Genomic DNA, 55892 nt, shown 5'->3' with positions numbered 1-55892 from the left:
TCCGACGAAAAGATAACAGGAACGAACAGCTCGCCTGAACCCGCAATGCCGCAGCCGACGCCCATTCCCGAGATCGACCAGGCTAGATAGCCGCTGGAGACCAGGACGACGCTCGCGCGCCGTCCTGGTCCGCTGAGTAAATTCCGTCGCCTGAAAAAACCTCAGGCCGCGACCTCTTCGTCCTCGTCGTCGGAGGCGTCCTCTTCGTCAGCGTCATCTTCGTCAGCGTCTGGCGCCTCGGCCTTCACGCTGTCGCCGTCGTCTTCCTCGTCATCGTCATCGTCATCATCTTCTTCGTCTTCCTCATCGTCATCCGAGAGGGTGGCGGCTTTGTCGTCTTCAGCGCCTTCCTCGGCCGTCGCTTCGCTTTCGTCCTCACTGTCCTCGTCCGACAGATCGGCAGCTTCGACCGTAGCAGCGGCGGCGTGATCGAGGGTTGTTTCGGAAGCAGACTCAAGCGTCTCGGCGGGCGTTTCTTCTGTCACTTCGATGTCGCGAGCGGAATTCATGGAAGCCTCCGTGGGGTTGGGGAACATGCTCCTTGTGGCACCCGGAGATCATCGTCATATGACTGTAAGCCGGCTCGAATCGGCTATTGGAAAGAAATATTTCCCAAGCCTCAGCCGGCGATTTTCGAGAAATCCGCAACCTGGTCGGTCGCTGCCCGGACGCGTGCCAACAGTGCGAGGCGGTTGGCACGAACAGCCTGGTCCTCATCATTCACGAGAACGCGTTCAAAGAATGAATCAACAGGTTCACGCAACGCGCTAAGCGCCAGCATGGCGGCGGAAAAGTCTTCATTGTGAATCGCTTGGCCGGCTTCTCTCTCGGCCTGATTCACTGCCGCGAACAGCGCTTTCTCGGCATCTTCCCGGAATAGAGCCGGCTCGACGCGGTCGGCGACCGTTGTTTTCTTCTTCTCCTCGGCGGCGAGGATATTGGCCGCGCGCTTGGTGCCGGCAAGCAGGTTCTTGCCGTCCTCGGTGTCGAGGAACGAGCCAAGCGCCTCGACCCGGCGGACGATTTGAAGCAGGTCGTCGGATTGCGATTGGCCAATCTCCCCCCTTGTGGGGGAGATGCCCGGCAGGGCAGAGGGGGGCGTGACAGAATGAGACGCTGGCGGGACAGCGCCCCCCTCTGTCGGCTTCGCCGACATCTCCCCCACAAGGGGGGAGATTGGGCGCGAACCTGCCGCCAACACCGCGTCGATCAGATCGTGCCTTGCGCCCTGGTCGCGGAGGTAGACCTTCAGACGGTCGTGGAAGAAGTCGAGGAGGTCGAGCACTTCAGCGCCAACCTGTTTACCGCTGAATTCCCTCATTCCTCGGAGAACGTTCTTCGTGGACTGATGGATCGAGGGGACATGAATTTCTGCGACATTAACGATGCTCAATCGAGTTTTGTTCTCAATCAAAATCCTGATCACCCCCAGCGCCGCCCTCCTCAGCGCATACGGGTCTTTGCTCCCTGTCGGTTTCTCATCGATCGCCCAGAAGCCAACAAGCGTATCGAGCTTATCGGCCAGCGCCACGGCAATCGAGACCGCATCGGTCGGCACGCGGTCCGAGGGGCCTTGCGGCTTGTAGTGCTCCTCAATTGCGGCGGCAACGGACGGATCTTCGCCCTGCAGCAGCGCGTATTTGCGGCCCATGGCGCCCTGCAATTCCGGGAACTCGCCGACCACCTCGGTGGTGAGATCGGCCTTGGCCAGAACGGCAGCACGCTCGGCGCGCCCGCGGAGATATTTCTGCTCGACGTTCAGATCGTCGGCGGACAGAAGCTTGCCATCGAAAAAATTCGGCTGCTTCGACAATATGTCAGCGATCTCGCCAGCCAGCCGCTTGATTCGCTCCACCCGCTCGCCCTGGGTGCCGAGCTTGGCATGGAACGTCACGCCGAGATGGTCGAGGCGGGCCATGCGCTGGTCGAGCGGCTTTTTGAGATCGAGCCCGAACTTTTCCGCCGATGCCTGCAACTGGTCGAGGTCGGGCAGGTCGCCCTGGTCGGTATTCCAGAAATAGAGCGCGTCGGACAGCCGGGCGCGCACCACCTTGCCGTTGCCGTAGGCGATCTCCTTGCCGCCGTCCTTGGCCTCGATGTTGGCGGTCAGGATGAAGCGGTTGGAAAGCTCTTCACGGACGCCCTGCGGCCGCGTGACAAAACACTTCTGGTTGGCGCGAATGGTTAGCCGGATCACCTCGGCCGGAATGGCGAGAAAGTCCTGCTCGAATTCGCCCATCAACACGACAGGCCATTCGACCAGGCCTGACACTTCCTCGAGCAGGCCCTCGTCCTCGACCAGATCGAGCCCGTTGGCGAAAGCGAGATTCCTCGCGTCCGCCAGGATGATCTGCTTGCGCCGGTCAGCATCGAGCACGACCTTCGCCGCCTCCAGCTTGGCGGCATAGTCGTCGAAACGGCGTACGGCGATCGCGCCCGGCGCATGAAAACGATGACCGTAGGTGACATTGCCCGAATCGATGCCATCGATCTCGAAATCGACCACCACCGGCTCCTCGGTCTCGGGGCCGAAGGTGCAGAGGATGGATTGCAGCGGCCGCACCCAGCGCAACGATCCGGGTTTCGCCGAGGCCGGCCCCCAGCGCATCGATTTCGGCCATGGAAAGCCGCGGATGATGCCCGGCACCAGCTCGGCGATGATTTCTTCCGCCGCCCTACCCGGCTTGGAGATATGGGCGACATAGAAGTCGCCCTTCTTCGGATCGGCATGGATATGCGCCTCGGCGATCGAGGAAAGACCGGCTTTTCGCAGAAAACCCTGGACCGCCTGTTCGGGAGCCTTGGTCGACGGCCCCTTGATCTCCTCGCTAATGTCCTTCGAGCGGGCGGTCACGCCGCGAATGTCGAGCGCCAACCGGCGCGGGGTCCAATATTCGCGCGCCGCCTCATAGGTCAGCCCGGCCTCGACCAAACCGTCCGTCATCATCTTCTTCAAGTCGCCCGCCGCCTTGCGCTGCATGCGGGCAGGGATTTCCTCGGAGCGAAGTTCTAGGAGCAGGTCGGGCATAGGGTCAGCTCATGCGGGAGAACGGTCGGGCGGGCATAGCAACTCGGCTGGCCGCTGTCACCCTTCCCCATGCAATCGGCGCATCTACCAACGATCTCCAAAAATACTCGCTGTCTGTCGGGTTGGAGCGCGCCCGCTCGTCCTTGGGTCAAAGATTTCCCTGAATCGAACGCAGCGCTGAAGCGACCCACGCTCAGACAGAGAACTATTGGCTGAACGACCATGAAGACGGCATCGACATTTCTCCAGATCCTCGCGCTCGGCGCCTGTTTCGCGGCGCAGGCTCATGGCACGTTCGCGATGCCCGGCGTCAGACAAGCGCTGCGGACGATGGCTGGCTCCAGCAGCCAAGGCGTGCTGCCAAGCAGCGCTTCAGTCGAAATCGCCAACGGCCTTTGGAGCTAAGCTGCCAGCCCGCCGGCCTGCGTCATCAAAAACGCCTCACCGCAGGCTTTCGCCAGATTGCGCACCCGCAGGATGTAGCTCTGCCGCTCGGTGACGGAAATCACACCACGCGCGTCGAGCAGGTTGAAGACGTGACTGGCCTTGATGCACTGGTCGTAGGCGGGGAACACCATCCGGTGCATCACCAGATTGTCGTTCGAAGCTGGCGCGCCGGCATCGAGCAACGCCTTGCACTCGGCTTCGGCGTCCTCGAAATGCCGAAGCAGCATCGCCGTGTTGGCGAATTCGAAATTGTGGCGCGAATATTCCTGCTCGGCCTGCAGGAAGACGTCGCCATAGGTCACCTTGTCGGCGCCCTCGCGACCGTTGAAGTTGAGGTCGTAGACATTGTCGACGCCTTGCACATACATGGCCAGCCGCTCCAGCCCGTAGGTGAGCTCGCCAGCCACAGGCGCGCATTCGATGCCGCAGACCTGCTGGAAATAGGTGAACTGCGACACTTCCATGCCATCGCACCAGCACTCCCAGCCCAGCCCCCAGGCGCCGAGCGTCGGGCTTTCCCAGTCGTCCTCGACGAAGCGGATGTCATGAAGAAGCGGATCGACGCCGATAGCCGCCAGCGAGCCGAGATAGAGCTCCTGCAGATTGGGCGGGTTCGGCTTCAGGATCACCTGATATTGGTAATAGTGCTGCAGGCGGTTCGGGTTCTCACCATAGCGTCCGTCCTTGGGCCGGCGCGAGGGCTGCACATAGGCCGCATTCCAGCGCTTCGGCCCCAGCGCGCGCAGTGTCGTCGCCGGATGGAACGTGCCGGCGCCGACTTCCATGTCATAGGGCTGGAGAACGACGCAGCCATAATCCGCCCAGTAATTATGCAAGGTCAGGATCAGCCCCTGGAACGAGCGGCTGGGATGCATATGGGCTGGGATGTCAACGGTCACGGCGGCCTCGACGGAGCGGCGGGATGCGGGCATCTCCTAGATGCTTGGCCAGCAAGCGTCAAGGCAGAGGATCAGGCCTCTGAAGGTGGTTCCTTCTCCCCTTGGAGGAGAAGGAAAGAAGGGTCAGCCCTTCGGCGCAGGCACCGGCTCGGGCTTGACCTTCGGGGTTTCCTGCGCCGTGTTGGATTCGATCGGCGGCAGGCCCTTCAGCAGCTTCTGCTGCAAGGCAGCGAGCACGTCGGGATCCGGCTTGAGATCGCGGGCCTGGTTCCACTGGAAGGTGGCTTCCAGCCTGCGACCGACCCGCCAATAGGCGTCGCCGAGATGATCATTCAGCACCGGATCTTCCGGCTTCAACGAAACGGCGCGTTCCATTTCGCGCACGGCGTCATCAAACCTGCCCAGCCGGAAATAGGCCCAGCCCAGCGAATCGACGATGTAGCCGTCGCTCGGCCTGAGATCGACGGCCTTCTGGATCATCTCAAGGCCTTCCCTAAGGTTGATGTTCATGTCCACCCAGGAATAGCCGAGATAGTTCAGAACCTGCGGCTGGTCGGGGAACAATTCCAGCGCCTTGCGGAAATTCGGCTCTGCCTTTGGCCACTCCTTCAGCCGCTCATAGGCAATGCCGCGCTGGTAGAAAATGTTCCAGTCGGCGCGGGTCGGGGTCTTCAGCGCCGCCACCGCCTTGTCGTAGAGATCGGCAGCAGAGCGGAAATCCTCCTTCGAGCCATAGACGCCACCGAGCGCCTGATAGGCGCGCATGTCGTCGGGATGCGCTTCGACGAGGGCCTTCAGATGGGCAATGGCCTCATCATGACGATCGAGATCGGCAAGGTTGAGGCCGAGCTGCAGTTCCGAAAGCTCCTTCAGCGGCGAACTGGCCGGGATGCGGCGATAGAAGGCGATGGCGCCCTCGCCGTCCTTCAATTGCTCGGAAACGGCAGCGAGCTGGACAAGAGCTGCGTCGCTGTCGGGCTTCAGTGCCAGGGCATATTGCAGATAAAGGCGGACGAACGGCTCGCCGCCGCCGCGATTGAGCGCGGTGGCGAGATCGAGCAGAATTTCCGAGGCGCCGTCGGACGGGCCGGCGACGAAGGGTTCGATCTTCTCGCCCTTGGTGATCTTGTCGCGAAGCGCCGATATTTCCACCTTGCCGGATGCAAACGCCTCGGCCTGATCGAGCACGGACAGCGCCTTGTCCTTGTCGCCCTTGCGGGCGAGGAAGGAGGCGTAGGCCTGCGCATTGCGCATCCATGTTTCGGGCGCCGCACTACCGGTCGCGGTGTCCTGCAGCGTCGCGGCGTAGATTGCATCCGCCTTTTCGGGCAGGCCCGACGCATCCGCAATCAGCGCGCGATGGAAGGATTTGAACAGGCCGAACCAGTCCGGACCCTGCAGCTTATCGATGGAGGCCATGGCCTCGCTGGCGTCGCCGGCGCCCTGCTTGGCCCAGCCGGTCATGACGCCGGAGATCAGCCGGTCGAGATCGGATTCGAGCGAAAGCTTGAGCCAGTATTCGGCCTTGGTGAAGTCCTTCTTGTGAAAGGAACCGACGGCCAGCGCCAGGCGCGAAAACCGCTCGACGTCTGGGACCGCCTTGAGCTTGTCGGCATAGACCAGGGATTCTTCGAAGCGCCCTTGCGCGATCAGCGACAGCATCAGGCTTTGCTGCAACGAGGTATCACCAGGAGCGAAGGCGAGCGCCTGCTTGTAATAGGTGATGGCGCTGTCGAGATCGTTGTCGCCCTCGGCGACCCGCGCGGCGAGATAGGCTCCCGAGAAGGATGTGATCTTGACTGGCTCGGTGGTCTCTTTGGCTTGGGCTGGCAGACCGGAGATCGCCATGCCTGTCACAATTGCCAGCCCTGTCAGCCAGCGCGCACATCCTTGCCGCATCGTATCCCTTTCAGTCAAAGCTATGCCCGCGTCAGCGGGATCGCCGTAGACTCGATCTTTTCCAGGCAAAGCATGGCCTTTTTGGGGTCACGCTTCAACCCGGCGCGAATTCACAATCGGGTCATGCGCTTAACAAACCACGTTAACAGAGCGCCTGACCCCGACCGTCGACCGGTTTTCCGCCTGCAGGACTTGCCGGCTTGCCCTGCTGCAGTCCCGGCACCCGATGCCGTAAGCCATCCGTAAGCGACGAGGATCGAGAGTTTCCGCAGCGGAATGCATGGAGCCGTGCCGATGGATGCCGTTGCTTCGACCAGGAAAATGCCGATGCTGGAAATGCCGCGGGATGAGCAGGCCTTAGCCATTGTCGATCTGATCTACGAAGCAGCGTTCGCCGCCGAGCTGTGGCCGGACGTATTGGGAGCGGTAAGCGCGATCTCCCGCTCGGCAAGTGGCGCAGTCTTTGTCTTCAGCGATCACGCGCCGGTCCGCGCCATCACCGAAGCGCATGTCCAGCCCCTGCTCGACGAGTTCATGGCGGGGGACACCTGGAAGTTTTCCGAAAGCGTGCAGCGCATGTGCAGCGCGCAGCCCGAAAGCTTTGTACGGGTCGACGATTTCATGACCGACGAGGAGATCGAGCGCGATCCCGTCCGTAAAAGTGCGACGGCATTTGGCGTTGGGTCGCATGTATGCACATCCGTTCCAATGGCTGGCGGAGAGCTTGCCCTGTTTGTCTTCCAGCGCTGGCTGAAGGACGGGCTCTACGATCAGGCCGCGATCGATCTGCTGAACGGACTGCGGCCCCACCTCGCAAGAGCCAGCCTTATCGCTGGGCGCCTGGGTCTGGAACGGGCCAGGACCGCAGTGTCTATTCTCGGGGAAATCAGGTTGCCGGCCGCAATCATGAGCGGGTCGGGCCGCATGCTGACGGCGAATCTGCTCCTCGAAGACATGGCCGACGTCTTCCTTCCCACAGCCGATGGCGGCATGGCGCTTGCCGATGCTTTGGCAAACGCGCTTTTCCAACAGGCCATTGTGCAGAACCGGGATAACCACAGCGTGCGGTCCATCCCGGTCGCGGGAACGAAGGGGCGGCCGGCGCTGATCGTCCACCTGCTGCCGTTGCGCCGCGCCGCACATGATATCTTTTCGGGTGCGGATATTCTCGTTTCGGCAACCGAGGTCAGCCTCTGCGCGACTGTTCCGTCGCCCCATATCTTCTCGGGCCTGTTCGACCTGACGCCGGCCGAGGCCCGGCTCGCCGCCGCGCTTGCCGCCGGCCGTTCGGTGCACGAAGCGGCCACCGAAATCGGCATCGCCGTCAAGTCGGCCCGAACCTATCTCGAGCGAATCTTCCGGAAAACCGGAACCAGCCGTCAGAGCCAACTCGTGGCGCTGCTGACGAGCGCGCGGTCGTTTTCATGATTTCGACAACCACCCAGTTTCGACGATGCTTGATGAGGATCTGCTGATCTGCTGGGGAAATTCCGCGCTGATTTCCGCGCCACGCTCGATGAAGCTCAGCCCCCCTCGACAAGGCTTGCGTCCAGCGACTGCATCGCCACGGTGACCAGATCGTGCAGCCGCTTTTTAGGCACACCGTCGCGCGCCTGTACCGAGAGACCAAACAGAACCGTGGTGTAGTAATCGCCCAGGGCCTCCGGGTCAGTGTCCGGTTTGAGCTCTCCGTCGCGAACGCCCTTTCTCAGGCGCTCGACAATCAGTGCATTGCGCGCCAGGCGGCGCTTGGCCAGCCAATAAAGCACGCCATCGTTCTCGGCGGCGCAGTTGGTCGCGGCCGTGACGACCATGCAGCCCCGCGGCAGATCCGGCCTCGTGTAGATTTCGATGGCATCACGCAGCAGCCGCTCGACAAACCGCCGAGCGGTTGGCTCCTCGGCAAGCGCGCGGGTGGCGAAGCTTCCTTCCTTGGTTTCGTAGAGAACGACAGCTTCCCGAAACAGGTTCTCCTTCGAGCCGAAGGCGGCATAGATGCGCGGCGACGCCAGACCAAGCACCGACACCAGATCGGCCATCGAGGTACCCTCGTAGCCGCGCGTCCAGAAGGCGTCGCGGGCCTTCTCCAGCGCCTGATCGCGATCGAACTCCCTTGGCCTTCCCGCCATCGCAACCTCCATTTTTTATCGATCAACAAATAATCCACTTGACATAGGATTGCAAATTCAATTCTTTGTCGATCGATAAAGAATCATTGATATGGAGATTGACATGAGTTCACTCGATCAGGGTGCGCCGTTCGGCGCTGCGGCAGTAGGAGGGATCGGCGCCAAGCGCGGCGCCACGCTGGCATTGCTTGCCTTTGCGCAGCTCATCATCGCACTCGACCTTAATATCGTCTTCGTGGCTTTGCCGGAAATCGGCGCGGGGTTGGGCTTTTCGGGCCAGACCCTGCAATGGGTGGTCAGCGCCTACACGGTGTTCACCGGCGGCTTCCTGCTGTTCGGCGGCCGGGCCGCCGACCTGATCGGCCAGCGCCGCGTCTTCATCTTCGCGCTCTGGCTCTATGCGCTTTCGTCTTTGGTCGGCGGCCTCGCCTGGTCGCCGGAAATGATCATCGCGGCTCGTGCGGTGCAAGGTATCGGCGCCGCGTTCCTGTTCCCGGCGACGCTGTCGCTGATCAACCGCCTGTTTGCCGAAGGGCCGGAACGCAACCGGGCACTTGCGGTCTGGGGCGGCGCCGGAGCGAGTGGCCTGACGCTCGGCTCGCTGGCGGGAGGCCTTCTCACCGGCGCCTTCGGCTGGCCCTCGGTCTTCTATGTCAACGTGCTCTTGGCCGGGGTCGCCATCATTGCGGCGTTCGCCATCATTCCGCGTGACAGCAAGCGGCACGAACACCGCAGCTTCGATCTGCCGGGCGCGCTGACCGTCACCGCCGGCGCGACCCTGCTCGTCTTCACGCTGGTTCAGGGCCCCGAATATGGCTGGGGGTCGACCGCGATCATCGTCAGCGCCGCACTGGCGGCATTCTTCCTGATCACCTTCGCGGTGATAGAGGCGAAGAGCGCCGACCCGCTGATGCCGCTGCGCCTGTTCCACAACCGCAGCCTCGTCGCCGGCATGACGATCACCTTCCTCTTCATGGGGACTTTCGGTGCCCTACCCTACTTCCTCACCGTACTGCTGCAGAACGTGCATGGCTTCACCGCCTTGCAGGCCGGCCTTGCGTTCCTCGTGCCATCCATCGCCATCGCGGCCGGCACGCAGGTCGGCGAACGTCTGGCAACACGTTTTTCGACACGCGCCACGCTGGTCGGCGGCATGGTCATCGGCGCGATCGGAACGGCCTTGATGGTATCAGGCGCAAACACCGACAGCAGCTATCTGTCCCTCGTACCCGGCCTGATCATCTCCGGCGTCGGACAAGGCATTGTCTGGACTGCCATGTGGATCGCTGCCGCCTCGGGTGTTTCCCATGACGAACAAGGTGTCGCGTCGGGGATGGCCTCCACCATGCTCAATGTCGGCAATGCGATCGGCATGGCGGTGCTGATCGCAATCGCTAACCGCCATGTCGGCGGATTGACCGGTGATGCCTTGAAGATCGCTGTTGCCGACGGCATCCAGGTCGCCTTCTGGCTCGCTGCGGCAGGCATCGTCGTCAGCCTGCTCGCCGCGATGGTTCTTCCGGGGAAACCAAAATGACGAGCGGGCGCCGTGCCGGCCAGATATCGGCGATGTCCCTCAGCTAACCCGGCTGATGCAAAAATCGATGACGTCGATCAGCGCCGATTTCTGCGGCGTCGCTTCGAGCGGCGCCAGCGCGTCGCGGGCGATCTCGCCGAAATGGCCGGCGCGCCCAATGGTGTCGGTAATGGCGCCGTGGCGGGTCATCAATCCGATCGCCTTTTCAAGCCCGGCGTCGTCGGTGACATTGTCCTCGATGGCGCGCTTCCAGAAGGTGCGTTCGGCCTTGGTGCCGCGGCGGTAGGCGAGGATCACCGGCAGCGTCACCTTGCCTTCGCGGAAATCGTCGCCGACATTCTTGCCCAGATCCTTGCTGGTGCCGCCATAATCCAGCGCATCGTCGATCAGCTGGAAGGCAAGGCCGAGATTCATGCCATAGGAGCGCAGCGCCGCGCGATCGTTTCGCGTCGCCTGGGCGATGACCGGGCCGACCTCGGCGGCGGCCGAAAACAGCGCCGCGGTTTTGGCCTTGATTACCGCGAAATGCTCATCCTCCGTGGTTTCGAGGTTCTTGGCGGCGGCGAGCTGCATCACCTCGCCCTCGGCGATGATCGAGGCGGCGCTGGACAGGATATCGAGCGCTTCCAGCGAGCCGACATCGACCATCATGCGGAAAGCCTGGCCGAGCAGGAAATCGCCGACCAGCACGCTCGCCTGATTGCCCCAGATCATGCGGGCGGTTTTCTTGCCGCGCCGCATGCCGCTCTCGTCGACGACGTCGTCGTGGAGGAGCGTGGCCGTGTGCATGAACTCAACCGATGTGGCGAGCTTGACATGGCCTTCGCCGGAATAGCCGAACATCTGCGCTGAGGCGAGGGTCAGCATCGGCCGCAGCCGCTTGCCGCCCGAAGAAATCAGGTGGTTGGCGATTTCCGGGATCATCTCGACGTCGGAACCGGCCTTCGACAGGATCAGTTTGTTGACGCGCCCCATATCGGCCGCCGTCAGGTCGATGAGATCCTTGATGGAGGCAGCTTCCCGCTTCCCGTTTTCAATGTTGAGAACGACACCCACGACAAAACTCCCAACCTCAATATGCACGACGGCATGCTGGTCCCTGAGAGGACTCTAGGGCGGTACCCACGGGCACGGCAAGAGGCGAATTGGCGCGGTCGAGACTGGCAAGGCAGGCCACCCACATTTACATGAACGCTGCAACCTGCGAACTTCCCCCCATGATAGAGCTTATCCGCACCAACGATGCCGTCATCATCTCCTTTGTCGAATCGCTGATGCGCGATGCCGGCATCGGCTGTTTCGTCGCCGACCAGAACATGAGCGTGCTCGACGGTTCGATCGGCATCCTGCCGCGGCGCATCATGGTCGACGCCGATCAGGCCGATGCGGCGCGGCGCATCCTGACGGATGCCGGCATCGCCAACGAGATCCGCCAGAAATAATGTCCGCGGCGCGCGCCACGCTCGTCCAGGACACGCCGGCCCATACGGTCGATGCCTTCCATCGCGGGCGGTTCTGGCTGGTTCAGCCGAAACAGGCCGGCCATCGCGCCGGCATGGACGCCATGATGCTGGCTGCTGCCGTGCCGTCCTCCTTCACTGGCCGCCTAGCCGATTTCGGGGCGGGTGCTGGCGCTGCGGGCCTGGCCGTGCTGTCGCGCTGTCCTGATGCGACGGCCGTGCTCGTCGAAAAGTCTGCGGAAATGGCTGCCTACGCAGCGACGACGCTTGCCCACCCCGGCAATGCGCATCTCAATGACCGCGCCTCGGTGCTCGCCGCCGACGTCGCGCTATCGGGCCAGGCGCGAACCGCCGCCGGGCTTGCCGACAACTCCTTCGATTTCGTCATCATGAACCCGCCCTTCAACGCGGCCGAGGATCGCGCCACGCCCGACCCGCTCAAAAAGGCGGCGCATGTCATGGAGGACGGGCTGTTCGACAGCTGGATCCGAAGTGCGGCTGCTGTGGCCAGGCCGCGCGGCGGCCTTGCCGTGATTGCCAGGCCCGATCAGCTCGGCGCCATCCTCGATGCGATGTCAGGCCGCTTCGGCGACGCCGAGATGCTGGCAGTCCACCCTCGCCCGGACGCAGCGGCGATCCGTATCGTCATCAGGGCAATACTGGGCGCGCGCGGAAAGCTGTCTATCCGCCCGCCGCTGATGCTGCATGCGCAATCGGGCAATGGCCCTTCGGAGCGGACCGAGATGATCAACAACGGACTGGCTTCCCTGTTCGCCGACTGACTTTTTTATCTGCCGTCGCCGCGGCATTGCCGTTGGCCGGCGAATCCCTACATGCCTTCAGACCAATTGACCGGAGATCCCGTGAAACGCCTTCTCAACCGCCTGCTGCCGAAATCCTGGCGCTCCGACATCGTCACCATTCCCGTCATCCGGCTGCACGGCACCATCATGCCCGGCGGCGGCCAATTCCGGCCAAGCCTTTCGCTTGCGTCCACCGCCGGCCCTATCGAGAAGGCGTTTTCCTTCGAAGCGCCCGCAGTCGCCATTTCGATCAATTCGCCGGGCGGCTCGCCGGTGCAATCGCGGCTGATCTTCAGACGCATCCGCGACCTGGCGACCGAGAAGAACAAAAAGGTTCTGGTTTTCGTCGAGGACGTGGCAGCGTCGGGCGGCTATATGATCGCGGTCGCCGGCGACGAGATCTTTGCCGATCCGTCCTCCATCGTCGGTTCGATCGGCGTGGTGTCGGCCTCGTTTGGCTTTCCCGAGCTGATGAAAAAGATCGGGGTCGAGCGCCGCGTCCATACCGCCGGCCAGAACAAAGCGGTGCTCGATCCGTTCAAGCCCGAGAAGAAGGAAGACGTCGAGCGGCTGAAGGCGCTGCAGCTCGATGTCCACGAGACCTTCATCGATCTCGTCAAGGACCGGCGCGGGCCCAAGCTCAAGGACGACCCGGACCTGTTCACCGGTCTGTTCTGGACCGGCAAGAAGGGGCTGGAACTCGGCCTTGTCGATGCGCTCGGCGATATGCGCAGTGTGCTGAAGACCCGTTTCGGGCCAAGAACCCAACTCAAGCTGATCACGGCGCCGCGCGGCCTGTTCGGCCGGTTCGGCTGGTTTGGTTCAAGCATGAAGGGCTTTTCGGCGCCCGATATCGCCGCTGCTGCCGCAAGCGGCGTGATCGATGCGGCGGAAGAGCGCGCGCTATGGGCTCGCTTCGGGCTTTGAAAAACCGGTGAAACCGTCTAGCATGAAGCGTCAAACGACCCGACCGGATTTCTATGCCGGCCTCGCGGGGGAGGAGTTTTGATATGCCGCAGATCATTTTCTTTGCCCTCATCGGCGCCGTTGCCTATTTCGGCTACCGCTCCTTCGTCAGGGAGGCCGAGCGCGTGACGGCCAAGATACGGCGCACCGAAAAGCAGGCTACCAACGGCTCAATGGGCACGCTGGTCAAGGATCCGAGGACCGGCGAATACCGTCTGGCCAAGGACTGACATCATCCCGCTCGCGACTGACACAGTGGATGCCGGCATCACCGTCCGGGCGCTGCATGCACATGCCAAGATTAATCTCGCACTGCACGTCACCGGCAGGCGCGCCGACGGCTATCACACGATCGAGAGCTTGGCGGTGTTCACGCGCTTCGGCGACAGGGTCGAGATCGAGCTCGCCGACAGCGACGGTTTTTCCGTGTCGGGCCGATACGCCTCCGTGGTCCCGCTCGACGACAGCAATCTGGTCGTAAAGGCGCGCGACGCGCTGCGAGAGCAGGCTGGTCTGCAGCACACGCCGCCGGTCGCCATCAGGCTCGAAAAGAACCTGCCGGTCGCATCTGGCGTCGGCGGCGGGTCGAGCGACGCCGCAACGGTGCTGCGCGGGCTGGCTGAGACGTGGGGGCTGGACCTCGACGAAGCCGAACTGGCGCGCGTCGCCCTCCCGCTGGGCGCCGACGTTCCGATGTGCCTCACGGCAAAGCCGCTGATCGCGCGCGGCATCGGTGACGAGTTGTCGACCGTTTCCGGCTTTCCGGCACTCGGGCTGGTTCTCGTCAACCCCGGCACTGCCGTCTCCACGGCCGAGGTGTTCAATACGCTCTCCGGTCGCGACAATGAGGGGCTGCCGCCGCTGCCGCCCAGCCTCGACTTCCATAGCATCCGCAATTGGCTGGAGATCACGCGCAACGATCTCGAGCCCGCGGCGCGGGCGATCCAACCCGCCATCGGCAAGGCGCTTTCAGTGCTCAACAAGGCCGGAGCGGGCTTCGCCCGGATGTCCGGCTCCGGCGCGACCTGCTTCGGGCTGTTCGAGACCGGGAATGTGGCCAAGCGCGCCGCCGTCGATATTCGTAGCCGCCATCCCGACTGGTTCGTCGCTGCGACGCGAAGCATGACATCGGAGGCTGACTGATATGGCCAGGATTGACGAGAGCCGCTCCTTCATTCCCGTGCGCATCGCGGTGCTGACCGTTTCCGATACGCGCAGCCTCGCCGACGACAAATCCGGCCAGACGTTGGCCGACCGCATCGTGGAGGCTGGTCATATCCTGGCCGCCCGCGACATCGTCACTGACGACCGCGAGAAAATCCGAGACAAGGTTCTTGGCTGGTCGAAGGACGAAGCGATCGATGTCGTCATCACCACCGGCGGCACCGGTTTCACCGGCCGCGACGTGACGCCGGAGGCGCTGGAGCCGATCTTCGAAAAGCGCATGGACGGGTTTTCCGAAGTGTTCCACCGCATTTCCTACGACAAGATCGGCACCTCGACGATCCAGAGCCGGGCGACCGGCGGCGTCGTCAATGCGACCTTCGTCTTCGTGCTGCCCGGGTCGCCCGGCGCCTGCAAGGACGCCTGGGACGGCATTTTGAAGCCGCAGCTCGATTACCGGCACATGCCCTGCAACTTCGTCGAGATCATGCCGCGCCTGGACGAGCATCTGCGGCGCGGCGGCACCAAGACAAGTTAGGCCAGGTTTCGGGAAAGGCTGTTTCGGGACTTCCCAAAAAAGAGACCAAAAAAATCAGCGGATGACCGGCTCGCCGTGGAACCGCCGGCGCGAGGGCGGCGAAACGCCGAAGCCGACTTCCATCATCAGCCGCGGGTTGCGCGTCGGCACAGTACCCATGTGGAAGCCGAACGGATCCTCGACAAAGCCCGAACCCGCCTCGCCGGTCAGCGTGATCGGGCTCTGCGCACCGTAGACGTTCAGAACCTCTTCCGCAGGATGGCCGACAAGAAGCGTGATCTGATGCTTGAGGATGCGGCGATTGTGGCTGCCCCTGACATAGACATGCGGACCGGTGTCGGCATCGACCGGATTGAGATAGAAGAAGAACTTCAGCATCCGCCAATCGTCGAGATCGAAGTGGTATTTGCCGAGCGACGCCAGGTTCTTCTCGGCATCGGAGACGGAACTGGTCGGAAAGCTCCACCAGACGCGCGTGGTGATCAGCTTCGCCTGGCTGCCGAGATAATGGGCGGCGATGTCGAGAAGCAGCGGATCGCGCTGTACGGTAAGCGCGGCATTACAGTCGAGGATCCGCTCGAAAAAGTGCCCGCTGAGCAATGGGCGACCGAAGTGCTTCTCGGCCTCCGCGTGCTCGGCCGGCAGGAACTCCAGCCGACGGTCGAAATTGCCGAAGCAAGGCGTGCGTTGCGCAAAGCTGGCGATCTCCTCGTGGATCGACGACGGCAGGGCAAGCCCTGAAAAGAGGCCGTCCGAGCGGAGCGCGCCGACCGCCGCATCACGATCGACGCCGGTGAACATCGTTTCCTCGGCTTTTTGTGCCGGTCGAACCGGTTTGGCGCCACGCCAATGCAACCGCCGCGCTGGCATGGTGCGCGCCAGCATGAACATCGGCAGCCATGCCGGATTCTCGCGAAGGTCCGACAGATAGGTCGGAATCCGCACGGCAATGCGGCGCAGCAGGCTGCCGTTCCGGGCGATCGACTCGAGGCTTGCAGCACCGGATTTGTCAGGGCCTGAAAGGGTCATCGGGATCCTCAGCAATGAGCGCAGCGTCGACGAAGCGTCGGTCGCCCACCGCTCCAGCGTTACCCAAACCCATCTGCCCGCATCAGTGGTAACCTCAGGGCAGATTTTGTGCAATGCACAATAAAAGAGAGGCCGATAATTTCTCTGGGGAGATGATGCTCGCCCATCAACTCATCAGAGCCGACATTTTACAATCGAATGCCGTCGGTGCCGAACAAAAATGCACGCTGGAATCCGAAGATTTCCGTCTTGCCGATTTCGAAACGATCCGCTTCGCGGCTTTCAACTGTGATCATCGAGCCGCTAGCGAGCAAAGCATGGCCGTAGGTGACGCCGCCCAGGCGCTCGACAAGGGAGATCTTGCCAGAAAGCGCTCCCGTCGCGCCTTTGGCGGGCACGAAATGCTCCGGACGAATGCCGAGGCTGACGGATGTGCCCGGTTTCGGCGGCGCGCCGCGCGCGGTGATGGCCATGCCGGCGAGGCCGGCCTCCGGCGCTGCGACCACAGCTCTTCCGTCTTCGACAGCCGTGACCGAAGCCGGGACGAAATTCATGCGTGGCGAGCCGATGAAACCTGCCACGAAACTGTTGTCCGGGTCCTCATAAAGCTCCAGCGGGGCGCCGACCTGCTCGATGCGACCGGCCCGCAGCACGACGATACGGCTGGCCAGCGTCATTGCCTCGATTTGGTCGTGTGTGACGTAGATCATGGTCGTGCCGAGTTCCTGATGCAGCCGGGCGATCTCGATGCGCATCTGCACACGCAGTTCGGCGTCGAGGTTCGATAGCGGCTCATCGAACAGGAAGACGCCCGGCTGGCGTACGATCGCGCGGCCGATGGCAACGCGTTGGCGCTGGCCGCCGGAAAGCTCGCGTGGTTTACGCCCGAGATAGGCCTCCAGATGCAGTATCTTCGCCGCCTCCGCCACCTTGCGGTCGATCTCCTCCTTGGGGCGCCTGGCCATCTCCAACGGAAATCCCATATTGGTGGCCACAGTCATGTGCGGATAGAGCGCATAGGTCTGGAACACCATGGCGATCCCGCGCTTGGCTGGATCCTCCTCGGTGACGTCGCGCCCGCCGATCAGGATACGCCCGTCCGAGGTTCTTTCCAGCCCGGCGATCATGCGCAGAAGCGTTGACTTGCCGCAGCCGGAGGGGCCGACAAAGACGACGAATTCACCATCGGCGACGTCAAGATCGACACCGCCGATGACCTCCGTTTCGCCAAAGCGCTTCTTGACCGACTGAAGTGATAGACCCGCCATAGTTCGTCCCTCGAGCCTATTTTACGGCGCCGTCGGTGAGGCCCGAGACGAACCAGCGGCCGACAAGGGCAAAGAGTGCGACGACCGGAATGATGGCTGCCGTGGCACCGGCAAGCAGCAGCCCCCAGTCGATCTGATACTGGCCGATAATGCCGGCAAAGCCGACCGGAATGGTGCGCCTGGCATCCGAGACGATCAATACCGAGGCGAACAGGAACTCCGTCCAGGACGAGATGAACGCGAAGATAGCGACGCTGGCGATGCCCGGCGCAATCAGCGGCATCAGGATCCTGACCAGGATGGTGGTGGTGGGTGCTCCATCGACGACCGCCGCCTCCTCGATCTCGCGCGGAACGGTCGCCAGGAACGAACGCATCATCCAGATCGAGAACGGCAACGCGAAGGCGACGTTGACGATAACCAGCGCCACCGGGCTGTCGATCAGCCCGACCTTCGCGAACAGGCCGTAGAGCGGGATCAGCACCACCACGCCGGGGAAGGCGTAAGCGAGCAGGATCGTCTTGTAGAGCGCGTTGCGGCCCGGGAACTCCATGCGAAAAAAGGCATAGGCGGCAGGCAAGGCCAGCAACACCGTGAAGGCCGTCGAAAACAGCGCCACAACCATGCTGTTGAACAGATAAATCGGAAAATCCGAGGCCTGCAGGAGCTTTTCGAAATGTTGAAGGGTAAAGCTGTGCGGCACCATCGTGGGCACACGCTGGATGATTTCCTTCGGCAGTTTGATGGAGCCGGTCAACACCCACCAGAACGGCAGACCGATTGCAAGAGCAAGGACCAGAACGCCGCCATAGAGCGAAAGCGACTGGCCGAAAGTACGCCTCATCGATCCGCCTCCGCCGCCGTCATGGCACGCGTCGTCAAAAAGGCGAATCCCATCAGGAGGATGCTGGTGAGAACGGAAATCGTCGCAGCTTCGCTCAAACGATAGCCCTTGAAGGCGGTTTCATAGATGAGCACCGGCAACGTCTGGGTTGCGCCGGACGGGCCACCCGCGGTGAGCAGCCAGATCACGTCGAAGACGTTGAAGGACAGAAGCGTGCCGACGACGCCGAGCACCATCAGCGTCGGTTGCAGCAACGGCCAGGTGATGCGCTTGAAACGCTGAAACGTGCCAGCGCCATCGATCCGCGCCGCCTCGTAGAGATCGCCCGGGATTCGCGTCAGGCCAGCCAGCATCATCAGTGTGGTGAACGGAAACCAGCGCCAGGAATTAATCATGATCAGCGTGGTCATGGCGCCTTCGCGCGTCGCGAAGAAGCCAACCGGACGCTCGATCACGCCCGCCTGGATCAAAAGAGGGTTGATCATGCCGCCAGACGAGGAAAGCAGCCAGCGCCAGATGATGACGACCACCACGGTCGGCACAATCCACGTGAGGATTATCCAGGTGCGTGCGATCCGGACGCCGGGAAATTTTTGATTGAGGATAAGCGCCGCTGCCAGTGCCAGCAAAGTCTGCACCACCGCGTTGGACAGCACCCAGACAACACTGCGGCCAAGCGCCCGCCAGAAGCCGGCGCCGCCGAGGATCGTTGCATAATTGCCGAGGCCGATGAACTGGCCTTCAGAACCGATCACGCCGACATCCTGAAAGCTCAGGATGGCGGCTTGAACGAGCGGCCAGCCGAGGACCGCCAGCAGGAAGAGGAGCGCCGGCGAAACGAACGCAAAGGCGAGCGTCGTATTCTTCATGAGCGTTCCCCGGCTTGCCCGCTATTTGGCGGCGATTTCGGACATGCGCGCCTGCCCGGCCTTGACCGCGTCGGCAGCGCTCTGACCGTCGACAACAACGCGCTGCAGGGTCTCGGCGATCACGTTCTGAGCCGAGATCGCTCCGATCGACGGAAACACCTTGCCGGTGGTGAAGCCGAAGAGTTTGCCGGTTTGCGAATTGGCGATCATGGTTTCGACCTGGGACTTGTATTTGGTCACGGTCTTGTCGCTCCAGAACGATTCCGCCTTGGCGCCGTCATTGGTCACCGGCAGGAACAGGCCCGGCTCCATTGTGAGGAAGCGACCGTAATTTGCAGGCTCAAGCAACCAGGTTAGAAACACCTTGGCGGCATTCTGCTTCGCCTCATCCTTTGTCGTCAGCATGATGGCGTTCGAATAGGAGATGGTCGCCGACGCGCTCTGGTCATCGGCATGGGGAACAGGCGCCACGCCGAGATCGGCGGCATCGCCTTCGGCCTGCGTTTCGTAGGTGTTGATGACACCGAATTGCAGGATCATGCCGCAGCTGCTGTTTGCAAAGCAGGCCTCGGCCTCCCCCCAGGTCCACGTGCTGTTGTCGGCTGGCGAAAACTTGGCAAGCTTGCTGTAGAAATCGTAGGCTTTGACGGTTTCCGGCTTGTCGAATGCGATCGAGCCATCGTCGTTGTAGAGATCACCCGCACCGCTGTTGACCATGAAGCTATAGACGGTCTGGTCCGTATAGAGCTGCTTGTTGGCCGGAAGACCGATGCCGGACTTGCCATCGGTGCTGAGCTTCTCGGCGGCCGCCTGCCACTCGCTCCAGGTCTTCGGCACCTCGACGCCTGCCGCCTTCAGCACGCTGTTGCGGTACCATAGCGAGATCGCCATGTTGTAGGCCGGCACGGCCCAGACATGGTCGTCATATTTGTAGGGCGCGAGCGTGGCCTCGACGAAGCCATGCTTGCCGTCGAGGTCCTTGACCAGGTCGTCGACCGGCACGACGACATCGATGCCTTTCAGGACTGTCGTGAAATCAGGAATGGTAAAAAGAAGATCCGGGCCGTTTCCGGCAGCGAAGGCCGCCGGCGCCTTGGCGTAGACCTCGCCCCAGCTTTGCGGCTCCTGCTTGACCTGGATATCGGGATGAGCGGCGTTGAATTCGTCGAGCAGCTCCTTCATGCGCTGCACGCGGTGCGGCGGCTGCTCCATATGCCAGAGCGTCAGGTCTACCGGCTCGGCATAGGCGGTGCCGGCAAGAAGCGTAGCGGCAAAGCCGGCGATCGTCAGAAATCTCGTAGGGCCCATCATCGTTTCCTCCCGTTGCTCCGAGGCTCCCCTTGAGTCCCGGAATCCCTGTGTCCTGGAATTCTCAAAGATGCGGATTGCGCGGCCGATAGCGCTCAATCAGCGCCTCGTTGACCTCCTTGGCGCCCGGCATATTGGCGCTGAGATAAATGGGTGCGGCGCCGCCAGCCGACTGCAGACGCGCAGCTGCTTCGACGAAGACGGCGTTCATCAGCGCTGCCCCAATCGAGGTTGATACCGGGCCGGCACGCAATTTGCTCCCCGGCAGGTTGACGGTGGCGTCGCCAGGAGGCGCACCATTGTCGAGGACGATGTCGGCGACATCGGCGAGCCGCGTCCGCCCTTGGGCAGCGGCCTTGGAATAGGCTTCCGAGGTGATCGCGATAACGGTCGCTCCGATTGTCTTGCCTATCAACGCAGCCTCTACGGTGGCCGTATTGACGCCGCTGTTGGACACGACGATCAGCACATCGTTTGGGCCGATCGGATAGCGGGCGAATATGGGCGCGACGATGCCCGACATCCGCTCGAATACGGTGCCCGCGACCGCACCTTCATGTACCATGGTCGTGGCGGCGAGGATCGGCACGGTCAGCGCCAGCCCACCGGCCCGGAAATGTGCCTCTTCGGCCATGGTATGGCTGTGGCCGGTGCCAAAAACGTAGACCAGCCCGTCAGCCTTGGCCGTACGCTCGACGGCGGCGGCGGCGAGCGCGATCGCTTCGGCATTGTCGTCGTACAGACGACCGATGCGGGTGGTGAGGTCGGCCAGATAAGCGGCAGCAGTCGGCGTTTTGGTCATTTGTCCAATCCGAGCGTCAGATTAACGCGCATCACGAAGCAGTCGCCGCGATAGACCGCCCGCACGTATTCGATCGGACGGCCCGTCGCGTCGAGCGTGCGGCGGGTGAGAAGGAGAACCGGGCTCTGCAGCGAAATACCAAGCGACGCAGCACTGGCTGCATCCGGATGCGCGGACCAGAGCTTCTGCTCGGCTTCGCTCGGGTAGAGGCCATAGTCCTCGCGCAGCACGCGATAGAGCGAATCCGTGCTGAAATCCGCGCGTTCCAGCAGTTTCGGCGCCAGCATGGCCGGAATTTCGGTGCGCTCGAGACCAACGGGCTCGGCATCCGCCAGACGCACGCGAACGAGGCGATGGACCGGCGCATGCTCGGCAATGCCGAGTGCTGCCGCCGCTTCGCGATCCGCCGCGCCGACGCCTGCATCCAGCACGATGCTGGAAGCCATGCGGCCGCCGCGATGCATCTCCTCGGTGAAACCGCTCAGCGTGCTGAGCTGCTGTTCGATGTGCGGATGGGCCACAAAGGCGCCTCGACCGGTACGCGTCTCTACCAAGCCGCGCCGTTCGAGAAGCTTGAGCGCCTGGCGAGCTGTCATTCGGCTCGCGCCGAGTTCCTCGGCCATCTGCCGCTCCGACGGCAGTCTTTCGCCGACCTTCAGCGCACCGGACGCGATCTGCGCCGCGAATGAACTCGCGATGCGTTGGTAAAGCGGCACGTCGTCTGCGGCGATGATCGAAGGCATGGACAGGTTGAACCAGCATTTCTCGTGGTATGTACCACCTGGAACAACTGTGTAGAGCTTTTCCGGCTATCTGCGCAAGCTGCTGTCGCGGCGGGCGCAATAATTAGCGAAGGCGCGGTCCCAGGCCGGCTTCATCGAACCGTCCGGCTCATGACGGCGCTGTATCTGCCGGGTCGCAGTCGACGCTGCGCGGATCGACCCGAACCGCCCAACGGCAGTCGCCGCGAGGAGAGCTGCTCCCCTGGCGCCAAATTCCGTCCCGGCCGGGACGAGAACGGTGACGCCGAGCGCGTCGGCGATCATTTGGGTCCACATCAGGCTGCGCGCTCCGCCGCCGGTCAGCAGGATTTCGCCGCGGGCGCCTTCCAGACCTTGGTACAGATCGCGCATCGCCAGCGTCACGCCCTCATAGACGGCCCGGATCATATGAGGCCGCCCGTGCCGGGGTGCGAGACCGTAAAAACCGGCGCGCGCCTCATGGTCGACCACTGGCGCAATGATGCCGCTCTCGCTGAGATATGGCAGATAAGTCACGCCCTCGTTGCCGACAGGCAGCGGGGCGATCATCGCCTCGACCCGCGCGTAGAGATCGGGTTCCCCGGCTATGTCGGGCAACAGCGTTTCGATAGCCCAGTCAAGGTTGAGCGTGCCGGCCACGTTGACCATCGCACGGAACCAGTTCTCGCCGGGCAAGGTAAAAAGCAGACCTAGATTGGGTGGCGTGAACACGGGCCGATCCGAGACGATGCCGACCATGCAGGTCGTGCCGAGAACCGCCATCGCCATCCCGCTCTCGAGCGCACTGGCGCCAATGACCGTTGCCGGAACATCGCCGGCGCCGATAGCCACCGGCGTGCCTTCCCTCAGGCCGGTGGCAATTGCGGCCGTGGCCGTGACGAAGCCGGCTATGGTTTCGGAATCTGCTGCTGCTGGCAGCTTGTGCGCCAGGTCGGCGACATCGAACAGCGCAAGCATTTCGGGACTGTAGTCGCGCTGCCGCGCGCTGCCTGGCGCCACTGCAGCTTCCGTTCGATCGGCGGCTACCCGCCCGGTCAGCTTCAGACGCAGGAAATCCTTATAGCCGAAAACATGGGCCGCCCTGTCCAGCACATCTGGCTCATGTGCTCGCAGCCAAGCAAGGAGCGGCAACGTGCAGCCCTGCTGCAATACGCAGCCATCCGACTGGAAGATCTTTTGATAAAAATCCGGCACGTCGGTCGCCCGCAGTTCCAGCAAATCCTGCGACCGGCTGTCCTCCCAAATGATACCGGGGCGCAAGGCACTGCCGGTGTCATCGACCAGCCAAGCCCCTACCATGGCTGCCGACAAGCCCACGGCGGCAACGTCGTTTCCCACGATACCGGCATTGTCGAGAGCCGCGCGGATCGCCTCGCTCACCGCGCTCCATGCCAGGGCGGGATCGAGTTCCGACCAGCCCGGATACGGTCTTTGCAGGCGGATGCGACGAAATCCCATGCCGAGCTGTTGGCCTTTCTCGTCGAATACCGCGACTTTGGTTACGGACGAGCCCGCGTCGATGCCAAGGAAATAACTGGTCATGAATTGGTCTTATCTCTGACGGCACGCAATGCAGGCTGATCCACGGCCGCCTGGTGGCGGTTCAATCGTACCGGACATCAGCGCGTGCCTGTTTTTATTTTCACGAAGGGCTTCGCTGATGGCGCCGATCTGCCCGGTACCATATTTCAACTGCCCAGCCCGAGTTCGGCAACGAAATCGTAGGCGTCGCCGCGAAAAATCGACCGGCTGGATTCGACGACGACGCCGTCTTCCCTCCGGGTTATCCGGTAGATGTCGAGCGCCGCGGCGCCCGTTTGCGACTTGAGAAGGCGGGCGCTCTTTTCATCGAGGTTGATCGCCGAGAAACGCTGAACGGCCTTGACCGGAACATGGCCGAGATCGCGCAACGTCTGGTAGAGGGAATCTTCGATCTGCTTCGGGTCGGGCAAGATAGTAGCCGGAATCAATGAGCTTTCCAACGCAATGGGCTCGTTGTCCGCAAGCCGCAGCCGGCTCATTCTAACGACAGACCCGCCATGGGGCATTTCGAGCCGGCGCGCCTCGTCGGCATTGGCCAGGCTGAGGTCGCGCTCCAGCCACAGCGTACCTGGCGTCCTGCCGCGCGAGGTCATGTCTTCGGAAAAGGAATAAAGTCGGCTCAAGCTTTGCACGACGCGCTCGCGCGTCCCCGAAACATATGTTCCGCTGCCATGTCGCTGGGTAATCAGACCTTGCCGCACAAGTTCAGCCATCGCTCTACGCACGGTCACCCGCGAGATGCCAAGTTCGAGGGCGAGCTCGCGTTCGGGCGGAAGAACGGCTCCCGGTTTCAAGGTGCCCGAGGCGATCGCATCGACCAAGGCTGTCTGCAGACGCCTGTAAACCGGCGCATCACTTCCCTTGCTCTGCGCGGCAGCAAAAAATTCGAGGAATGTCACGCCTGGGGCCCATAGCGATAATACCAACACAATACCAATTTTAGCGATGGCCGCAACAGCTGGAGTGGCACGCCCCGCAGGTCCTATCGGCCTGCGGGCGGAGAAGCAGCTAAAGCTGCCTGCTGAAGCCAAGCCTCAGCACCTGAATTGGGCGAGTGGAAAGAGCAGGTTGCGCAGGGTTCGGAAGTTCGGGACGAAAGAGATCAAACCCCTTCGAGGATGATGATCGTCGGCCGGTCGGGCAAGGTCTTCAGCGAAACCGCCAACGACCGGCCGGAGAGGAATTCCACGGCGAAATCGTCGCCCATCTTACCCGTGAATTCGCTGATCGGGGTCGAATGGCGATGCATGGGCAGGATCATCGAAGAATAGAGCCGCGTGGTGATTTCGGTCATCCGGTCGAGCGACAGCGTCATGCCGCCGTCGATAGGCACCATAAGGATGTCGAGCCGGCCGATGGCGCCGTAATGCGCGTCCTCCAATCGGTGGTGCAGATGGCCGAGATGGCCGATGCACAGTCCTGCCACTTCGAAGATAAAGATGGAATTGCCGTCCTTGCCGAGATCGCCGCCATTGCGAATATCAGTCGGCACGTTGCGGATGTAGACATCGTCCACAACAAGGGCGTGGCGCGCCGGACCGCCATCCGGATTCCAACCGCGCAGCACATATTCGATGGCGGGATCCGGATGGTCCGAATAATGGGTGCGATGAGCCTTGTTCATGGTCACCACGCGCGGCAGCGGGTCAGCGCCGTAGACACCGGAAAAGTCGGTGGCGATCCTGACGCCGGCGGGCGTCTCGATGATGTAGGTCGAATGGCCGGCATAGGTGATCGTAACCTCGCCGTCGACGACTGCCTGGGCCAGCAGCGGCGTCTGCGCCTTTGGCGCCGTGAAGCTGGCATAGGTGGCCGACGGCAGCGCCTGCGCGATCGCAACGCATCTCGACGGCGGCGGCCCTTCCTGAGCCGAAGCGGCGGGGGGCCAGAAAGCCAGTATCAGCAGAACGGCGGCAGATAGGCGGAGCATGGCTGCCTCCCATGGCAGAACTGGCGCTCATGCCACGATAGCGCTAGCGATTACGATGGCTATCGGTGAGACAGTCACGTTTTCGCGAGCGCCGGAGGGGCCGAACGTCTGCCCGGCCGCCGTTGATCGTTAGCGATCAGGGCGTCGGCCGGAAGACACCGTTCTCGTCGCGCTTGAGCGGCGCGGTTTGCCGGGGAAGCGGCACACCAGGCGCGTCGGTCACCGAGACGCCCTCCGTCCAGTCGGCGGGTGCAATAGCGATGTAACGCGCATATCCACCCGACCCGCCAAGCGGTTTGGCAAAGCCGATTGTAACCAACGCCCCGGCCTCCGGCACCTTATCGAGGTTTGCAACGCCTTCCGCCTGGGTGAAATCGTTGTGAAGCAGCCAATGTTCGCCTTCGAGATTGGGCGTGGTGTCGGTGTCGAGCGGCTCATGGCCATGAAACAGGATCTTCCGCTCCAGATGCAGGAACTTCAGCGCGTCCAAACTGACGCCTGGAAATGGCTTTTGGTTGAAGCGAGCGGCATCGGACCATTTCTTGTACCAATCCGAACGCACGAAGACGACCGAACCTTCCGGTATGCGGCCGTGCTCCTTTTCCCACTCTTCGATGTCGGCGACCTGGAGGTGATAGCCTTCGTCACTTTGCACCTTGCCGCTGATGTCGATCACGACGAGCGGCCGCACGGCATAGGTGGCCGGCAGGTCGCTGATCGTTGCGCCGAGCGGGTTCCAGTGGGAGGGCGGATCGAGCTGCGTGCCATATTGGTCCGTCGACAACTCGTAGGCGGTCGCGACGAAGCCGTGCTTGTCGTAGGTGAACTCTTCGCCGGCCTTGACGTAGCCCTCGATGTCCTTCCCGGCGACAGTCGGCTTGAACTTGGCATTGGCGAAACCCGGCCATACCGGCTGCACCGGCTCAAAGGCATGGGTCAGATCGATGTACTTGGCCGATTTGAGCGTGTTCTCATAAACCGACCAGAGGGACGATTCCTGCGCCGACGCGATCGCCGGCACTGACCAGGCGGCTCCCAGCAAGGCGATACGAGCGAATTTAGATGCGTTCATCTGCAGTCTCTCCCCGAAATGTTGCCGAGTATCGCGAGTTTCCCGCAGGACGACAAGCATATGCATTCCTCCATATGCATTCCCCTCAAGAAGGTCGTGCCAATACGGATTCCATCAGATCCGCCAATCACCGCGATCGCATGGGCCATCGGCTCATTCAATTTGGTTCGCCATTCCGGATAAAATGCACAGCGCCAATGTCGCCGGTGATAATGACCTCTTATCGAGAGCGATAAGACCAAGCCTTGACCAACACGAAAAGATCGCGCTACCGTCGTTTAAATTCCCAATTGCCGTGCTGTCCACGCGCCGCTCGACGATAGCGCCTATGTGCGGCCTCAGGAGAGAACCATGACCATCACCGTCAAGGTCGGAGAGGCCAAGACACACCTCTCCGATCTGCTGGCCAAGGTCGAAGCTGGGGAGGAGGTCATCATTTCACGCGGCAACGATCCAATCGCAAAACTGAGCCGAATCCCCAAGAAAAACGACCTGGGCGCTCTGATCGAAGAAGCCCGCGCCGCGCGGGCCAGGGCCAAACCCGTCACGACCGAGGAGATTCTGGCCTGGAAGCATGAAGGCCATCGCTACTGATGGTCTTCGTCCTCGATGCGTCCATTGCGGCCGCATGGCTCCTTCCGGAGGAGCACAGTGAGGCGGCTGAAGCGCTGATTGGCGCGCTGACAGCGCAATGCCCGGTGCCGTCCCTGTTCTGGCACGAAGCCCGCAGCATCGTTCTGATGGCCGAACGCCGCAACCGCATTGCTCCAGGCGAGGCGATCGCGGCGATGGGCCGGTTGCGGCGCCTGCCGCTTGAGGATGCAGGAGCGGGTGGGGACGGATCTGTTTTGGCGCTAGCAACAAGCCACGGGCTGAGCGCCTACGATGCCGCCTACCTGTCACTGGCTCTCGAGCGAACGCTTCCGCTCGCCACGTTGGACCGCAAGCTGGTCGCAGCCGCGCTAGCCGAAGGCGTCGAGATCGTTGGGCCCCTCGACAATGGCTGAACCCCGGCCCCTTGTCACCTTCCCCGCGGTGTTGCCAATGCCAGAGATAGGATAACGGAAGACGTGGCCGACCTTGATTTCAGCCGGCAGCATTTTTCCGCCCACAGTCTGCTCCCCGCCTAACCCAGACAAAGTCAAACGTCTCGTAAAAGGAACGTCGGCAGAATTTCACTTCAGCAAGCGGCGCGGCCTTCCTTCGCGCTTTCGGGCAGAGGAACGCCCCTCACTTCGTCGGCGCCACCCAGATCTCGGCGTCGAGCCTCTTGGTCGCAAGGCCGCGTGCGATGGCTTCGGCGCTGCGGGCGTTTTTCGACAAGGCCGCGGCCTGACGCTTGCTGATCACCAATCCTTCGGCCAATGCCCGGTTTCCCGAAAACACCCGCGACAGGAATGGCACGCGGCTGCCGCGCGCCCGCGAGAATCGCGCTGGCATGGTTTGCCTTGATGTATGGGCGGCGACCTCGTCGATCCAGCCTTCCGCCAGCCGCGCCCCCGGCTCCAGCAGCAGCAGCCAGTCGCCCTTGGCCTGCCGGATACCGGCAGCAATGCCGCCGCTCGCCACAAAGAGGCAGCCGGCATGTTCGGCAACGCGGTGCGTCTGGTCGGTCGAGCCGGTGTCGCAGACGACGACGTCGCGCACCACGCCCTCGACCGCGCCGCCGATCAGCGAGGCGAGCGTGCGGGCAAGTCTCTCTTCGTCATTGAGGGTCTGGATGAGAACGCTGAGCATCGTTAGCCGAATAGCGGAAAGCCGGGCGTAGCGCCAGTTGTCGCGTGGCGCCGAAGAAAGTTCTTGCTTTGTTCTCATCGATGAAATAGGATTATTTTCATGAACAGAGCGATTCGACAGCCAGCCGACAGTCCCTGGGAGAGGGCGAAAATGGAACAGATCGTGCGTGCCGACATTGCCGCCTTCGGGGCCGGAAGAGCCGAGATGGCCAATGCGATGATCGAGCAGAGCGGCGTCCGTATCCGTCCGGACCGCAATCGCGGCCGGTCCGCCGGCATCAACCCGTCCGGCCGGTTCGAGCCGGTCAGCCGACATGTGTTCGACGATGGCTGGAATTCGCTGGAGGAACTGCCGCCCTTCAAGACCGAGGTACAGGTCGAGAAGCCACGGACCATCATCACCCGCAACCAATCGCCCGACATTTCCTTCGACCGCTCCATCAACCCCTATCGCGGCTGCGAGCATGGCTGCGTCTATTGCTTCGCCCGGCCAACGCACAGCTTCATGGGCCTGTCGCCGGGGCTGGATTTCGAATCGAAGCTATTCGCCAAGCCGGATGCGGCGCGGCTGCTCGACAAGGAACTGTCGAAGGACGGCTATCAGCCGCGCACCATTGCTATCGGCACCAACACCGATCCCTACCAGCCGATCGAGAAGCAGTACCGGATCATGCGCGAGATCCTCGAAGTGCTGGAGGCGCGCGGCCACCCGGTCGGCATCGTCACCAAATCCGCGCTGGTGACGCGCGACATCGACATTCTGTCGCGCATGGCCGAACGCGGGCTGGCCAAGGTGGCGCTGTCGGTGACGACATTGGACCGGATGTTGGCCAGAATGATGGAGCCACGCGCGTCGACGCCGACCAAGCGGCTGGAGGCGATCAGGCAGCTTTCGGATGCCGGCATTCCGACATCGGTCATGGTGGCTCCGATCATCCCCGGCCTAACCGATCAAGAGATGGAACGCATCCTCGATTCGGCATGTGCAGCAGGAGCACGCGAGGCCGGCTATGTCATCCTGCGCCTGCCGCTGGAGGTCGCGCCGATCTTCAAGGATTGGCTGCTGCGCCATTATCCGGACCGCTATCGCCACGTCATGTCGCTGATCCGCTCGATGCGCGACGGCAAGGATTACGATTCGGATTGGGGCAAGCGCATGAAAGGCGCCGGCCCCTACGCCTGGCAGATCGGCCGGCGCTTCGAGATATCAGCCAAACGGCTTGGTCTCAATGCCGAGCGGCGGTCGCTCAGGACCGACCAATTCGTCGTCGCGGCCAAGGCAACCGAACAACTGATGCTGCTTTGAAAACATCATGTGCCGCTATTGCCGGCGGCACATGAAAAGATCCCGTCCGGCCTGTCTTGTCCCCGGGCTTGCAGACGGTGCCCTTCGGGTCCGGTGCCCCGCCGACCCGAAGGGGCTTGCGGAGAATCGGAGCCAATGCGAACCTCGCCGCAACATGGCTCGCGTGCGCTCTGATTCTCCGCTTCTCTTCGAAATCGTTGAGAGACCCGATTTCTCCTTCGAGACGAAGGCGATGAGCGAGGGCCTGTGGCCAGTGGCGGGAATGGACGAGGCCGGCCGCGGCCCGCTCGCCGGGCCGGTCGTCGCAGCAGCGGTGGTGCTCGATCCCGCCAACATTCCCGACGGTCTCGACGATTCCAAGCGCCTCAGCCATCTGCAGCGCGAGGCGCTGTTCCTGAAAATCCTCGGATCCGCTCTTGGCGTGTCGATGGCCTCCGTCAGCGCGGAAGGCATCGATGGCAGCAATATTCTCAAGGCCAGCCTCGAGGCGATGCGTCGCGCTCTGGTCGGCTTGCCGGTGCAGCCGAAATTGGCCTTGGCCGATGGCCGCGATGTGCCACCCGGACTGCCCTGCGAAGGCAGGGCGCTGATCAAGGGCGACCAGCGCTCGCAGTCGATCGCCGCCGCCTCGATCGTCGCCAAGGTGATGCGCGACCGCATGATGTGCGGCTGCGGCAGCCATCACGCGCATTACGGTTTCGAACTCCACATGGGCTACGCCACGGTCCGTCACCGCACGGCGATCGAGCTGCATGGACCGGTGGCGCGGCTACACCGCGCGTCCTTCGCGCCGTTCCGGCTTGGCGGAACCGAAGTGCCTGATGAAGAGAGCCTTGTTGGGCTAGATTGAGCGAAAGCGACCAGGCGCGTAATCTCCCCCCTTGAGGGGGAGATGGCGGGCAGGCCAGAGGGGGTAGCCGCGCGTGAAGCGCCAACCTTCTCTTCATCCGACGTGTTATCCCATGGCGCCGCGACGCCGAAGCGACCCCCTCTGTCGCCTTCGGCGACATCTCCTCCTCAAGGGGGGAGATTATCTCCGCCATACAAAAAAGCCGCCAGGTTGCCCAGGCGGCTTCGATGAAGCGATGGTGGCGGCTGTCTAATTCAGCTTCGACTTCACGTCCTGAAGAGAGGCCTTGAACAGGTCGGCGCCGGCCTTGGCGTCGATCTTGCCGGCGAGCAGCGTGCGTGCAGCTTCGACGGCGATGTCGACGGCGCTGGCGCGCACCTCGCCGATCGCCTCGCGCTCGGCCTGACCGATCTTCAATTCGGCAAGTGCGGTGCGCCTGATAACATAGTCTTCGGTCTTCTGGTGTGCTTCAGAGGCTAGCATTTCGGCCTCGCGCTTGGCGGCAGCGACGATGTCGGCAGCCTCCTGTTCGGCTTCCTTGCGCTTGCGCTGGTATTCGCCGAGCAGTTGCTGGGCCTCCTCGCGCAGCCGGCGCGCGTCCTCAAGCTCATTGCTGATCTTGTCGGCGCGGGCATCGAGCGCCTTGGCAATCAGCCCCGGCACTTTGATGTAGACGGCAATGGCCAGGAAAATGACGAGGGCAACGGTGGCCCAAAGCGTCGCGAGTGATGTGGCGTCCATGATGCGCTCCTCACCTGGCCACGGATTTGACGGCTGCAGCGATCTCGGCCTTGCTGGCCTTGCCGCCGACAAGCGCCTCGACAATGGCCGAAGCGGTGTCTTCGGCGATCGTGCCGACTTCCTTCATGGCGTTGGCCTTGATGGACGAAATGCGAGCCTCGGCCTCGCCGAGCTTCTGGTCAAGCGCGGCCTCGACCTTCTTGCGGGCGGCCTCGGCTTCTGCCTTGGCTGCATCGCTGGCCTGCTGGCCGATCGCATTGGCCCTGGTCTTGGCCTCAGCCAATTCCTGCTCATAGGCGGCAACGGCGGCATCGGCCTCGCTCTTCAGCCTGGCGGCATGGTCGAGGTCCTGAGTGATACGGTCGTTGCGGACATCGATGATGCCGCCGACACGCGGCATCACCACTTTCTTCAGGAACAGATAGAACAGCCCGAAGGTGATCGCCAGCCACAGAAGCTGCGACGGGAATGTCGCCGGATCGAATGGCGGGAACACGCCGTGCGCCTCGGCAGGCACACCGGTGCTGGAATGCGTATCGCCTTCCGTGCCGGTATGGCCACCTTCGACGGTGGGCGCGGACTCTTGCGCAAAGGCAGATGTCACGAACATGGACTATTCCCTGATATCAGGCCTGCCGCTGATTGCGGCCGGCCGTCCAATTCCCAATTTAGCCGAACAGCGGCTCAGCCGAACAGCGCCAGAAGCGCAATGAGAAGGGAGAAGATGCCCAGTGCTTCGGTCACGGCAAAGCCGAAGATCAGGCGGCCGAACTGGCCATCCGCGGCCGACGGGTTGCGCAGCGCGCCCGCCAGATAGCTGCCGAAGATATTGCCGAGGCCAATACCGGCGCCACCCATGCCGAGGCATGCGATGCCGGCGCCGATGTACTTTGCTGCTTCTGCTTCCATTTGTTCAACTCCTTTGGATCTAAAAATTCCGTTGCGATTCCATCCGGCAGCAATGCCGAAAACTCTTGCCCAGCCTGGGTCAGTGCCCGGGATGCAGGGCGTCGTTCAGATACATGCAGGTCAGCACGGCAAAGACGTAGGCCTGCAGGAAGGCGACCAGCAGTTCCAGCGCCGTCAGCGCCACGGCCATTGCCAGCGGCAGGACCGATCCGGCGATGCCAAGCGTGCCAAGCGCGCTCAAGCTCACGACGAAGCCCGAGAACACCTTCAGCGTGATGTGGCCTGCCAGCATGTTGGCGAACAGACGAACCGAGAGGCTGACCGGGCGCGAAACGAAGGAAATCACCTCGATCAGCACCACCAGCGGCAGCAGGTATACCGGCACGCCATGCGGGACGAACAGTTTCAGGAAACCAAGGCCGTGCTTCATGAAGCCGTAGACGACGACCGTTCCGATCACCAGCGCGGCAAGGCCGAAGGTGACGATGATGTGGCTGGTGACGGTGAAGAAATACGGGAAAAGACCGAGCAGATTGGCGACGAGCACGAACATGAACAGCGAAAACACGAGGGGGAAGAACTTCATGCCCTGCGTTCCGGCTGCATCCCTCAGCATGTTGCCGACGAATTCATAGGCCATTTCCGAGACCGACTGAAGACGGCCGGGAACGAGGCTGCGGCTCGATGTGGTGAGATAGAGGAACGCCGACGCAACGGCGACGGTCGCGACCATGAAAAGGGCCGAATTGGTGAAGGATAGATCATAGCCGCCGATCTCGATCGGAATCAGCTTGTTGATATGGAACTGGTGGATCGGATCGACCTTGTCAGCAGCCACTTTAATTCCCCATCAAAGCCGTGCGGCTTGAGTGTCCTGTTCACTGCGCCGGCAAGCGGCGCCTCAAATTCATTCTTTCGGATCGCGCGTTTTGTCGCCCTGTCCGAATTCCGCCATAAGCCCTGCGGAACGCAGGACGTTGAGCACGCCGGCACCAAAACCCAGCAGCAAAAAAACGATCAGACCCCATGGCGATGTTCCCGCCAAACGGTCGATGATCCAGCCGATACCGGCACCAACCACTATCCCGGCGATGAACTCGCTGGACAGTTTGAGCGCCTGGCCATATCCGGCCGCACTGCCCGCTTTCGCGTCGTCTTTCCCCTCGAGCCGGTCCGGCCGCCTTGTCGCAAGCGATGCTTCAAGGTCGCGCCGGCGGCGCTCAAGATCTTCGTCGCGGATGTCGACTTGACGCTGTTTGCCGGGGCCGGTTTCTCCGGTTCCGTCTGGCCCATTCTTGTCGGCCATCGCAACCCCCTTGCCCGGTCAGATCGTCGCCGTCCGTCCGCTCTTAAGTCGCCGGCAACATAGTTAGAGGGTCCGCGCCCGTCAAGCCACGGGCGGACCTTCAGCCTCAAGTATTTTTCATTGTTGAATCAGTGACTTGCCAGGGTGCGACATCGTGCCCGACACCATCGTTGGCACACCGCGACCGAATCCCTCCGGCGATGGGTCCCCGATCGACCGCGCCTGCGACCTTGCCGAAGCACTCAGCTCCAGCCGCCGCCATAGGTGCGGTAAAAGATGTGCAGGCCGATCTTGGTCATTTTTTTCATTGTCCGCGCCCAACCCGGATTGACGTAGTTGGCGTAGTAATGGGTCGACGATCCCACTTCCGGGATGAAGATCTTGCCGGCAGTGACCGCCATGGCGATATCCTGCGCGGTCTTGTAGTGGGCGGGGCTCTGGATACGCTTCTTCCTGCCGTCGCAGGCGAAGGAAAACTGGCAACGATTGAACCATTTGTCGTTCTGATAGACGACGCCGCAGATCGAGTTCGGATAGGCCGGATTGCGAACGCGATTGAGGATGACCTGGGCGACGGCAGCCTGGCCGCGCACCGATTCACCGCGCGCCTCGAAGTAGATGCCGTTGGCGAGACAAGTCTGCTCCGGCTTGGAGAAGACGCTCGCCGGCAGCGGAGTTTGCATCCACGAATGATCGCCCTTGGCCAGTGGCGGAATGAAGCGGCCGCCATTGGGCTTCTCGTCCTGCAGCAAGGCCTCGAAGGGCGAAGCCTGGGCATAGTCGGGCTCGGCCGCTGCGTAGGCGGTCGCAAGCACATCGGGGCGATCGTTGTTGACCAGTGCGGCAAGCATGGCCGGCACGCCGGGATCCGGCTTCTTGTCGACGCGCGCGTGGAACGCGGCGGCAATCTGGATCTCCTTGCCTTTGATCTCCGGCTTGGCGAAAGCCATCTTCAAGCCACTGTCCATGCTTGGACGGAGCAGTGAGGAGGTGCGTTTGAAAATCGAGCCGGCGTTGAAATTCTTCGGCGGCGCGACCGGCGAGACCATGATGATGCGGCCCTTCTTGGCGGCACGTACGACGCGGTCCTCGTCGGGCGTCGTGCTGGCCGCGCTGCCCTTGCCGCGAAACGACACAGCGCCGATGCCGGGCAACCGGACGCCGGAACCCGAGATCGCGCCGGTGGTGTCGGAATCGAGGAAAGGCATTTCGGCAGCGTGAACCGAGCCGGCGACGGATTTCTCGACATAGGCGTTCCAACGGGCGTTCGGCGCCTTGAGGCCGGAAACCAGGCTCGTCATGTCCTGATAGGCAATGACCGTGGGAAAGCCGACCCAGATGCCAACCCCAATGACCAGAGGAGACAGCAGTGAACGTCTCTTCTCACCGACGGCAGCAACCAGCGTCGAGACACGTCGGTACATGGAGATATTCGGAAAGCCGACCCGAATGCACCGATCAACAATGGACGGAGACAGCAGTGAACGTTTCTTCTCACCGGCGACGGCGACAAGCCGCTTCAAAACACGTCGATGCACGGAACTCTCCAGAAACGCAACTGACCCCACTGGAGAGGCACAATGATGCATTAACCTTGATGGTGCGTTAACAGGTTGGATCGTGTTTTCCCTGTCGACGCTCCCTGTCGATCTGAAGTCAGGCGCTTTTGCGGCCATGTTCGGGCCGAAGAAAGATCGGCCAGGCGATCAGCGCGCAAAAAGCCGCAGCCAGCCAGACGCCCGTCCACGACCAGACGACGAGAAGGCCCGGAATGGCAATCGGCGTCGCGACATGACGAGGGGCGTTTCTGCCAATCGCCAAGGCCCAGCAGCGTCAGCGGCGTTTTTTCGCTCTGCTGGCGAAAGGATTGTCCGAGGTGCGCAAGGCTATGCGGATCGGCACGCCTGGCATATCGAAGGCTTCGCGCAGGCTGTTCGAGAGATAGCGGACATAGGATTGCGGCATCGCGTCCGGACGTGAGCAGGAGACGACGAAGCCCGGCGGGCGCGTCTTGGCCTGCGTGACATATTTGATCTTCAGCCGACGCCCCGCCACGGCGGGTGGCGGATGATGCGCCAATATGCCTTCCAGCCAGCGGTTGAGCTTGCCGGTCGAGACGCGGCTGTTCCACACCCTGTGCGTCCTGATGACGGCATCCATCAGCTTGTCGAGGCCGCGCCCAGTCTCGGCCGAGACCGGCACCGCCTGCATGCCGCGCGCCTGCGGCAACAGCCGCTCGGTCTTCTCGCGCAGTTCCGCCAGGAGTTCCTGGGGGTGGTCGATCATATCCCATTTGTTGAAGGCGATCACCGGCGCGCGGCCCTCGCGGATGATCAGGTCGGCGATCTGCAGATCCTGCTTCTCGAAGGGAATGGTGGCGTCGAGCACGATGATGACGATCTCGGCAAAGCGGATGGCGCGCAGGCCGTCCTGCACCGACATGACTTCCAGCTTTTCGTGGATCCTGGCCTTGCGGCGCATGCCGGCGGTGTCGAACAGTTTCAGGCGGCGGCCATGCCAGTCCCAGTCGACTGAGATGGAGTCGCGGGTGATGCCGGCTTCCGGCCCGGTCAACAGCCGCTCCTCGCCGATCAGCGCGTTGATCAGCGTCGACTTGCCGGCATTTGGGCGGCCGACGACGGCGATGCGCATCGGCTTGGTATCATCATAGCTCGGCTCGGCATCCGGATCGGTGATGTCCTCGCCGATCAGCACTTCGCTGGCGGCGGTCTCTTCGTCCGCATCCTCTTCTTCTTCGCCGAAGGCGCGCGCCTCGCCCAGTGCAGCGATCACCGCATCGCGCAAATCGGGCAGGCCCTGGCCGTGCTCGGCCGAGACCGGGATCGGCTCGCCAAGGCCGAGTTCCCAAGCCTCAAGCATGCCGCCCTGGGCGCCGCGCGCCTCGGCCTTGTTGGCGACGACGACAACCGGCTTGCCGGATTTGCGCACGATCTCGGCGAAGGTCTTGTCGTCGGGCATCAGCCCGGACTTGGCATCGATCGTGAAAAAGATCAGGTCGGCTTCGCGGATCGCGATCTCGGTCTGGGCACGCATGCGGCCCGGCAGCGTCGAAGCAGCAGCGTCCTCGAAGCCGGCGGTGTCGATGACGTCGAAATGCAGATCGTAGAGCTTGGCGGCATGGACGCGACGGTCGCGGGTGACGCCCGGCGTGTCGTCGACAAGCGCCAGCTTCCTTCCCACCAGACGGTTGAAAAGGGTCGATTTGCCGACGTTAGGCCGGCCGATGATGGCGACTTTGAATGTCATCCAGCTCTACCATCGTGCATGTCGTTGGTCCCAAAACCGCTTCGCACCCTTGGGTCAAGCCCGAGGGCATGCTTTGGGCGACATTGCACTACGACACGCCACCCGAACCACGGATCAGCTCGGACATCAACGTCGCCCGCTCGCGCGCGTTGCGCGGGGCGCCATCATCCGAGGCGATCTGGTCGAACAGTTTCAGTGCGTCCGTTGCCTTGCCTTCCTTCCAGGCGGCAAGGCCCAGCGCCTCGCGCGCCGTATGGCGCAGGGGATTGGTGTCGGCGGTGAGCGCCTCGACGCGGCTGGAGACATCGGCGAAAGAACCGTGATCGACGAGCAGCAGCGCTGCCCTAAGGCGCGCCAGGTCGCGAAGACCTGATGGAATGTCCGTGTCGGCGGCGACCTCATCGAAGTCCTTGACCGCAGCGTCGAAATCGCCCTTGTCCGCCTTGACGGTTGCCGCCCGCATGCGGGCGAGCAGCGGATAGGCGCCGTAGCCATCCTTCTCCAGCGCCCCGAGGGCCGTCAGCGCTTCGTCGCTCTTGCCCTCATTGGCAAGCTTCAGCGCTTGCGAGAAGGCATCGCCGGAGCGATTGGCGCGGGTCTCGTCCCAATAGCGATAGCCGACGAACGCGGCGGTTCCGAGCACCACCAGCACCGCGAGCACAATCAAGGCAGGACCAAAACGGTCCCACAGCGCATGCGCCTGTTCGCGACGAATCTCTTCGTTGACTTCGCGGATAAAACTGTCGTCCGACATCTCAAAACCATCCTGCCCGCCCCAGGGCGGTTTAGAGCGACGTGGGTCCTTGGACGCACAAAGTACGCTCTAACACTTTGAATTGCGCATCGTGCTTCCTGAAATCAATTCCGATCTTCAGGCCGATGCGGAGCCCGCGTTTTAGCGAAATTTCGTCGGCATGGAAGAGGCACGACAGGAAAATCGGCTAATCGCCGGGCGTGTGACCACCGGAGGCGACCGCACCGACGCCACATTTTGCCGATAGCCGGTGCTCGAACCCTCCTCAAATCCAGATCAGATATCGATGCCTCGTTTGTCCCGCGTTGTTGCGTTTTCCATCGCGTCGCTTGCTGCGGCGGGCGCTGCTGCCGCCGACCCGCCTGCGGCGCCAGCGCCGGCAAAGCCGAAGCAGGCCGTCATCATCTCGTTCGACAGTGCCCGCGATATTTCGCAGTGGAAGCGCAGCCGGGCGCTGGCCGCGCGTACCGGCGCGCATTTCACCTATTTCGTCTCCTGCGTCTTCCTGCTCTCGCCGGAAACGCGCAAGGAGTACACGGCGCCCCGCAAGACATCGGGCAAATCCAATATCGGCTTTGCCGCCTCGAAACAGGAAGTCGCCGACCGGCTCGAGCAGATAAACCTCGCCGCCTCCGAGGGCCACGATATCGGCAGCCATGGCTGCGGCCATTTCGACGGCAAGGACTGGAGCAAGGCCGACTGGCTGAGCGAGTTCGGCTCTTTCTCCCGCATTCTCGAAACCGCCTATTCGATCAACGGCATTGCCCCCGAACCCACGGGCTGGCGCGAAATCGCGCGTAACGCGGTCGGCTTTCGCGCGCCGTATCTGTCGACGAATAAAGCGCTCTATGAGGCACTGCCCAAGGCGGGCTACCTGTTCGACGCGAGTGGCGTCTCGAAAGGCCCTGCCCGGCCGGCGACCAGCAACGGCATCACGCATTTTTCATTGCCGCAGATTCCGGAAGGCCCTGACAGAAGACGGGTGATCGCGATGGACTACAATCTCTATGTCAGGCATACCGGCGGCTTCGAGCGGCCGAGCAAGGCAGACGAATTCGCCTACCGGACCTATGACGCCTTTCGCGCCGCCTTCGACGCCCAATACCAGGGAAAACGCATTCCGCTGGAACTCGGCTTCCATTTTACGCTGATGAATGACGGCGCCTACTGGAATGCGCTGGAGCGCTTTGCAGGCGAGGTCTGCACAAAGCCCGATGTCGAGTGCATCAGCTATCGCGACTTTGTTTTGCGGCAGCGCGCTGGGGAAAAGCAGGCGTCAGTGGGCGGCTGAACCGCCCACGTCCTTGTCCCAAAACTCAGGCCGGGTCCTCGGCGCCTTGCCGTTCGAGATAGCGCTGGTCGATTTCGGGCAGCGGTTCTCCTTCCAGCGTCGCCTCGAAAGCACGCAGGCGTTTGTGGATGGAGAGCAGTTCGACGATCGTTGGCCAGGCATTGACCAGATACTGAAATGAGGAACTGACCTGGCCGAAAGCGGTGGAAACCTGCTGCCATATACCCAAGGTAATTGTTCCAGCAGCAATCGTGGGAATGAGGATCACGCTGGCAAAGATGGCATCTGCCTGCAGATAGCCGGATCGGACGACATTGAAGTAGGCGTAGTGAAAGTAGAGGGTGAAGTAGTTGCGTCGGACGTGAGAAAAAAGTTCGGCCACGGTGGGCGGTGCTGCACGCGCCGCATCGTCCTCGCCATACACCAATTCCTTGCGGTAGGCGGCCTCGACTCGCTGATTCTTGAACTCCAACCCTGGCAGTTTTATGCCGGCAATCATGAGAAGAAGGGTACCGAAAATCGACCAGGTGACAGCGGCTACAACCAGGGAATAGGGAATTTCGCCAACGAGTGGCAAGACCTTCACATGGCTTGAGAGTTGCGCGAGCAAGGGCAGGAACGCAATCAACGTCATGACGGAGTCAACGAGCGAAACACCAAGGCCTTCCATCGTGGTGGAGAACCGCATCGTGTCCTCTTGCACACGCTGAGACGCGCCTTCGATGTGCCGCAATCTCTGCCAGTTCGTCATGTAGTAGTCATTCATTGCCGTGCGCCAGCGGAAGATATAGTGGCTGACGAAGAACCGGGTGATGACGAACAAAGCCATGCCCGAAGCGCCGATCCAGGCGTAGATCGAGAACATCGAATAGAGTTCGCCGGCGGTTACCGAGCCAGGCGTCGTGATCGCCTTTTGGAACAGATCAAAGAACGGTCCGCGCCAGTTGTTCAGCGCCACGTAAATCTGCACACTGAGATATGTCGAAAACAGGATAAGCGCCGAACCGAGGATCGACCAATTCTGCCACGGGTGAGGAGAATAAAAGCGCCAGAAGGCGTAGAAGGCGCCAACTAGAAACCCAAAATAGATATAGAACCAGATAAACGGCTTGGTCCAGAAGATCGTCATTCCAAGGACTGGCGGCACGCCAGCCGCTGCCGGCGGCAGCCCGAAAACAGCGCCCAACTGCTCGCCCCCGAAAAACCAGAACAGGATTCCGGCAAGGCTCCAGACGGCGACCGAAGTGAAGAACAACTTCGGCTGCGGGAAGAAGGATACGAACACTGTGGCGAAATCCTCGGTCGATGCGCAAATCAGCGGCGTTGCTGTTCAGCGGGCATAAGGTCACACATCGGTCGGAATGAAAATGCCCGTGCCCGATGCCCATCCCCGAGCAAACCCACAATCATGGCGATTTTGGCGCAGCCGACCAGGCGACGACGCCGGAGGCTACCAAGACGGCGGCAGCCACGATCGAAGCCAGGAAGAAACCACCCGATGCTTGCGCCAGCAGCCCGGCGACGAGCGGGCCGATGATCTGGCCGAGGCCGAAGGAAGCCGTCATGACCGCGAAAGTCCGGCGCGGCGCCTGCGGTGCAAGCTGCCTTACGGCCTGGAGGCCGAGTGCGGTCATGGCCATGAATGTGGCGCCAAGCAGGAACCCGCCGAGCAGCGGCCCGGCGCGTCCGCCCATGGCCACGCTTGCGGTCACGCCGACCGCCTCGATGAGGCAACCCGCAAGGCAGGCCGCGTAGAGGCCGATCCTTTCCGCGATCTTCTGCCACAGCCAGATTGAGGGAATTCCGGCAAGGCCGGTGACCATCCAGACGACCGCCTCGAACACGCGGCCGCCGCCGCCCTGTCGGACGATGGCGACGAGAAACGTCGCCGTCACCACATAGCCGAAGCCGAACAGGCCGTAGGCGACAATCATTTTCAACAACGACCGGTCCTTCGGCAGCGCCGGCTCTCGGCGCGCAACGCCGTTGGTGGTCGAGGCAGGCCCCACCAGCAGGGCCACGACAGCGAAGCCGCAGCCACAAATCGCCGCCGACCACAGCCAGCCCGCCGCCCAGCCGGCATGTCCGGTGACGAGAACAGCCATCAGTGCCGCGGATACTGCTATACCGAGGCCGACGCCGCCGAAATGCAGCGCCTGCAGGCCGTTGCGGTTGGCCGCAAGCAGATGGCCAAAGACGATGCTGGACATGAAGACCATGACAAAGGCACTGGCCAGACCGGCGAGAAAGCGGATGACGAGAAAGGCCGCCATCGTGTCGGTCAGTCCCATCAGCCCGGCGAGGATGGTGCTGGCGGCGAGGCCTGAAAACATGAGCATGCGCTCGCGGCCGTGCGCCCAGCCACCGGCGGCCGCAAGCGCGCCGATGAGATAGCCGAGATAGTTTGCGGATGCGATCCAGCCGGCATCCGCCGGCGACAGCGCAAGTTCCTCCATCATGCCGGGCAGGATCGGCGTGTAGACGAAGCGGCCGATGCCCATGGCAACGGCCAGGGCAATCATGCCGGCGAAGGCGAGACGCAAAGGGGACGGCGAAGCGGCATTCATTGCAGTGCACAATAGGTGCACGAGCCTGTCAAACAATCCGCTTGCGTTGGGCCAGAACGGGTCGCGCAGCTGTTGGCAAGCAGCTTCCAGCCGCCAATCTCCAAGGTTTTGCGATTGGCCGCAGACCACCATGGCTTCGTCATCCCCGGGCGGAGCAAGGAGCGAAGCGACGCAACGCAGATCCTGGGATTCATGCCGTGACATCCGGCGTAAAATGCGGCGGTTTGGAATGGCGCTCGTGTCCGCTGCGAAGAAGCACCCGTTTCTGATCCGTCGGAGCACTGCCGCCAGGCAACGGCATGGATCCCAGGGTCTCCGCGACGTCGCTTCGCTCCTGCTCCGCCCTGGGATGACGAAGGGAGGGAAGTTCAGCCAATCTCCAAGGTTTGCGATTTGTCCCTGAAAGGAACTGAGCCCGCTCCTTCCTTTGCTCGCATCTTCAGCCGCAGCCGGTTTGCGCTGTGCCGGTCTCGTACGCAGTGCGCCTGGCCGTCAGCCTGAACGGCACGTCGCCGAGCTCGCGCTCCGACATGGTGTCGAGCACAGGGTGTGACAGCGGATCGATCACCCATCTTGTGGTCTCGCTTTCACGCGACCGGCCTTGCAGCGTGTCAGCAACAGAAAAGACCCTGAGAAATGATAAAATCTTCATAGGGTTCTTCCTCTAAAGGTCTGCTTTGCGTCCAGATTCTGCCATCCCGCCCGGTATTTCAATTGAGATTTCGACCGCGCGGGTTTAGAAAAACTATATGGCTATACTGAACCGCGTCCATCTCAACGGCCTGCGCGCCGTGGAAACCGTCGCCCGCCTGGGATCGCTTTCAGCTGCGGCGAGCGAACTCAACGTGTCCGCCAGCGCCGTCAGTCAGCAGGTCAAGCGAACAGAAGAGCAGCTCGGACAGGCGCTGTTCGAACGAACGGCGGGCGGTCTCGTGCTGACCGAATTCGGCACCGTCTTCACCGCGCGCCTCGGGGCAGGCTTTCGCGAACTCGCCCAAGCCGTGGCGCTGGCCGACGAGGCTTCCGAATGCACGCTGGTGGTTTCGGTGGCGCCAGCTTTCGCGTCGAAGTGGCTGCTGCCGAGGCTGTCACGTCACTTCGCCCGGCATCCGAATGTGCTTTTGCGCATCGACGCCTCGGTGCGGATTGCCGATCTCGACCGCTCGGACATCGACATCGCCATCCGGCTTGGCGACGGGACATGGCCGGGCGGGCGCGCGGAACTGTTGCTGGCGCAGGAGGTCTTCCCGGTCTGCGCCCCGGTGATCGCCGACAAATTGAAGTCGATCGAAGACCTCGCCCTGACCTGCGCGATCACCGACGAGAGGGCGATGATCACTTGGGAAAGCTGGTTCGAGGCCGCCGGGGTGAAGCCGGTCACCTTCCTCAAAGGCGCGCGCTTCACCGACCCGATGCTGTGCCTGGAATCGGCGATCGCCGGCCACGGCGTCATGCTCGGCTGGCAATTGCTGGCCGCCGACGCACTGGCTGATGGCCGCCTTGTCGCGCCCTTCGGCGTCCGCGCCCAGAGCGGGCTCGGTTATTGGCTGGTGACCTCCGCCGCCAAGACCGAAAGCCGCAAGGTCAGGGATTTCAAAGTCTGGATCCGCGAAGAAATAGCGGCAACGATGGCGCAATTCGGGTCACTTACCAGCGCGAGCTGAACCTGCCCCGTGCAATCCAGGTGGAAAGGAGAGCAGTGCAGGTCTATGTAGGGAACCAGACTCCCACATCGCGACAGGCAGGATCATGACCACACATTCGCGCGGCGTTTCCGCAACGATCGACCCGGTGAAACTCGACAGGCTGGCCGAAGTCGCCATCAAGGTCGGGCTGCAGCTGCAGCCGGGGCAGGATCTGGTGCTGACATCGTCGATCGCAGCGCTGCCCTTGACACGGCGGATTGTCGAGCACGCCTACAAGGCAGGCGCCGGCCTGGTGACGCCGATCTTCAACGACGACGAAATCACGCTGGCGCGCTTCCGCTATGGGGCGGACGCCGGCTTCGACCACGCCGCCGGCTGGCTCTATGAGGGGATGGCGAAGGCCTTCGCCAACAATGCCGCCAGGCTTGCCGTGCGCGGCGAGGATCCCTCGCTGCTGTCGGCACAGGATCCGGCCAAGGTAGCGCGTGCCAACAAGGCGAACTCGATGGCCTATCAGCCGGCTCTGGAAAAGATCACCGGCTTCGACATCAACTGGAACATCGTTGCCTATCCCGACCTTGCCTGGGCCAGGCAGGTATTCCCCGGCGATGCCGACGACGTCGCCGTGGCAAAACTCGCCGACGCCATCTTTGCCGCCTCACGGGTTGATGTGGACGACCCGATCGGCAACTGGACAGCGCATAATGCCGCACTGCGCAGCCGCACCGAATGGCTGAACGGCCATAATTTCCATGCGCTGCATTTCACCGGACCCGGCACCGATCTGACCGTCGGTCTGGCCGACGGCCATGAATGGATGGGCGGCGCCTCGACCGCCAGGAACGGCATCACCTGCAATCCCAACATCCCGACCGAGGAGGTCTTCACCACGCCGCATGCAAGGCGCGTCGACGGCCATGTGTCGAGCACCAAGCCGTTGTCCTACCAGGGCACGCTGATCGACGGCATCGCTGTGCGTTTCGAGGAGGGCCGCATCGTCGAGGCAAAGGCTTCGAAGGGCGAGGACGTGCTGAAGAAAGTGCTCGATACCGATGAGGGTTCGCGCCGGCTCGGCGAGGTTGCGCTGGTGCCGCATTCCTCGCCGATCTCGGCGAGCGGGCTGCTGTTCTTCAACACGCTGTTCGACGAGAACGCTGCCTGCCACATCGCATTGGGACAGTGCTATTCGAAATGCTTCGTCGACGGCGCCTCGCTCAGCCAGGATGAGATCGCGGCGCGCGGCGGTAACAAGAGCTTCATCCATATCGACTGGATGATCGGTTCGGACAAGATCGACATCGACGGCGTTGGTAAGGACGGCAGCCGCGTGCCGGTGATGCGCAAGGGCGAATGGGCGTAAGCAGCCGCCAACAGCTGCCATGGCGGTCAACCCCCGGAGTTGACAATGAAACTCGATATCAGGGTCAAGCGCATCTACGAGCCACCCTCGCCCAGCGATGGCCAACGAGTGCTCATAGACCGCGTATGGCCGCGCGGCGTCCGCAAGGAAGACGCCGCGCTGACGCTATGGCTGAAGACCATCGCGCCCAGCGATGAATTGCGCAAATGGTTCGGCCACGAGCCGTCGCGCTGGATGGAATTCCAGCAGCGATATCGCGACGAGCTCGACAGGAACGGCGAGGCGGCCGGCCAGTTGCGCGCCATGCTCGACAAAGATCGGGTGACGCTGCTCTACGGCGCGCAAGACGAAACGCATAACAACGCAGTGGCCTTGGCTGACTATCTCCGCCTAAAGGGCTGAGGCAGCGCGCACTGACGGGTCACACCATACCTTTTCACGAATCCCTCAGGCGACGCGCAGCTCCGTGGCCGCATCGAACAGGTGCACCTTGCCCGGCAGCACCGAAAGGTTGATCGCGGTGCCGGCGTTGCGGCGCGCGTCACGCGGCACCACGGCGATGGCGTCGTATCCTGCCACGCGCAAATGAATCTGAACATCTGCGCCGGTTGTTTCGGACAGCACGACCTCGCCCTTGATCTCGCCCGCATCCGAAATGCCGAGATCGTTTGGCCGAACGCCCATAATGACCTTTTGGCCTGGCTTTGCCTTGATTTCCGGTGAGAGGCCGATCGAGACGCCTTCGGCGACGAAGCGAGGATTGCCGCCCGCGGTCTCGACTGTGCCCGCGATGAAATTCATCGAAGGCGAGCCGATGAAATCAGCGACATATTTCGAGTTCGGTCGCTCGTAGACCTCGTCGGGCGTGCCGATCTGCATGATCCTGCCGGCATGCATCAGCACGATCTTGTCGGCCATCGTCATCGCCTCGATCTGGTCATGGGTGACGTAGATCGTGGTCGTGCCGAGACGATTGTGGAGTTGACGGATTTCCACCCGCATATGCGTGCGCAGCTTCGCGTCTAGATTGGAGAGCGGCTCGTCGAAAAGGAATACGGCGGCATCCCGCACCATGGCGCGGCCCATGGCGACGCGCTGGCGCTGGCCACCCGACAATTCCCTGGGGTAGCGCCCGAGAAAGGGCGTGAGATTCAGGATTTCCGCCGCCCATTCGACCTTCTTCCTGATCTCCGCTTTTGGCATTTTCGCCACTTCCAGACTAAAGCCGATATTGTCGAACACGCTCATTGTCGGATAGAGCGCATAGTTCTGGAACACCATGGCAATGTCGCGGTCGCGCGGGTGAACGTTGTTGACCCGCCTGTCGCCGATCAGCAGATCGCCGTTGGTCACACTCTCGAGCCCAGCTGTCATGCGCAGGAGCGTGGTCTTTCCGCAGCCCGACGGCCCGAGGAGCACGACAAACTCGCGATCGGCAATGCCGAAGGAGATGTCCTTCATCACCTCGACATGCCCGAAATTCTTGGCGATGTTCCTGTATTCAACGGTGGCCATTCTCAATCTCTCTTCGGACGACCGGATTCGGGTCGTCAGTATTTCTGCCTGGTCGGCGTGATGACGATTTCCTGCACGAGAGCGTTCTGTGGCATCTGATAGGTGTGCAGCATGAGGTCGGCGACGTGCTCCGGCCCGATCCCGCCGCCGATCTTGAGCTTGTTGGCCTTGTAGTTGGCTAGCGTCTGCGGATCGAGGACGCCGCTCAGAACTTCGGTTTCGATCACCCCGGGCGAAAGCACGACCACACGGACGTCATAATCGGAAAGATAGTCGCGCAGCGATTCCGAGACGGCGTGAACGAAGAATTTTGTCCCGCAGTAAACGGTATGATCGGGATAGACCTTCCGGCCAGCGATCGAACTCATCATGAACAGCGTGCCGTGACGGCGTTCCATCATGCCCGACATGACGGCGTGGACCGAATTCAGCACGCCTTTCGTGTTGATGTCGATCATCTCGTCCCATTCCTCGGGCGGCTGGCGGCCAATGTCGGCAAGACGCGCAATGCCGGCATTGGCAAAAAGCATGTCGACCGGGCCGTATTCGGCTTCCGCCTCCTTCACTGCGGCTGCGATCGCGGCGCGGTCCCGCACGTCGACCTGCCGGGCCATGCTGTTGGGCAGGTTCAGCGCCTCCATGCGCTCAAGACGGCGGGCCATCATCAGAACAGGGTGGCCAGCACGCGAAAACACCTTGGCGACTGCCTCGCCGATACCAGAACTCGCTCCCGTCACCGCTACGAGCTGTTTTCCAGCCATTGTTTTTCCTCTTGGGAATTGTCGATAGCTGGGGTGGCGGCCTTGGGCCACCACCCCGGAACACTCAGCCCTTGGCGACGAGATCGTCGACCTGGGTTTTCAGGGCGTCGAGCGACTCCTTGGCCGAGCCCGACTGGCCGGCGAAGTATTTGCCCAGCGCAACCGGGATCATGTCGCTCGAAAGTTCCGCCCATGCCGGCAGGTCGGGCTCGGATCCCATGTAGTTGGCGATGGTGTCGCGCACGACCGGCAAATGGCGGGTCGTGCCGGCGCCGACACGCGCGTTGGCCAGCACGCGCGGATCGTCATAGACGCTGGTGCGCGTTGGCCCCGTACCGCCGCCCAGAACGGTTATCAGCGCCTGGGTGTCGGCTGAGGTCGCCCACTGCATGAAGATCCAGGCGGCGTCCGGGTTCTTCGAGTATTTCGACACCGCGAGCGAAGAGCCGCCCTGGTGACCAACCCCCGGAATTTCGCCGAATCCGGTCTGCTCGACCGTGCGTAGTGTGGCGGCAGGTTTCGGCGGAACCATCGCTTCCATCAGACCGGAGACCTTGGAGGCGTTGGGATCGTCGAAGAACGGGAAGAATTCGCCCCATGACAGCATCGAGGCGGCGACGCCCTGGCCGACCGACTGGCCCTCGCCATCCCATGTCCAGCCGTCGACGCCGGGAGGCATCGTCGCCTTGAGCTTGTCCCAGTAGGCCATGGCGGCCAGGCCAGCTTCGTCATTGCCGGTGAATTTACCGTCGGCGCCAAAAATCGAACCGCCATGGCCCCAAAGCCAGGCCGTCCAATCGCATTCGAGGCTGTAATGGCCTGACTTCATCTGGCCGCTGGTGCCGTACATGTTCGGGCCCTTGGCGTCGGTGATCGCCGCAGACGCCTGTAGCAAATCCTCGAGCGTGGCGGGGGGCGGCAACTTGAGCTCGTCCCAGACGTCCTTTCGGTACTGCGTGATAAAGATCGGAATGTCGTAGGGCACGCCGACCATGCTGTCCTTGTACATGGCGATACCGTCGACGAGCGGCTTCAGGAAATCGTCGATATTGTAGTTCGGCATTGCCAGTTCGGTGTTCTTGAGCTGCTCGCGCGGATCGAAGACGTCCTGGCTGAAGCTCGCCGCCCAGCTCTGGTCGATGTAATAGAGGTCGTAAGTGCCGAGGCTCGACGCCACGTCGAGCGTCAGCTTCTGCAGCACCTGCTCGAGCGGCAGCACTTCGATCTCGACCTTGATGCCGGTAGCCTCCTCGAAATACTGCTTGAGCTGCGTGGCGATGGCATTCGATGGCGGCGTCGATTCCGTAGCGAGGCGAAGGGTCGTTCCGGCAAAGGGCTTGCCGACATCCGAGAGCCATTTGGTGATTTCAGCACTGGGCTTCAGTTCCTGTTCCTGAGCCGATGCCTGGCTGATGCCGTAGAACGGACGTCGTCCCAAACCCATGCCGAGCGCGCCGGCGCCGAGGCCGAGAATGCTTGCTGCGCGAAGAAACGAGCGCCGGTCCATCTGTCCGCGAACGAAGCGGTCGGTGACAGAGGCAAGATGCGCCTTTCTGATGCTGTCTTTCATTGTCTACTCCTCCGGTTTAATTCGCGATTTTCTCAAGGCTGCGAATTCGAGCCTCCCATCTATTGTTTCAACGATCCCATCGTGAGACCGCGCACGAGGTGCTTTTGAACCAACAGAATGAAGATGAAAGCGGGAATGATGGATGCGGCGCCAAGCGCGGCCATGTTGCCCCAGGCGGTGCCGATCGACGTGACGAAGGTCGACGAGACGACAGGCACGGTCTTGAGCGACGTGGTGGTCAGGGTCAGCGCAAAGAGGAATTCGGTCCAGCTGAAGATGAAACAGAGGACCGCCGTGGCGGCGATGCCGCCCTTGGCCATCGGCAGCACGATCCGCCGGAAGATCATGAAGCGGCTGGCGCCGTCGACGATCGCGCTCTCGTCGATTTCGGAGGGGATGTCGTCGAAGAAGCTCTTCATCAGGAGGACGGCGAGCGGCAGGTTCATCAGCGCGTGGATCAGCACCATGCCGGTATAGGTGTCGATGAGCCCGAAATTCTTGTAGATGAAGAACATCGGAACCGCGACCGCGACGGGCGGCATCATGCGCGTGGACAACACCCATCCGACGAAACTGTGCCGGCCGCGGAAATTCATGCGCGACAGGGCATAGGCGGCGAGCGTGGCGATGGCGACAGCGAGCACGGTCGACAGCGTCGCGATGAAGATCGAATCCCAGACGCGCGGCGCCATGTAGAAATTGCCGCCGCCCGGCGTCACGGTGATGCCGCCGCTGCCCAGCGAAATCCCGAACACCTTCTGGAAATTGTCGAAGGTCGGCGTGAAGGCGAACAGTTTCGGCGGCCGGTTGAAGATGTCGTTGCCGTGTTTGAACGCCACCGACGTCCAGTAGTAGATCGGAAAGAAAAAGATTCCGACCACAACCCAGGCGGCGATGGTGCGAAGCATGCGGGTGGAGAAGGAGCCGTTCATTCTACCATTTCACCTTCGCGACACGGATGAACAGGTTGGCAATGACGAGGATGATCACGAGGGTGACGAGGCTGAGCGTGGCTCCATAGCCCCACTTTACGAAGCTGAACGTCTGCTGCCATGCATAGAGGGAAAGCGAATAGGTCGATGCTCCCGGCCCGCCTGATGTCATGACGAAGACGTAGTCGAAGACGCGGAAGAGATCGATGCCGCGGACCAGGACGGCGATCGCGATCACCTTCGACATCATCGGCAGGGTGATGCGCCGGAAAATCTGGAACGACGACGCGCCGTCGATCATCGCGGCCTCGTAAGGCTCCGGCGGCAACGCCCTGAGTCCGGCGAGGAAGATGAGGACCATGAACGGCGTCCACTGCCAGATTTCCGCGACGAGAACGCCGGCAAGCGCGGTCGAGGCCGTGGCGAGGATGGGGTTGTTGGGATTAAGCAGCCCGATCGACTGCAGGAGGTAACTGATCACCCCGAACTGCGGATCCTCCATCAGCAGATACATCATGCCGACAATGGCCGGCGGGATGACGAGCGTCATCGTCAGCACGCCGCGCAGAAATCCGAAACCGAAGCCGTCGCTGTCCAGGAGCAGCGCGATCGCCATGCCGAGCACCAGTTCAAAGACCAGGGCGATGGCGAAATAGGTGAAGGTGATGACGAGCGATTGCCAGAACCGCGTGTCGTTCCAGAGCTGCACCCAGTTTTCCGTTCCGACGAATTCGAGCGCCCGCCTGCGCGGGACGAACTCGTGGAAGCTCAGCCAGATGTTGTAGAGCAGCGGATAGACGGTGAAGACAAGCAGGATTGCCACCAGCGGCAGCAGCCATGGCAGCGGATGGTCCGAAATGACGAAACGTCTGGCTTGGGCAACCCGCACGCGTTCCTCCCGAACCGCTTCGTTTTGCGATGCACAAATGTTCATATCTTGTGCATTTGTTCAAATGCTATATCGTCACCATGTCCGTGGCAAGCACTTGTTGGCCGGCGACAGCGGCGTTCGGACGGGTGCGCCACCAGCATCGGAGGACCCTCATGACGTCGATCGGCCTCCTGGCACGGGTAGCCCATCAATATTTCGTGCTGGGTGAAACACAGCAGGCCATCGCCGAGCGGCTGCAGATCAATCGCACCAAGATCCACAGGCTGCTGGCCGAGGCCAAGGAGCGCGGCATCGTCTCGATCCGCATCAACGCCGGGACGTCCCAAGCGCTCGAAATGGAAGAACAGCTCAGGCGGAAATACCGGCTCGACATATGCAGCGTTACGCCTAATGACACCGGGTCGGAGCTCGGGCTCTCCGAAGTGATCGGCATCTATGCCGCGCAGACCGTAGAGACCCTGCTCAGGGACGACATGACGGTCGCCATGGCGTGGGGCCGAACCATGAGATGGCTCGCTTCCAACATCGAACCGGTGGCGCTCAGGAACGTTACCGTCGTGCCGCTTCTCGGCTCTCTGTCGCGCCGGTCGTCGATCGACAAATACGACGCCGCCGCCGTCTTTGCCCAGCGCACTCAGGCCGAGTCCTATTACCTTCCCGGACCCATCATCTGCGACAGCCGCGAAAGCCGCGAGACGATCCTGCAGCAACCGAGCGCGCGCGAAGTTATCCAGAAGGCGCTGAACGCCGACCTTGCGCTGATGAGCGTCGGTGGCACAACCAGTTCGACGCTTCGCAGCGTCGGTTATATGACCGACGAGGAATTCGACGACGTCCTCAGGATGAAGCCGATCGGGAACTTTCTCGGTTATTTCTTCGACCGGAACGCCGAGCTCATCGACCATCCCGTGAATGAACGCATCGTCGGGGTTTATCCTCTCGATACGCTGAACATTCCCAAACGCGTCCTTGTTTCCGGCGGAAAGAACAAGGTCGGCATCATGGCCAAGCTCCTGGAAAAGGGATTCTTCACCGGCCTCATCACCGACCAGGAGACGGGCAGCTCGCTTTGACATCCGCCGACCGGAATTGTGGCAAGTGCTGTGCGATGCTGCCTGTTGCATCGCGCCTGCTTTCATCTGAACGCAGACTGGCATCTGAAAGCAGACTGCCGGCAGATCTCTCCTAAGCCGTCCCTGGTTCGGTTCCATCGCCTGCAGAACATCCTTTTACGTCATTGCGGCCGCACGCTTCGCGCCGACCGGTCAGACCAACCCCGACCTCCGGTTTGCCAGGATCACATCGGCAATCTCGACAAAGCCGCGACCACCCCGCGACCTCGTGACGAAAGCGGGTTCGGCATCGATCTGTCCCTGGAAATCCATCACATTCGCGACCCCGAACGCGTTCGGAAAGAACCCGAACATCGGGGCGTCGTTCGGGCTGTCTCCGACGAATGCATAGGACTGCCTTTCAGCATCGAGGTCGGTTCCCAGCCTCTCGCTCGCAAAGCGGCGCGTCATCGACAGCTTGTCGTAGCGGCCAAACCAGCCATTCACATGGATCGACGAAATCTTGGCGACGGCGCCGGCCTGCTCGAAGATCTGCTTGATGCGCCTGGCATCGGACATCGGCAGCGCCGGAACATCTTCGCAAAAGTCGATGGCCAGATCGGCTTCGCGATATTGCTGGTCGGCGGATACGGCCGAGCCTGGCACTTCCTGGACGATGCGCTTTTCCAGTTCGATGAGCCGGCGCCTGTTTTCCCGGCGTTCCTCAGCGCTCGCGGCGAAAACCCGGATCATCTTCCGCGTTGCGTGATCATAAGCGAAGTAGAAAGCGCCATTTTCACCAACCACGCCGGTCACCGGCCAGAACCTGGCAATCATGTCGCACCAGCCTGCCGGTCTCCCGGTAATGGGAGCAACGACAAGACCCGCCTCATGCAGGCGTTCGAGCGCACGGTAGGCATCGGCCGGAAGACGACCGTCGGTGGTCAAGGTGTCGTCGATATCGCAGAAGACGCCGCGAATGCGCGAGGCAGTTTCGGGTCCGAATTCTGCGAGGTCGCGCATCCGGTCAGGCTTCCCCGCGAGCAAAATCCTCCAACATCCCTGCATCCGCAGCAATGTCGAGGAAGGAGAAGCGATTGCGCATCTCCCGGCAGTGAACGACCGCCTCGCGATAGAAATCGGGAGGCGTGCCCAGTTCGGCCGCTGAGATCGGCCCGCCGGTAGATTTCAGCAGGCCCAGCATTTCGTCGACGGGCACCATGAATTGCTTGAGCTCCTGCCTGAGCGTCGGCCAGAGCTCCTGCAGACGCTCGTTGAATGCGGCGGCGGCATTCTCGTCGAAGGCCTTTTTCTTTAGTTCGTCGAGACATTGTGCAGCGACAGCCGGCCCCATGCGGCGGATCATGTCGTCAGGATCGATCTTCGTCTCCTTCACGACCGGCGGCTTATCGCTTGCAAGCATTGCTTGCTGCAGCCGCGCCATGGTCAGTGAAGCGACACCGACCTGGGTGCCGTGGAGCGTACCGGGGTGACGCTCGCCGGCGAAGCAGTCGATGTAGTGCGATATCTGATGCTCGCCCATGGAGCCGTGATTGGAGACGCCGGTGAAGGAAATGCCGAGGCCGCAGAGCGTCAGCACGCGGTAGAGATAGCCATTGGCCTCGATGTCGTGTTCGGCAAGCTTTGCCGCACGCTCGTTGAGCGCCGCCTCATCCTTCTCCTGGATGAGAAACGGCACTTGGTGGTAGGCGGTGCCAAGCAGGCGGTGCGACATCCACCAGTCGATCTGGGCGACCGAGCGGCAAAGGCAGTCACCGAACCCCGCCGCCGACAGATAGGTCGGGGCGGCAGCGGAGACGCCAAGATCGACAAAAAAACCTGATGGCGCGTGGGAAGGCAGCGATACTTTCAGGCCGCTTTCCAGTGTGATGGACGCCGTCGTCGATGTGTAGCCGTTCATCGAACCGGCTGTCCCGAACACGCAATAGCGCCGTTCGTTCCTTCCGGTGACGAACTTGCAGAGATCGTTGATCGTGCCGGAACCGACCGCGACCACGGCTTCCGCATCGGCGAGTTTGACGGCCAGGCTTTCGACGTTGGCCATGTCGGCATGTGGGTGATCCAGTATCACGACATCGACAGGACCGAGCGTCTTCAGCTCGCGCGCAACGCGTTCGCCAAGTGCATCATATGTCGCGGCATCCGCAACGACCGTGAACCGCTCACCCAGCTCGAGCTTAGAAACGAGATCGGCTGCCCGCCCTTCGAGGCTTTCTTCGATGACAATCCGGTCATACGGCACTACCGCCTTTTTCCCGGTCTCCGGGTTGGTCCAGCGCCCGTCCAAAATGTCGTCGATTAATGTCGTCCAGGATCCGGCTGCCGGATTCGTCATGGCGTCCTCTTCTGGGGCATCGATGCGCAGGAACATTGCGTCATCGAACAATAGTCACTTAGCACTGTCTTTTGTCAAGCATCTGCCCGCAGCGCTTGACTTCGTTCTGTAAACCTGCGGAAAAAGGCGCATGAATGCCAACGCCGACATCGACGCGGTCCGACCATCCGGGCTCTCGGCACTGCCGTCCGAATTCGACAGCGCGGTGGCGTGGGCGGCCTGGCTCTACTATGTCGACCAGCTCAACCAGAGCGATGTGGCGAAGGTCATGAACGTCTCCAGGGCGAGCGTGGTAAACTATCTGCAAGAGGCACGCGAAAGCGGACTTGTGGCCGTTCAGGTCGACCACGACGCTTTTGCCCGCACCTTGACCTCGCGGCGGCTCATGGAAAAATTCGGGCTTCGCGGCGCTGCGGTTATCCCCGACCTCGATCCCAACGATGCCGACCGCCGCATCGGCGAAGCGGCGGGACGGTTGCTCGCCTCGATGGTCGATCCGGGCGACACGATCGGCGTTGCCTGGGGAAAGACGGTGCTCTCTGCCGCCCGCTCGATCCCGCGACTACGCCATGATCGGAACCTCACCGTCGTCCAGCTCTCGGGAAGCTCGATCGGCACCAGCGATTTCTCGCCGGAATTCTGCACCTCGCTGATGGCCAATCGGCTCGGAGCCCGCTGCATCAATCTGCTTGCCCCGGCGATCGTCTCCACCGAGGAACTGCACGACGAACTCATGCAGGAGCCGATGCTCGTCAACCAGTTCCGTATGATACGTGCCGCCGGCAAGGTCATCTTCGGGATCGGCGATATCGGGCCGGAGAGCACCTATGCCCGAGCCGGGATATCGGACGCCGCCGCACTTGCCGGCATGATCGAGCGGGGAGCGCTCGGGGTCATCATCGGGCGGTTCATCGACGCTCAGGGAGCCCCTTTCGCAACGCCGCTCGACGGGCGTACCGTCGGCATCACGCTCGACGAACTGAAGGAGGTTCCGATCCGCATCTGCGCCGCCGGTGGCGTCCGCAAGATGGGCGCGATCAGGGCTGGGCTCGACGGCGGATACGCGACACATTTTGTCACCGACATGGCCACCGCGAATTTTCTCTTGGAATAACCAGCACTCGGAATAACCGGCACTCGGCGGAATTCATCGTCTCGGGAGGACAATATGGGCAGCAGCGACGGACCTCTTGTCGTCGGCCTCGACAGTTCGACGCAATCCTGCAAGGCGATTGCGTGGACCCGGGACGGGCGAGCCGTGGCGGAAGGCCGCGCGCCGCTCGATCTGATGAAGCCGCGGCCCGACTATGTCGAGCAGGAGGTTGCCGACTGGTGGCGGGCCGCGACGGCGGCGCTGCGACAGCTTGTCGGCACGGTCGATGCGAAACGCATCGCCGCTGTCGCGATCTCCAACCAGCGCGAGACCGTTGCCCTCATCGACGGCGCCGGCGAGCCGATCGGACCCGCGAGCCTCTGGCTCGACGAACGTGCCGCCGGGCTGGTCGACCGTTTCGCGGCCGAGGTCGGCAGTGAGCGGCTGCACGCGATCACCGGCAAGCCGATCGACGTGACGCCGGTCGTCTACCGCCTGAAATGGCTGCGCGAGAACGAGCCGGAACGATTGGACCAGGCGAGGAAAATCCTCGACGTGCACGGCTATCTGACGCTGAAACTGACGGGAACGCCGAGTGCGAGCTGGACGAGCGCCGATCCGTTCGGTCTTTTCGACATTTCGCGCAAGGCATGGTCGCAGCCGCTCCTCGATCACCTCGGCATCAAGCCATCGCAACTTCCCAATGCGGTGCGGTCCGGCACCCGGATCGGGGCCGTTCATGCCGCGGCGGCCGCTGCAACGGGTCTCACCGAAGGAACGCCGGTGATCGCCGCCGGCGGCGATGGGCAATGCGCCGGGCTCGGCGTCAACGCCATGCGCGACGGCGTCGTCTATCTCAATCTCGGAACTGCGATCATCGCGGGAATCTGGTCGCGGGAACCGGTGGTCGGCGCCTTCTGGCGCACGATGACCTCGCCGACAGGCGATGGCTATTTCCTCGAGGCAGTGCAGCGGGCCGGTGTCTATTTCGTCAACTGGTTCGTCGACACGTTTGCCGGCGGACGCTCCGATCCGGCGATCTTCGACCGTCTGGAAAGGGAAGCGGCGGCCGTCCCGATCGGCTCGGACGGACTTCTCGCCGGATCCACCCTAGTCGGTTGCATGGACCCGCATTGGGATCCGAGCGCACGCGCAAGCTTCATCGGCATGCATCCGTCGCATACGCTCGGTCACTTTTATCGAGCAGGACTCGAGGCGATGACGCTGCAAACCGCCCGGGCTCTCGAAGAGATGCGCAGCCATGGTCTTTCGCCCACGCAAATGGTGGCGATCGGCGGTGGCGCCAACAGCAAGCTTTGGACAAAGATGATCGCGGACGCGACCGGGATCTCGATCCATAAGGGTCACAATGCTGAAGCCTCCTCCCTCGGCGCAGCGATTAGCGCCGCGGTCGGCGTCGGGTGGTTCGAGAGTTTTGCTGAGGCCGCGGATGCCATGACGAGCATCGCCGAGACGATCGAACCGGACCCCAGCTGCCGCGAAGCGTGGGACGCGCTGTCGGCCAGGCAGGCCAAGGTCTTCCCCGCGACCCAATTCGCCTGGCGGAATTGAGACGGCCGGGATGCGATCGACAATGCACTAGGGTCCGGACTCAATTGAGCCACCAAGTTATTGCGGCGGCGAGGAGGATGCCAGCAAGGAAGTTCCTGGCGAGCTTGTCGTATCGGGTGGC

At 62.3% G+C, this 55892-nt stretch carries 56 protein-coding genes (1 of these 56 running past the window's edge); 20 read left to right on the top strand and 36 right to left on the bottom strand.

Going from position 1 to position 55892, the window contains the following annotated elements; genetic code table 11:
• On the top strand, positions 1–90 hold the end of the coding sequence (locus tag ABID19_RS30865; RefSeq protein ID WP_354494360.1) for a hypothetical protein. The gene continues 363 nt to the left of window position 1, outside the view; 90 of the gene's 453 nt are visible here — the last part of the coding sequence; the start codon falls outside the window, past its left edge; it ends in the stop codon at positions 88–90.
• A 71-nt stretch (positions 91–161) separates the two neighbouring features.
• On the opposite strand, the gene ABID19_RS30860 is transcribed toward ABID19_RS30865, so the two are convergent.
• From ABID19_RS30860 to ABID19_RS30845, 4 genes are all read right to left on the bottom strand, one after another.
• Positions 162–509 (bottom strand): hypothetical protein, encoded by a 348-nt coding sequence (locus ABID19_RS30860; RefSeq protein ID WP_354494359.1) that lies wholly within the window; start codon positions 507–509, stop codon positions 162–164.
• A gap of 110 nt (positions 510–619) precedes the next feature.
• Complete coding sequence (glyS, locus tag ABID19_RS30855) at positions 620–3028, bottom strand: glycine--tRNA ligase subunit beta (protein WP_354494358.1); 2409 nt, start codon at positions 3026–3028, stop codon at positions 620–622.
• Between the two features lie 401 nt (positions 3029–3429).
• Positions 3430–4407, bottom strand: coding sequence for a glycine--tRNA ligase subunit alpha (locus ABID19_RS30850; RefSeq protein WP_354494357.1), 978 nt, complete (start codon positions 4405–4407; stop codon positions 3430–3432).
• 90 nt (positions 4408–4497) lie between these two features.
• Positions 4498–6273: a tetratricopeptide repeat protein gene (locus ABID19_RS30845; RefSeq protein WP_354494356.1), complete on the bottom strand. Its 1776-nt coding sequence runs from the start codon at positions 6271–6273 to the stop codon at positions 4498–4500.
• Positions 6274–6567: 294 nt separating this feature from the next.
• Between ABID19_RS30845 and ABID19_RS30840 the strand changes: the two genes are divergently transcribed.
• The gene (locus ABID19_RS30840; protein ID WP_354494355.1) at positions 6568–7701 is read left to right on the top strand and encodes a helix-turn-helix transcriptional regulator; all 1134 of its coding nucleotides are present in this window, start codon (positions 6568–6570) and stop codon (positions 7699–7701) included.
• Positions 7702–7796: 95 nt separating this feature from the next.
• Here ABID19_RS30840 and ABID19_RS30835 read toward each other — a convergent pair whose 3' ends face one another.
• Positions 7797–8402 (bottom strand): TetR/AcrR family transcriptional regulator, encoded by a 606-nt coding sequence (locus tag ABID19_RS30835; RefSeq protein ID WP_354494354.1) that lies wholly within the window; start codon positions 8400–8402, stop codon positions 7797–7799.
• Between the two features lie 103 nt (positions 8403–8505).
• Here ABID19_RS30835 and ABID19_RS30830 point away from each other — a divergent pair, with 103 nt between their 5' ends.
• Positions 8506–9939 carry an MFS transporter gene (locus ABID19_RS30830; protein WP_354494353.1) on the top strand — a complete coding sequence of 478 codons (1434 nt, stop codon included), beginning with the start codon at positions 8506–8508 and terminating at the stop codon, positions 9937–9939.
• A gap of 39 nt (positions 9940–9978) precedes the next feature.
• On the opposite strand, the gene ABID19_RS30825 is transcribed toward ABID19_RS30830, so the two are convergent.
• Entirely contained in the window at positions 9979–10995 is a 1017-nt protein-coding gene (locus ABID19_RS30825; RefSeq protein WP_352938025.1) for a polyprenyl synthetase family protein, read from the bottom strand.
• Positions 10996–11156: 161 nt separating this feature from the next.
• Here ABID19_RS30825 and ABID19_RS30820 point away from each other — a divergent pair, with 161 nt between their 5' ends.
• The 6 genes from ABID19_RS30820 to moaB all read left to right on the top strand — a co-directional run bounded on the left by ABID19_RS30820 (position 11157) and on the right by moaB (position 14870).
• Positions 11157–11381: a putative signal transducing protein gene (locus tag ABID19_RS30820; RefSeq protein ID WP_126039616.1), complete on the top strand. Its 225-nt coding sequence runs from the start codon at positions 11157–11159 to the stop codon at positions 11379–11381.
• Positions 11381–12181 (top strand): tRNA1(Val) (adenine(37)-N6)-methyltransferase, encoded by an 801-nt coding sequence (locus tag ABID19_RS30815; protein WP_354494352.1) that lies wholly within the window; start codon positions 11381–11383, stop codon positions 12179–12181. Before ABID19_RS30820 ends, ABID19_RS30815 begins: the two co-directional genes overlap by 1 nt.
• 81 nt (positions 12182–12262) lie before the next feature.
• Positions 12263–13129: a S49 family peptidase gene (locus ABID19_RS30810; RefSeq protein WP_354494351.1), complete on the top strand. Its 867-nt coding sequence runs from the start codon at positions 12263–12265 to the stop codon at positions 13127–13129.
• Between the two features lie 83 nt (positions 13130–13212).
• Entirely contained in the window at positions 13213–13398 is a 186-nt protein-coding gene (locus ABID19_RS30805; protein ID WP_354494350.1) for a hypothetical protein, read from the top strand.
• 25 nt (positions 13399–13423) lie between these two features.
• On the top strand, positions 13424–14311 hold the full coding sequence (locus ABID19_RS30800; RefSeq protein WP_354494349.1) for a 4-(cytidine 5'-diphospho)-2-C-methyl-D-erythritol kinase: 888 nt from the start codon (positions 13424–13426) through the stop codon (positions 14309–14311).
• A 1-nt stretch (position 14312) separates the two neighbouring features.
• A complete protein-coding gene (gene moaB, locus ABID19_RS30795; RefSeq protein WP_354494348.1) occupies positions 14313–14870 on the top strand; it encodes a molybdenum cofactor biosynthesis protein B in 558 nt (185 codons plus the stop codon).
• Positions 14871–14924: 54 nt separating this feature from the next.
• Here the strand turns inward: moaB and ABID19_RS30790 are convergent, their stop codons facing one another.
• From ABID19_RS30790 to ABID19_RS30740, 11 genes are all read right to left on the bottom strand, one after another.
• Entirely contained in the window at positions 14925–15899 is a 975-nt protein-coding gene (locus tag ABID19_RS30790) for a phytanoyl-CoA dioxygenase family protein (protein WP_354494347.1), read from the bottom strand.
• A 188-nt stretch (positions 15900–16087) separates the two neighbouring features.
• Entirely contained in the window at positions 16088–17167 is a 1080-nt protein-coding gene (locus tag ABID19_RS30785; protein ID WP_354494346.1) for an ABC transporter ATP-binding protein, read from the bottom strand.
• Positions 17168–17183: 16 nt separating this feature from the next.
• The gene (locus ABID19_RS30780; protein WP_354494345.1) at positions 17184–18011 is read right to left on the bottom strand and encodes a carbohydrate ABC transporter permease; all 828 of its coding nucleotides are present in this window, start codon (positions 18009–18011) and stop codon (positions 17184–17186) included.
• Complete coding sequence (locus ABID19_RS30775; RefSeq protein ID WP_354494344.1) at positions 18008–18880, bottom strand: carbohydrate ABC transporter permease; 873 nt, start codon at positions 18878–18880, stop codon at positions 18008–18010. Before ABID19_RS30775 ends, ABID19_RS30780 begins: the two co-directional genes overlap by 4 nt.
• A 21-nt stretch (positions 18881–18901) precedes the next feature.
• Positions 18902–20188, bottom strand: a complete 1287-nt coding sequence (locus ABID19_RS30770) for an ABC transporter substrate-binding protein (RefSeq protein ID WP_354494343.1) — start codon at positions 20186–20188, stop codon at positions 18902–18904.
• A gap of 64 nt (positions 20189–20252) precedes the next feature.
• Positions 20253–20990: an SIS domain-containing protein gene (locus ABID19_RS30765; protein WP_354494342.1), complete on the bottom strand. Its 738-nt coding sequence runs from the start codon at positions 20988–20990 to the stop codon at positions 20253–20255.
• Positions 20987–21733, bottom strand: coding sequence for a GntR family transcriptional regulator (locus ABID19_RS30760; protein WP_354494341.1), 747 nt, complete (start codon positions 21731–21733; stop codon positions 20987–20989). The genes ABID19_RS30765 and ABID19_RS30760 overlap by 4 nt, the downstream gene beginning before the upstream one ends.
• A gap of 66 nt (positions 21734–21799) precedes the next feature.
• Positions 21800–23293: an FGGY-family carbohydrate kinase gene (locus ABID19_RS30755; RefSeq protein WP_354494340.1), complete on the bottom strand. Its 1494-nt coding sequence runs from the start codon at positions 23291–23293 to the stop codon at positions 21800–21802.
• 146 nt (positions 23294–23439) lie between these two features.
• On the bottom strand, positions 23440–24324 hold the full coding sequence (locus tag ABID19_RS30750; protein WP_354494339.1) for a GntR family transcriptional regulator: 885 nt from the start codon (positions 24322–24324) through the stop codon (positions 23440–23442).
• Positions 24325–24395: 71 nt separating this feature from the next.
• Positions 24396–25223, bottom strand: a complete 828-nt coding sequence (locus ABID19_RS30745; protein WP_354494338.1) for an MBL fold metallo-hydrolase — start codon at positions 25221–25223, stop codon at positions 24396–24398.
• Positions 25224–25359: 136 nt separating this feature from the next.
• Entirely contained in the window at positions 25360–26295 is a 936-nt protein-coding gene (locus ABID19_RS30740; protein ID WP_354494337.1) for a cyclase family protein, read from the bottom strand.
• 351 nt (positions 26296–26646) lie between these two features.
• Between ABID19_RS30740 and ABID19_RS30735 the strand changes: the two genes are divergently transcribed.
• Complete coding sequence (locus ABID19_RS30735) at positions 26647–26889, top strand: type II toxin-antitoxin system Phd/YefM family antitoxin (protein WP_354494336.1); 243 nt, start codon at positions 26647–26649, stop codon at positions 26887–26889.
• Entirely contained in the window at positions 26889–27302 is a 414-nt protein-coding gene (locus tag ABID19_RS30730) for a type II toxin-antitoxin system VapC family toxin (RefSeq protein WP_352938104.1), read from the top strand. The genes ABID19_RS30735 and ABID19_RS30730 overlap by 1 nt, the downstream gene beginning before the upstream one ends.
• Before the next feature lie 223 nt (positions 27303–27525).
• Here ABID19_RS30730 and ABID19_RS30725 read toward each other — a convergent pair whose 3' ends face one another.
• On the bottom strand, positions 27526–28032 hold the full coding sequence (locus ABID19_RS30725; protein WP_354494335.1) for a glycosyltransferase: 507 nt from the start codon (positions 28030–28032) through the stop codon (positions 27526–27528).
• A 150-nt stretch (positions 28033–28182) separates the two neighbouring features.
• Here ABID19_RS30725 and ABID19_RS30720 point away from each other — a divergent pair, with 150 nt between their 5' ends.
• Both ABID19_RS30720 and ABID19_RS30715 read left to right on the top strand, forming a co-directional pair.
• Positions 28183–29337: a PA0069 family radical SAM protein gene (locus ABID19_RS30720; protein ID WP_354494334.1), complete on the top strand. Its 1155-nt coding sequence runs from the start codon at positions 28183–28185 to the stop codon at positions 29335–29337.
• A 154-nt stretch (positions 29338–29491) separates the two neighbouring features.
• Positions 29492–30187: a ribonuclease HII gene (locus tag ABID19_RS30715; protein ID WP_354494333.1), complete on the top strand. Its 696-nt coding sequence runs from the start codon at positions 29492–29494 to the stop codon at positions 30185–30187.
• 249 nt (positions 30188–30436) lie between these two features.
• On the opposite strand, the gene ABID19_RS30710 is transcribed toward ABID19_RS30715, so the two are convergent.
• The 8 genes from ABID19_RS30710 to ABID19_RS30675 form a co-directional block, all read right to left on the bottom strand.
• Positions 30437–30928 (bottom strand): F0F1 ATP synthase subunit B, encoded by a 492-nt coding sequence (locus ABID19_RS30710; protein ID WP_354494332.1) that lies wholly within the window; start codon positions 30926–30928, stop codon positions 30437–30439.
• Between the two features lie 10 nt (positions 30929–30938).
• Positions 30939–31538, bottom strand: a complete 600-nt coding sequence (locus ABID19_RS30705; RefSeq protein ID WP_354494331.1) for a F0F1 ATP synthase subunit B — start codon at positions 31536–31538, stop codon at positions 30939–30941.
• Between the two features lie 74 nt (positions 31539–31612).
• Positions 31613–31837 carry a F0F1 ATP synthase subunit C gene (locus tag ABID19_RS30700; protein WP_056103679.1) on the bottom strand — a complete coding sequence of 75 codons (225 nt, stop codon included), beginning with the start codon at positions 31835–31837 and terminating at the stop codon, positions 31613–31615.
• Between the two features lie 79 nt (positions 31838–31916).
• Positions 31917–32675, bottom strand: coding sequence for a F0F1 ATP synthase subunit A (locus tag ABID19_RS30695; protein WP_095483947.1), 759 nt, complete (start codon positions 32673–32675; stop codon positions 31917–31919).
• A 69-nt stretch (positions 32676–32744) separates the two neighbouring features.
• A complete protein-coding gene (locus ABID19_RS30690) occupies positions 32745–33143 on the bottom strand; it encodes an AtpZ/AtpI family protein (RefSeq protein ID WP_354494330.1) in 399 nt (132 codons plus the stop codon).
• Between the two features lie 242 nt (positions 33144–33385).
• Positions 33386–34567, bottom strand: a complete 1182-nt coding sequence (locus tag ABID19_RS30685; protein WP_354494329.1) for a cell wall hydrolase — start codon at positions 34565–34567, stop codon at positions 33386–33388.
• A 409-nt stretch (positions 34568–34976) separates the two neighbouring features.
• Positions 34977–36410 carry a ribosome biogenesis GTPase Der gene (gene der / locus ABID19_RS30680; protein WP_354494328.1) on the bottom strand — a complete coding sequence of 478 codons (1434 nt, stop codon included), beginning with the start codon at positions 36408–36410 and terminating at the stop codon, positions 34977–34979.
• 88 nt (positions 36411–36498) lie between these two features.
• Positions 36499–37164 (bottom strand): tetratricopeptide repeat protein, encoded by a 666-nt coding sequence (locus ABID19_RS30675; RefSeq protein ID WP_354494327.1) that lies wholly within the window; start codon positions 37162–37164, stop codon positions 36499–36501.
• A 286-nt stretch (positions 37165–37450) separates the two neighbouring features.
• Here ABID19_RS30675 and ABID19_RS30670 point away from each other — a divergent pair, with 286 nt between their 5' ends.
• Positions 37451–38455 (top strand): polysaccharide deacetylase family protein, encoded by a 1005-nt coding sequence (locus tag ABID19_RS30670; protein ID WP_354494326.1) that lies wholly within the window; start codon positions 37451–37453, stop codon positions 38453–38455.
• Between the two features lie 25 nt (positions 38456–38480).
• On the opposite strand, the gene sbmA is transcribed toward ABID19_RS30670, so the two are convergent.
• From sbmA to ABID19_RS30655, 3 genes are all read right to left on the bottom strand, one after another.
• Positions 38481–39740, bottom strand: coding sequence for a peptide antibiotic transporter SbmA (gene sbmA, locus ABID19_RS30665; protein ID WP_354494325.1), 1260 nt, complete (start codon positions 39738–39740; stop codon positions 38481–38483).
• 121 nt (positions 39741–39861) lie between these two features.
• Positions 39862–41022, bottom strand: a complete 1161-nt coding sequence (locus ABID19_RS30660) for a YbfB/YjiJ family MFS transporter (protein ID WP_354494324.1) — start codon at positions 41020–41022, stop codon at positions 39862–39864.
• A 439-nt stretch (positions 41023–41461) separates the two neighbouring features.
• Positions 41462–41674: a hypothetical protein gene (locus tag ABID19_RS30655; RefSeq protein ID WP_354494323.1), complete on the bottom strand. Its 213-nt coding sequence runs from the start codon at positions 41672–41674 to the stop codon at positions 41462–41464.
• 97 nt (positions 41675–41771) lie between these two features.
• Between ABID19_RS30655 and ABID19_RS30650 the strand changes: the two genes are divergently transcribed.
• The 3 genes from ABID19_RS30650 to ABID19_RS30640 all read left to right on the top strand — a co-directional run bounded on the left by ABID19_RS30650 (position 41772) and on the right by ABID19_RS30640 (position 44430).
• Positions 41772–42686: a LysR substrate-binding domain-containing protein gene (locus tag ABID19_RS30650; protein ID WP_354494322.1), complete on the top strand. Its 915-nt coding sequence runs from the start codon at positions 41772–41774 to the stop codon at positions 42684–42686.
• 85 nt (positions 42687–42771) lie between these two features.
• Positions 42772–44028: an aminopeptidase gene (locus ABID19_RS30645; protein WP_354494321.1), complete on the top strand. Its 1257-nt coding sequence runs from the start codon at positions 42772–42774 to the stop codon at positions 44026–44028.
• Positions 44029–44073: 45 nt separating this feature from the next.
• Positions 44074–44430: a DUF488 domain-containing protein gene (locus tag ABID19_RS30640; RefSeq protein WP_354494320.1), complete on the top strand. Its 357-nt coding sequence runs from the start codon at positions 44074–44076 to the stop codon at positions 44428–44430.
• A gap of 45 nt (positions 44431–44475) precedes the next feature.
• Here the strand turns inward: ABID19_RS30640 and ABID19_RS30635 are convergent, their stop codons facing one another.
• The 5 genes from ABID19_RS30635 to ABID19_RS30615 form a co-directional block, all read right to left on the bottom strand.
• On the bottom strand, positions 44476–45543 hold the full coding sequence (locus ABID19_RS30635) for an ABC transporter ATP-binding protein (RefSeq protein WP_354494319.1): 1068 nt from the start codon (positions 45541–45543) through the stop codon (positions 44476–44478).
• 35 nt (positions 45544–45578) lie between these two features.
• On the bottom strand, positions 45579–46304 hold the full coding sequence (locus ABID19_RS30630) for an SDR family oxidoreductase (RefSeq protein ID WP_352939529.1): 726 nt from the start codon (positions 46302–46304) through the stop codon (positions 45579–45581).
• A gap of 64 nt (positions 46305–46368) precedes the next feature.
• Positions 46369–47874 carry an ABC transporter substrate-binding protein gene (locus ABID19_RS30625; RefSeq protein ID WP_354494318.1) on the bottom strand — a complete coding sequence of 502 codons (1506 nt, stop codon included), beginning with the start codon at positions 47872–47874 and terminating at the stop codon, positions 46369–46371.
• A gap of 59 nt (positions 47875–47933) precedes the next feature.
• Positions 47934–48806 carry a carbohydrate ABC transporter permease gene (locus ABID19_RS30620; protein WP_354494317.1) on the bottom strand — a complete coding sequence of 291 codons (873 nt, stop codon included), beginning with the start codon at positions 48804–48806 and terminating at the stop codon, positions 47934–47936.
• Position 48807: 1 nt separating this feature from the next.
• Positions 48808–49695 (bottom strand): carbohydrate ABC transporter permease, encoded by an 888-nt coding sequence (locus tag ABID19_RS30615; protein WP_354494316.1) that lies wholly within the window; start codon positions 49693–49695, stop codon positions 48808–48810.
• A 155-nt stretch (positions 49696–49850) separates the two neighbouring features.
• Between ABID19_RS30615 and ABID19_RS30610 the strand changes: the two genes are divergently transcribed.
• Positions 49851–50771: a sugar-binding transcriptional regulator gene (locus ABID19_RS30610; protein WP_352937821.1), complete on the top strand. Its 921-nt coding sequence runs from the start codon at positions 49851–49853 to the stop codon at positions 50769–50771.
• Between the two features lie 192 nt (positions 50772–50963).
• Here ABID19_RS30610 and ABID19_RS30605 read toward each other — a convergent pair whose 3' ends face one another.
• Both ABID19_RS30605 and ABID19_RS30600 read right to left on the bottom strand, forming a co-directional pair.
• Positions 50964–51773 carry an HAD-IIB family hydrolase gene (locus ABID19_RS30605; RefSeq protein ID WP_354494315.1) on the bottom strand — a complete coding sequence of 270 codons (810 nt, stop codon included), beginning with the start codon at positions 51771–51773 and terminating at the stop codon, positions 50964–50966.
• A gap of 4 nt (positions 51774–51777) precedes the next feature.
• A complete protein-coding gene (locus tag ABID19_RS30600; RefSeq protein WP_354494314.1) occupies positions 51778–53106 on the bottom strand; it encodes a sn-glycerol-1-phosphate dehydrogenase in 1329 nt (442 codons plus the stop codon).
• A 130-nt stretch (positions 53107–53236) separates the two neighbouring features.
• Between ABID19_RS30600 and ABID19_RS30595 the strand changes: the two genes are divergently transcribed.
• Positions 53237–54220: a sugar-binding transcriptional regulator gene (locus ABID19_RS30595; RefSeq protein WP_354494313.1), complete on the top strand. Its 984-nt coding sequence runs from the start codon at positions 53237–53239 to the stop codon at positions 54218–54220.
• A gap of 54 nt (positions 54221–54274) precedes the next feature.
• On the top strand, positions 54275–55771 hold the full coding sequence (locus tag ABID19_RS30590) for a xylulokinase (protein WP_354494312.1): 1497 nt from the start codon (positions 54275–54277) through the stop codon (positions 55769–55771).
• The last annotated feature ends 121 nt before the right edge of the window (positions 55772–55892 follow it).

The sequence above is a fragment of the Mesorhizobium robiniae genome (assembly GCF_040545535.1).
Classification (GTDB): Bacteria; Pseudomonadota; Alphaproteobacteria; order Rhizobiales; family Rhizobiaceae; genus Mesorhizobium; species Mesorhizobium robiniae.
Note: the sequence above shows the minus strand (reverse complement) of the source record. Positions and strands in the feature narration are given on the sequence as shown.

What these genes read in the sequence shown, in the direction of transcription:
- ABID19_RS30765 (WP_354494342.1), bottom strand. Translation starts at nt 20,990, where the DNA reads ATGACCAAAACGCCGACTGCTGCCGCTTATCTGGCCGACCTCACCACC.
- ABID19_RS30830 (WP_354494353.1), top strand. Translation starts at nt 8,506, where the DNA reads ATGAGTTCACTCGATCAGGGTGCGCCGTTCGGCGCTGCGGCAGTAGGA.
- ABID19_RS30675 (WP_354494327.1), bottom strand. Translation starts at nt 37,164, where the DNA reads ATGTCGGACGACAGTTTTATCCGCGAAGTCAACGAAGAGATTCGTCGC.
- ABID19_RS30790 (WP_354494347.1), bottom strand. Translation starts at nt 15,899, where the DNA reads ATGACCCTTTCAGGCCCTGACAAATCCGGTGCTGCAAGCCTCGAGTCG.
- moaB (WP_354494348.1), top strand. Translation starts at nt 14,313, where the DNA reads ATGGCCAGGATTGACGAGAGCCGCTCCTTCATTCCCGTGCGCATCGCG.
- ABID19_RS30725 (WP_354494335.1), bottom strand. Translation starts at nt 28,032, where the DNA reads ATGCTCAGCGTTCTCATCCAGACCCTCAATGACGAAGAGAGACTTGCC.
- ABID19_RS30630 (WP_352939529.1), bottom strand. Translation starts at nt 46,304, where the DNA reads ATGGCTGGAAAACAGCTCGTAGCGGTGACGGGAGCGAGTTCTGGTATC.
- glyS (WP_354494358.1), bottom strand. Translation starts at nt 3,028, where the DNA reads ATGCCCGACCTGCTCCTAGAACTTCGCTCCGAGGAAATCCCTGCCCGC.
- ABID19_RS30600 (WP_354494314.1), bottom strand. Translation starts at nt 53,106, where the DNA reads ATGACGAATCCGGCAGCCGGATCCTGGACGACATTAATCGACGACATT.
- ABID19_RS30740 (WP_354494337.1), bottom strand. Translation starts at nt 26,295, where the DNA reads ATGAACGCATCTAAATTCGCTCGTATCGCCTTGCTGGGAGCCGCCTGG.
- ABID19_RS30755 (WP_354494340.1), bottom strand. Translation starts at nt 23,293, where the DNA reads ATGACCAGTTATTTCCTTGGCATCGACGCGGGCTCGTCCGTAACCAAA.
- ABID19_RS30710 (WP_354494332.1), bottom strand. Translation starts at nt 30,928, where the DNA reads ATGGACGCCACATCACTCGCGACGCTTTGGGCCACCGTTGCCCTCGTC.
- ABID19_RS30845 (WP_354494356.1), bottom strand. Translation starts at nt 6,273, where the DNA reads ATGCGGCAAGGATGTGCGCGCTGGCTGACAGGGCTGGCAATTGTGACA.
- ABID19_RS30685 (WP_354494329.1), bottom strand. Translation starts at nt 34,567, where the DNA reads ATGTACCGACGTGTCTCGACGCTGGTTGCTGCCGTCGGTGAGAAGAGA.
- ABID19_RS30775 (WP_354494344.1), bottom strand. Translation starts at nt 18,880, where the DNA reads ATGAAGAATACGACGCTCGCCTTTGCGTTCGTTTCGCCGGCGCTCCTC.
- ABID19_RS30735 (WP_354494336.1), top strand. Translation starts at nt 26,647, where the DNA reads ATGACCATCACCGTCAAGGTCGGAGAGGCCAAGACACACCTCTCCGAT.
- ABID19_RS30595 (WP_354494313.1), top strand. Translation starts at nt 53,237, where the DNA reads ATGAATGCCAACGCCGACATCGACGCGGTCCGACCATCCGGGCTCTCG.
- ABID19_RS30850 (WP_354494357.1), bottom strand. Translation starts at nt 4,407, where the DNA reads ATGCCCGCATCCCGCCGCTCCGTCGAGGCCGCCGTGACCGTTGACATC.
- ABID19_RS30660 (WP_354494324.1), bottom strand. Translation starts at nt 41,022, where the DNA reads ATGAATGCCGCTTCGCCGTCCCCTTTGCGTCTCGCCTTCGCCGGCATG.
- der (WP_354494328.1), bottom strand. Translation starts at nt 36,410, where the DNA reads ATGACATTCAAAGTCGCCATCATCGGCCGGCCTAACGTCGGCAAATCG.
- ABID19_RS30640 (WP_354494320.1), top strand. Translation starts at nt 44,074, where the DNA reads ATGAAACTCGATATCAGGGTCAAGCGCATCTACGAGCCACCCTCGCCC.
- ABID19_RS30635 (WP_354494319.1), bottom strand. Translation starts at nt 45,543, where the DNA reads ATGGCCACCGTTGAATACAGGAACATCGCCAAGAATTTCGGGCATGTC.
- ABID19_RS30620 (WP_354494317.1), bottom strand. Translation starts at nt 48,806, where the DNA reads ATGAACGGCTCCTTCTCCACCCGCATGCTTCGCACCATCGCCGCCTGG.
- ABID19_RS30815 (WP_354494352.1), top strand. Translation starts at nt 11,381, where the DNA reads ATGTCCGCGGCGCGCGCCACGCTCGTCCAGGACACGCCGGCCCATACG.
- ABID19_RS30860 (WP_354494359.1), bottom strand. Translation starts at nt 509, where the DNA reads ATGAATTCCGCTCGCGACATCGAAGTGACAGAAGAAACGCCCGCCGAG.
- ABID19_RS30840 (WP_354494355.1), top strand. Translation starts at nt 6,568, where the DNA reads ATGGATGCCGTTGCTTCGACCAGGAAAATGCCGATGCTGGAAATGCCG.
- ABID19_RS30605 (WP_354494315.1), bottom strand. Translation starts at nt 51,773, where the DNA reads ATGCGCGACCTCGCAGAATTCGGACCCGAAACTGCCTCGCGCATTCGC.
- ABID19_RS30780 (WP_354494345.1), bottom strand. Translation starts at nt 18,011, where the DNA reads ATGAGGCGTACTTTCGGCCAGTCGCTTTCGCTCTATGGCGGCGTTCTG.
- ABID19_RS30835 (WP_354494354.1), bottom strand. Translation starts at nt 8,402, where the DNA reads ATGGCGGGAAGGCCAAGGGAGTTCGATCGCGATCAGGCGCTGGAGAAG.
- ABID19_RS30770 (WP_354494343.1), bottom strand. Translation starts at nt 20,188, where the DNA reads ATGGGCCCTACGAGATTTCTGACGATCGCCGGCTTTGCCGCTACGCTT.
- ABID19_RS30655 (WP_354494323.1), bottom strand. Translation starts at nt 41,674, where the DNA reads ATGAAGATTTTATCATTTCTCAGGGTCTTTTCTGTTGCTGACACGCTG.
- ABID19_RS30730 (WP_352938104.1), top strand. Translation starts at nt 26,889, where the DNA reads ATGGTCTTCGTCCTCGATGCGTCCATTGCGGCCGCATGGCTCCTTCCG.
- ABID19_RS30690 (WP_354494330.1), bottom strand. Translation starts at nt 33,143, where the DNA reads ATGGCCGACAAGAATGGGCCAGACGGAACCGGAGAAACCGGCCCCGGC.
- ABID19_RS30670 (WP_354494326.1), top strand. Translation starts at nt 37,451, where the DNA reads ATGCCTCGTTTGTCCCGCGTTGTTGCGTTTTCCATCGCGTCGCTTGCT.
- ABID19_RS30700 (WP_056103679.1), bottom strand. Translation starts at nt 31,837, where the DNA reads ATGGAAGCAGAAGCAGCAAAGTACATCGGCGCCGGCATCGCATGCCTC.
- ABID19_RS30805 (WP_354494350.1), top strand. Translation starts at nt 13,213, where the DNA reads ATGCCGCAGATCATTTTCTTTGCCCTCATCGGCGCCGTTGCCTATTTC.
- ABID19_RS30625 (WP_354494318.1), bottom strand. Translation starts at nt 47,874, where the DNA reads ATGAAAGACAGCATCAGAAAGGCGCATCTTGCCTCTGTCACCGACCGC.
- ABID19_RS30720 (WP_354494334.1), top strand. Translation starts at nt 28,183, where the DNA reads ATGGAACAGATCGTGCGTGCCGACATTGCCGCCTTCGGGGCCGGAAGA.
- ABID19_RS30705 (WP_354494331.1), bottom strand. Translation starts at nt 31,538, where the DNA reads ATGTTCGTGACATCTGCCTTTGCGCAAGAGTCCGCGCCCACCGTCGAA.
- ABID19_RS30745 (WP_354494338.1), bottom strand. Translation starts at nt 25,223, where the DNA reads ATGCTCCGCCTATCTGCCGCCGTTCTGCTGATACTGGCTTTCTGGCCC.
- ABID19_RS30820 (WP_126039616.1), top strand. Translation starts at nt 11,157, where the DNA reads ATGATAGAGCTTATCCGCACCAACGATGCCGTCATCATCTCCTTTGTC.
- ABID19_RS30645 (WP_354494321.1), top strand. Translation starts at nt 42,772, where the DNA reads ATGACCACACATTCGCGCGGCGTTTCCGCAACGATCGACCCGGTGAAA.
- ABID19_RS30650 (WP_354494322.1), top strand. Translation starts at nt 41,772, where the DNA reads ATGGCTATACTGAACCGCGTCCATCTCAACGGCCTGCGCGCCGTGGAA.
- ABID19_RS30610 (WP_352937821.1), top strand. Translation starts at nt 49,851, where the DNA reads ATGACGTCGATCGGCCTCCTGGCACGGGTAGCCCATCAATATTTCGTG.
- ABID19_RS30590 (WP_354494312.1), top strand. Translation starts at nt 54,275, where the DNA reads ATGGGCAGCAGCGACGGACCTCTTGTCGTCGGCCTCGACAGTTCGACG.
- ABID19_RS30760 (WP_354494341.1), bottom strand. Translation starts at nt 21,733, where the DNA reads ATGCCTTCGATCATCGCCGCAGACGACGTGCCGCTTTACCAACGCATC.
- ABID19_RS30785 (WP_354494346.1), bottom strand. Translation starts at nt 17,167, where the DNA reads ATGGCGGGTCTATCACTTCAGTCGGTCAAGAAGCGCTTTGGCGAAACG.
- ABID19_RS30715 (WP_354494333.1), top strand. Translation starts at nt 29,492, where the DNA reads ATGGCTCGCGTGCGCTCTGATTCTCCGCTTCTCTTCGAAATCGTTGAG.